General features: G+C 54.6%; 71 protein-coding genes (1 of these 71 running past the window's edge). 22 read left to right on the plus strand and 49 right to left on the minus strand.

The genetic code is table 11. The features are described from left to right. The 16 genes from GYRE_RS04240 to GYRE_RS04315 form a co-directional block, all read right to left on the minus strand. Positions 1-827, minus strand: an 827-nt coding sequence (locus GYRE_RS04240) for a phage tail protein (RefSeq protein WP_248782256.1), incomplete at its 3' end; no start/stop codon positions are given. Further along, positions 817-1431: a phage tail protein I gene (locus tag GYRE_RS04245; protein WP_038253316.1), complete on the minus strand. Its 615-nt coding sequence runs from the start codon at positions 1429-1431 to the stop codon at positions 817-819. The genes GYRE_RS04240 and GYRE_RS04245, both read right to left, overlap by 11 nt. Beyond that, a complete protein-coding gene (locus tag GYRE_RS04250) occupies positions 1424-2320 on the minus strand; it encodes a baseplate assembly protein (RefSeq protein WP_038253319.1) in 897 nt (298 codons plus the stop codon). Before GYRE_RS04250 ends, GYRE_RS04245 begins: the two co-directional genes overlap by 8 nt. Beyond that, positions 2307-2675 carry a GPW/gp25 family protein gene (locus tag GYRE_RS04255; RefSeq protein WP_038253322.1) on the minus strand — a complete coding sequence of 123 codons (369 nt, stop codon included), beginning with the start codon at positions 2673-2675 and terminating at the stop codon, positions 2307-2309. The genes GYRE_RS04250 and GYRE_RS04255 overlap by 14 nt, the downstream gene beginning before the upstream one ends. Next, a complete protein-coding gene (locus tag GYRE_RS04260) occupies positions 2672-3256 on the minus strand; it encodes a phage baseplate assembly protein V (protein ID WP_038253325.1) in 585 nt (194 codons plus the stop codon). Before GYRE_RS04260 ends, GYRE_RS04255 begins: the two co-directional genes overlap by 4 nt. Beyond that, on the minus strand, positions 3256-3897 hold the full coding sequence (locus GYRE_RS04265) for a phage virion morphogenesis protein (RefSeq protein ID WP_038253328.1): 642 nt from the start codon (positions 3895-3897) through the stop codon (positions 3256-3258). The genes GYRE_RS04260 and GYRE_RS04265 overlap by 1 nt, the downstream gene beginning before the upstream one ends. Further along, complete coding sequence (locus GYRE_RS04270; RefSeq protein ID WP_038253331.1) at positions 3894-4343, minus strand: phage tail protein; 450 nt, start codon at positions 4341-4343, stop codon at positions 3894-3896. The genes GYRE_RS04265 and GYRE_RS04270 overlap by 4 nt, the downstream gene beginning before the upstream one ends. Beyond that, positions 4340-4600, minus strand: coding sequence for an Rz1-like lysis system protein LysC (gene lysC / locus GYRE_RS25270; RefSeq protein WP_001446295.1), 261 nt, complete (start codon positions 4598-4600; stop codon positions 4340-4342). The genes GYRE_RS04270 and lysC overlap by 4 nt, the downstream gene beginning before the upstream one ends. Next, positions 4485-4880, minus strand: a complete 396-nt coding sequence (locus GYRE_RS24210) for a hypothetical protein (protein ID WP_038253336.1) — start codon at positions 4878-4880, stop codon at positions 4485-4487. The genes lysC and GYRE_RS24210 overlap by 116 nt, the downstream gene beginning before the upstream one ends. Further along, entirely contained in the window at positions 4877-5428 is a 552-nt protein-coding gene (locus GYRE_RS04285; protein WP_038253339.1) for a lysozyme, read from the minus strand. The genes GYRE_RS24210 and GYRE_RS04285 overlap by 4 nt, the downstream gene beginning before the upstream one ends. Then, entirely contained in the window at positions 5425-5706 is a 282-nt protein-coding gene (locus tag GYRE_RS04290; RefSeq protein ID WP_000420349.1) for a hypothetical protein, read from the minus strand. Before GYRE_RS04290 ends, GYRE_RS04285 begins: the two co-directional genes overlap by 4 nt. Beyond that, a complete protein-coding gene (locus GYRE_RS04295) occupies positions 5697-5897 on the minus strand; it encodes a tail protein X (RefSeq protein ID WP_000864915.1) in 201 nt (66 codons plus the stop codon). Before GYRE_RS04295 ends, GYRE_RS04290 begins: the two co-directional genes overlap by 10 nt. Continuing rightward, complete coding sequence (locus tag GYRE_RS04300; protein WP_038253350.1) at positions 5897-6394, minus strand: head completion/stabilization protein; 498 nt, start codon at positions 6392-6394, stop codon at positions 5897-5899. Before GYRE_RS04300 ends, GYRE_RS04295 begins: the two co-directional genes overlap by 1 nt. 103 nt (positions 6395-6497) lie before the next feature. Further along, positions 6498-7361 (minus strand): phage terminase small subunit, encoded by an 864-nt coding sequence (gene gpM / locus GYRE_RS04305; protein WP_038253352.1) that lies wholly within the window; start codon positions 7359-7361, stop codon positions 6498-6500. Positions 7362-7407: 46 nt separating this feature from the next. Further along, positions 7408-8457: a phage major capsid protein, P2 family gene (locus tag GYRE_RS04310; RefSeq protein ID WP_038253355.1), complete on the minus strand. Its 1050-nt coding sequence runs from the start codon at positions 8455-8457 to the stop codon at positions 7408-7410. A gap of 23 nt (positions 8458-8480) precedes the next feature. After that, positions 8481-9314, minus strand: a complete 834-nt coding sequence (locus GYRE_RS04315) for a GPO family capsid scaffolding protein (protein ID WP_038253359.1) — start codon at positions 9312-9314, stop codon at positions 8481-8483. 160 nt (positions 9315-9474) lie between these two features. Between GYRE_RS04315 and GYRE_RS04320 the strand changes: the two genes are divergently transcribed. Next, positions 9475-11196: a terminase large subunit domain-containing protein gene (locus GYRE_RS04320; RefSeq protein WP_008500365.1), complete on the plus strand. Its 1722-nt coding sequence runs from the start codon at positions 9475-9477 to the stop codon at positions 11194-11196. Positions 11197-11198: 2 nt separating this feature from the next. Then, positions 11199-12251, plus strand: coding sequence for a phage portal protein (locus tag GYRE_RS04325; protein ID WP_000043651.1), 1053 nt, complete (start codon positions 11199-11201; stop codon positions 12249-12251). A gap of 395 nt (positions 12252-12646) precedes the next feature. Here GYRE_RS04325 and GYRE_RS04335 read toward each other — a convergent pair whose 3' ends face one another. The 16 genes from GYRE_RS04335 to GYRE_RS04400 form a co-directional block, all read right to left on the minus strand. After that, the gene (locus GYRE_RS04335) at positions 12647-13342 is read right to left on the minus strand and encodes a DNA adenine methylase (protein ID WP_038253367.1); all 696 of its coding nucleotides are present in this window, start codon (positions 13340-13342) and stop codon (positions 12647-12649) included. A 75-nt stretch (positions 13343-13417) separates the two neighbouring features. Then, complete coding sequence (locus GYRE_RS24810; protein ID WP_038253369.1) at positions 13418-13837, minus strand: DUF7415 domain-containing protein; 420 nt, start codon at positions 13835-13837, stop codon at positions 13418-13420. Between the two features lie 2 nt (positions 13838-13839). Beyond that, complete coding sequence (locus tag GYRE_RS04345; RefSeq protein ID WP_038253372.1) at positions 13840-16479, minus strand: replication endonuclease; 2640 nt, start codon at positions 16477-16479, stop codon at positions 13840-13842. Next, positions 16472-17392 (minus strand): DNA cytosine methyltransferase, encoded by a 921-nt coding sequence (locus tag GYRE_RS04350; RefSeq protein WP_072009043.1) that lies wholly within the window; start codon positions 17390-17392, stop codon positions 16472-16474. Before GYRE_RS04350 ends, GYRE_RS04345 begins: the two co-directional genes overlap by 8 nt. Before the next feature lie 10 nt (positions 17393-17402). Beyond that, positions 17403-17576, minus strand: coding sequence for a hypothetical protein (locus tag GYRE_RS24705; RefSeq protein WP_167829689.1), 174 nt, complete (start codon positions 17574-17576; stop codon positions 17403-17405). Further along, entirely contained in the window at positions 17573-17779 is a 207-nt protein-coding gene (locus GYRE_RS04355; protein ID WP_003835835.1) for a hypothetical protein, read from the minus strand. Before GYRE_RS04355 ends, GYRE_RS24705 begins: the two co-directional genes overlap by 4 nt. Continuing rightward, entirely contained in the window at positions 17779-18744 is a 966-nt protein-coding gene (locus tag GYRE_RS04360) for a DNA adenine methylase (RefSeq protein WP_038253378.1), read from the minus strand. The genes GYRE_RS04355 and GYRE_RS04360 overlap by 1 nt, the downstream gene beginning before the upstream one ends. Continuing rightward, a complete protein-coding gene (locus tag GYRE_RS04365) occupies positions 18741-18968 on the minus strand; it encodes a ParE family toxin-like protein (RefSeq protein ID WP_038253380.1) in 228 nt (75 codons plus the stop codon). The genes GYRE_RS04360 and GYRE_RS04365 overlap by 4 nt, the downstream gene beginning before the upstream one ends. Positions 18969-18976: 8 nt before the next feature. Further along, positions 18977-19528 (minus strand): 3'-5' exonuclease, encoded by a 552-nt coding sequence (locus GYRE_RS04370; RefSeq protein ID WP_038253381.1) that lies wholly within the window; start codon positions 19526-19528, stop codon positions 18977-18979. Further along, a complete protein-coding gene (locus tag GYRE_RS04375) occupies positions 19525-19749 on the minus strand; it encodes a hypothetical protein (RefSeq protein WP_038253382.1) in 225 nt (74 codons plus the stop codon). Before GYRE_RS04375 ends, GYRE_RS04370 begins: the two co-directional genes overlap by 4 nt. Before the next feature lie 67 nt (positions 19750-19816). Then, positions 19817-20089, minus strand: coding sequence for a hypothetical protein (locus tag GYRE_RS04380; RefSeq protein WP_038253384.1), 273 nt, complete (start codon positions 20087-20089; stop codon positions 19817-19819). A gap of 8 nt (positions 20090-20097) precedes the next feature. Continuing rightward, a complete protein-coding gene (locus GYRE_RS04385) occupies positions 20098-20307 on the minus strand; it encodes a hypothetical protein (RefSeq protein ID WP_038253385.1) in 210 nt (69 codons plus the stop codon). Continuing rightward, the gene (locus GYRE_RS04390; RefSeq protein ID WP_038253387.1) at positions 20308-20538 is read right to left on the minus strand and encodes a phage filamentation protein Fil family protein; all 231 of its coding nucleotides are present in this window, start codon (positions 20536-20538) and stop codon (positions 20308-20310) included. It lies immediately after the preceding gene. Between the two features lie 12 nt (positions 20539-20550). Beyond that, entirely contained in the window at positions 20551-20724 is a 174-nt protein-coding gene (locus GYRE_RS24710; RefSeq protein WP_167829690.1) for a hypothetical protein, read from the minus strand. Beyond that, positions 20714-20929, minus strand: coding sequence for a hypothetical protein (locus GYRE_RS04395; protein WP_038253390.1), 216 nt, complete (start codon positions 20927-20929; stop codon positions 20714-20716). Before GYRE_RS04395 ends, GYRE_RS24710 begins: the two co-directional genes overlap by 11 nt. 26 nt (positions 20930-20955) lie before the next feature. Beyond that, on the minus strand, positions 20956-21228 hold the full coding sequence (locus tag GYRE_RS04400; protein ID WP_038253393.1) for a Cox family DNA-binding protein: 273 nt from the start codon (positions 21226-21228) through the stop codon (positions 20956-20958). A 94-nt stretch (positions 21229-21322) separates the two neighbouring features. On the opposite strand from GYRE_RS04400, the gene GYRE_RS04405 reads away from it, so the two are divergent. From GYRE_RS04405 to GYRE_RS04415, 3 genes are all read left to right on the plus strand, one after another. Beyond that, positions 21323-21559, plus strand: coding sequence for a hypothetical protein (locus GYRE_RS04405; protein ID WP_038253396.1), 237 nt, complete (start codon positions 21323-21325; stop codon positions 21557-21559). A gap of 242 nt (positions 21560-21801) precedes the next feature. Then, positions 21802-22095 carry a helix-turn-helix domain-containing protein gene (locus GYRE_RS04410; protein WP_038253398.1) on the plus strand — a complete coding sequence of 98 codons (294 nt, stop codon included), beginning with the start codon at positions 21802-21804 and terminating at the stop codon, positions 22093-22095. A gap of 69 nt (positions 22096-22164) precedes the next feature. Next, positions 22165-23145, plus strand: coding sequence for a phage integrase (locus GYRE_RS04415; RefSeq protein ID WP_038253399.1), 981 nt, complete (start codon positions 22165-22167; stop codon positions 23143-23145). A gap of 185 nt (positions 23146-23330) precedes the next feature. Here GYRE_RS04415 and cpxP read toward each other — a convergent pair whose 3' ends face one another. Continuing rightward, entirely contained in the window at positions 23331-23831 is a 501-nt protein-coding gene (gene cpxP, locus GYRE_RS04420; protein WP_006817962.1) for a cell-envelope stress modulator CpxP, read from the minus strand. Between the two features lie 150 nt (positions 23832-23981). Between cpxP and cpxR the strand changes: the two genes are divergently transcribed. After that, positions 23982-24680: an envelope stress response regulator transcription factor CpxR gene (cpxR, locus tag GYRE_RS04425; RefSeq protein WP_006817963.1), complete on the plus strand. Its 699-nt coding sequence runs from the start codon at positions 23982-23984 to the stop codon at positions 24678-24680. After that, positions 24677-26050, plus strand: a complete 1374-nt coding sequence (gene cpxA, locus GYRE_RS04430; protein ID WP_006817964.1) for an envelope stress sensor histidine kinase CpxA — start codon at positions 24677-24679, stop codon at positions 26048-26050. The genes cpxR and cpxA overlap by 4 nt, the downstream gene beginning before the upstream one ends. Positions 26051-26087: 37 nt before the next feature. Here the strand turns inward: cpxA and yiiM are convergent, their stop codons facing one another. Continuing rightward, positions 26088-26762 (minus strand): 6-hydroxyaminopurine reductase, encoded by a 675-nt coding sequence (yiiM, locus tag GYRE_RS04435; RefSeq protein WP_038253400.1) that lies wholly within the window; start codon positions 26760-26762, stop codon positions 26088-26090. 156 nt (positions 26763-26918) lie between these two features. Here yiiM and GYRE_RS04440 point away from each other — a divergent pair, with 156 nt between their 5' ends. After that, positions 26919-27812, plus strand: a complete 894-nt coding sequence (locus GYRE_RS04440) for a dihydrodipicolinate synthase family protein (protein WP_038253402.1) — start codon at positions 26919-26921, stop codon at positions 27810-27812. A 47-nt stretch (positions 27813-27859) separates the two neighbouring features. On the opposite strand, the gene kdgT is transcribed toward GYRE_RS04440, so the two are convergent. Both kdgT and sodA read right to left on the minus strand, forming a co-directional pair. Beyond that, the gene (gene kdgT / locus GYRE_RS04445) at positions 27860-28843 is read right to left on the minus strand and encodes a 2-keto-3-deoxygluconate transporter (RefSeq protein WP_006817967.1); all 984 of its coding nucleotides are present in this window, start codon (positions 28841-28843) and stop codon (positions 27860-27862) included. Positions 28844-29101: 258 nt separating this feature from the next. After that, positions 29102-29722, minus strand: coding sequence for a superoxide dismutase [Mn] (gene sodA, locus GYRE_RS04450; RefSeq protein WP_038253403.1), 621 nt, complete (start codon positions 29720-29722; stop codon positions 29102-29104). 287 nt (positions 29723-30009) lie between these two features. Here sodA and rhaT point away from each other — a divergent pair, with 287 nt between their 5' ends. After that, positions 30010-31044: an L-rhamnose/proton symporter RhaT gene (gene rhaT, locus GYRE_RS04455; protein ID WP_038253405.1), complete on the plus strand. Its 1035-nt coding sequence runs from the start codon at positions 30010-30012 to the stop codon at positions 31042-31044. Here the strand turns inward: rhaT and rhaR are convergent, their stop codons facing one another. Both rhaR and rhaS read right to left on the minus strand, forming a co-directional pair. After that, positions 31045-31893: an HTH-type transcriptional activator RhaR gene (gene rhaR / locus GYRE_RS04460; protein WP_038253407.1), complete on the minus strand. Its 849-nt coding sequence runs from the start codon at positions 31891-31893 to the stop codon at positions 31045-31047. Positions 31894-31964: 71 nt separating this feature from the next. Continuing rightward, positions 31965-32801: an HTH-type transcriptional activator RhaS gene (gene rhaS / locus GYRE_RS04465; RefSeq protein ID WP_006817972.1), complete on the minus strand. Its 837-nt coding sequence runs from the start codon at positions 32799-32801 to the stop codon at positions 31965-31967. Between the two features lie 303 nt (positions 32802-33104). On the opposite strand from rhaS, the gene rhaB reads away from it, so the two are divergent. The 5 genes from rhaB to rhaM all read left to right on the plus strand — a co-directional run bounded on the left by rhaB (position 33105) and on the right by rhaM (position 38242). Continuing rightward, the gene (gene rhaB, locus GYRE_RS04470; protein ID WP_038253410.1) at positions 33105-34574 is read left to right on the plus strand and encodes a rhamnulokinase; all 1470 of its coding nucleotides are present in this window, start codon (positions 33105-33107) and stop codon (positions 34572-34574) included. Further along, complete coding sequence (gene rhaA / locus GYRE_RS04475) at positions 34571-35830, plus strand: L-rhamnose isomerase (protein ID WP_038253411.1); 1260 nt, start codon at positions 34571-34573, stop codon at positions 35828-35830. Before rhaB ends, rhaA begins: the two co-directional genes overlap by 4 nt. 65 nt (positions 35831-35895) lie before the next feature. Beyond that, a complete protein-coding gene (gene rhaD / locus GYRE_RS04480) occupies positions 35896-36726 on the plus strand; it encodes a rhamnulose-1-phosphate aldolase (protein WP_038253412.1) in 831 nt (276 codons plus the stop codon). Between the two features lie 56 nt (positions 36727-36782). Continuing rightward, on the plus strand, positions 36783-37931 hold the full coding sequence (fucO, locus tag GYRE_RS04485) for a lactaldehyde reductase (RefSeq protein ID WP_038253415.1): 1149 nt from the start codon (positions 36783-36785) through the stop codon (positions 37929-37931). Further along, positions 37928-38242, plus strand: coding sequence for an L-rhamnose mutarotase (gene rhaM / locus GYRE_RS04490; RefSeq protein ID WP_038253417.1), 315 nt, complete (start codon positions 37928-37930; stop codon positions 38240-38242). The genes fucO and rhaM overlap by 4 nt, the downstream gene beginning before the upstream one ends. Positions 38243-38275: 33 nt before the next feature. Here the strand turns inward: rhaM and GYRE_RS04495 are convergent, their stop codons facing one another. Next, a complete protein-coding gene (locus tag GYRE_RS04495) occupies positions 38276-38824 on the minus strand; it encodes a helix-turn-helix domain-containing protein (RefSeq protein WP_006817979.1) in 549 nt (182 codons plus the stop codon). 100 nt (positions 38825-38924) lie between these two features. On the opposite strand from GYRE_RS04495, the gene GYRE_RS04500 reads away from it, so the two are divergent. After that, positions 38925-39584, plus strand: a complete 660-nt coding sequence (locus GYRE_RS04500) for an AzlC family ABC transporter permease (protein WP_038253419.1) — start codon at positions 38925-38927, stop codon at positions 39582-39584. Further along, entirely contained in the window at positions 39584-39907 is a 324-nt protein-coding gene (locus GYRE_RS04505; RefSeq protein WP_006817981.1) for an AzlD domain-containing protein, read from the plus strand. The genes GYRE_RS04500 and GYRE_RS04505 overlap by 1 nt, the downstream gene beginning before the upstream one ends. 45 nt (positions 39908-39952) lie before the next feature. Here GYRE_RS04505 and GYRE_RS04510 read toward each other — a convergent pair whose 3' ends face one another. Further along, on the minus strand, positions 39953-40165 hold the full coding sequence (locus tag GYRE_RS04510) for a YdgH/BhsA/McbA family protein (protein WP_006817982.1): 213 nt from the start codon (positions 40163-40165) through the stop codon (positions 39953-39955). A 128-nt stretch (positions 40166-40293) separates the two neighbouring features. Continuing rightward, on the minus strand, positions 40294-41079 hold the full coding sequence (gene fdhD, locus GYRE_RS04515) for a formate dehydrogenase accessory sulfurtransferase FdhD (protein ID WP_006817983.1): 786 nt from the start codon (positions 41077-41079) through the stop codon (positions 40294-40296). A 213-nt stretch (positions 41080-41292) separates the two neighbouring features. Between fdhD and fdnG the strand changes: the two genes are divergently transcribed. From fdnG to fdhE, 4 genes are read left to right on the plus strand one after another with little or no spacing between them, the layout of a single operon-like run. Beyond that, positions 41293-44343 (plus strand): formate dehydrogenase-N subunit alpha, encoded by a 3051-nt coding sequence (gene fdnG, locus GYRE_RS04525; RefSeq protein ID WP_112471533.1) that lies wholly within the window; start codon positions 41293-41295, stop codon positions 44341-44343. 12 nt (positions 44344-44355) lie between these two features. Then, positions 44356-45258: a formate dehydrogenase subunit beta gene (gene fdxH / locus GYRE_RS04530; protein WP_006817986.1), complete on the plus strand. Its 903-nt coding sequence runs from the start codon at positions 44356-44358 to the stop codon at positions 45256-45258. Continuing rightward, positions 45255-45890, plus strand: a complete 636-nt coding sequence (gene fdoI, locus GYRE_RS04535; protein ID WP_006817987.1) for a formate dehydrogenase cytochrome b556 subunit — start codon at positions 45255-45257, stop codon at positions 45888-45890. The genes fdxH and fdoI overlap by 4 nt, the downstream gene beginning before the upstream one ends. Next, positions 45887-46816, plus strand: a complete 930-nt coding sequence (gene fdhE, locus GYRE_RS04540) for a formate dehydrogenase accessory protein FdhE (protein WP_006817988.1) — start codon at positions 45887-45889, stop codon at positions 46814-46816. The genes fdoI and fdhE overlap by 4 nt, the downstream gene beginning before the upstream one ends. Positions 46817-46859: 43 nt before the next feature. On the opposite strand, the gene GYRE_RS04545 is transcribed toward fdhE, so the two are convergent. The 8 genes from GYRE_RS04545 to GYRE_RS23530 all read right to left on the minus strand — a co-directional run bounded on the left by GYRE_RS04545 (position 46860) and on the right by GYRE_RS23530 (position 51806). After that, positions 46860-47231 carry a type II toxin-antitoxin system VapC family toxin gene (locus GYRE_RS04545; protein WP_081874630.1) on the minus strand — a complete coding sequence of 124 codons (372 nt, stop codon included), beginning with the start codon at positions 47229-47231 and terminating at the stop codon, positions 46860-46862. Between the two features lie 2 nt (positions 47232-47233). Then, on the minus strand, positions 47234-47452 hold the full coding sequence (locus GYRE_RS04550) for a ribbon-helix-helix domain-containing protein (protein ID WP_373896520.1): 219 nt from the start codon (positions 47450-47452) through the stop codon (positions 47234-47236). Positions 47453-47605: 153 nt separating this feature from the next. Beyond that, positions 47606-48547, minus strand: a complete 942-nt coding sequence (gene fabY, locus GYRE_RS04555) for a fatty acid biosynthesis protein FabY (RefSeq protein WP_038253426.1) — start codon at positions 48545-48547, stop codon at positions 47606-47608. Positions 48548-48588: 41 nt separating this feature from the next. Continuing rightward, on the minus strand, positions 48589-49026 hold the full coding sequence (gene dtd / locus GYRE_RS04560; RefSeq protein ID WP_006817993.1) for a D-aminoacyl-tRNA deacylase: 438 nt from the start codon (positions 49024-49026) through the stop codon (positions 48589-48591). Next, a complete protein-coding gene (locus GYRE_RS04565) occupies positions 49023-49883 on the minus strand; it encodes a virulence factor BrkB family protein (RefSeq protein ID WP_006817994.1) in 861 nt (286 codons plus the stop codon). Before GYRE_RS04565 ends, dtd begins: the two co-directional genes overlap by 4 nt. Beyond that, a complete protein-coding gene (gene yihX, locus GYRE_RS04570; RefSeq protein ID WP_006817995.1) occupies positions 49880-50476 on the minus strand; it encodes a glucose-1-phosphatase in 597 nt (198 codons plus the stop codon). Before yihX ends, GYRE_RS04565 begins: the two co-directional genes overlap by 4 nt. Before the next feature lie 95 nt (positions 50477-50571). Continuing rightward, entirely contained in the window at positions 50572-51036 is a 465-nt protein-coding gene (locus tag GYRE_RS04575; RefSeq protein ID WP_038253430.1) for a hypothetical protein, read from the minus strand. Further along, entirely contained in the window at positions 51033-51806 is a 774-nt protein-coding gene (locus tag GYRE_RS23530; protein WP_072009044.1) for a winged helix-turn-helix domain-containing protein, read from the minus strand. Before GYRE_RS23530 ends, GYRE_RS04575 begins: the two co-directional genes overlap by 4 nt. A gap of 580 nt (positions 51807-52386) precedes the next feature. On the opposite strand from GYRE_RS23530, the gene GYRE_RS04580 reads away from it, so the two are divergent. Next, positions 52387-53004 (plus strand): transcriptional regulator, encoded by a 618-nt coding sequence (locus tag GYRE_RS04580; RefSeq protein WP_038253432.1) that lies wholly within the window; start codon positions 52387-52389, stop codon positions 53002-53004. Positions 53005-53079: 75 nt separating this feature from the next. After that, positions 53080-53498: the beginning of an intestinal colonization autotransporter adhesin MisL gene (misL, locus tag GYRE_RS04585; RefSeq protein WP_038253435.1), read on the plus strand. The gene runs 2380 nt beyond the window's last position; only the first 419 of its 2799 coding nucleotides appear in the window; its start codon is at positions 53080-53082; the stop codon falls past the right edge of the window.

Genomic DNA, 53498 nt, shown 5'->3' on the forward strand with positions numbered 1-53498 from the left:
AAACCAAGGTTTTGGAGAAACTTCGCCACGTCAGGAATATCCCCGCCGTTTTGGCTTTTCTGCATCGCCCCGGTAATTCGAGCATCATCCCCCGAGGCTACCGTTCCGGCAGTTGTTCCAACATTTCGCGTCGAGCTGTCACCCAGCTCTAAATTCTGCCGTGCTAATGCGGTATTGGGTAAGTCCGACAGGTTGCGATCTTTTGCCAGCCGTGCGCTCCCGTTATCCATCGCAATTTTAACGGCCTTCGATGTTGCCGCCTGCGATTCGCTGTCACTGGTCACACTGCTGCTGAGCTGCACAAACCCTTTCTCTGTCGTTGACGCATCCGGGTGATTACGTGACTGCTCATGCGCGCGCAACTGGCTGTCAACATACTGGCGTGTTGCCAGTACAACAGCTGGATCAATCTTCAACGTAACGGCTTCGGTGCTGCTGACAATCAGGATCACACGAATAACCTGAACGCGCCCGCTCCCCTCCTGCAACTGAGGCTTATAGGTTTCAGCGCAATTGGCAATCGCCACCATATCGCCATCTTTATCGAAAAGGCCGATCTCACGAATCCACCACCCGCCGACGTCTTCCGGTATGACCTGTTCCGCAATGATCTGGCTAGCGTTCGCCGGGTCCACCGTCAGCATATTCAGAGGGGCTCGGCGTAACTCATGTACGAGGGCAGTCTGTGCCGGATTCGGTGTAGGCAGTACACCATTGCCATCACCAACGGCCAACTGGGTAATCTCAACTTTCGTACCCAACGCCGTGGCTTTTGCCAGTTTTGCCGCCCCGATATTGGTCAACAGGGCAAGATATTTAGTCGCCACTTGCGATCTCCACGGTATCAATTAAATGGATTGCTGCGCCGGTGTAGTCATTGCCACCCACAGCGATGGTTTCAGGAAAATAGGGATATACCGTCAGCGTATCTCCCACGTAACACCCCGCCCCTATCTCGATATAACCCTGAGACTGAAGCGAAAGTGAAAGGCCGGTGAGGTGACGGCTTCTGGGTTTTGCATCGTCGATCAGGCGCTCAAGCTCCCGATAAGTTTCCTCGGTGATCCCCTCATCCTGAATGCCGATTTCAAGCCGGAAAGTGCCTGGCTCCTCGCCGTTCTGCCACCACTCAATCACCCTCAGCAAATAGCCGAAAGGTTCAACAACGCGCCTCAGCGCTGAAATCGTGCCTTTGTGACGATGGACAAGCCAGGAGGCTTTGATTACCTGCCTCTTGGTCTGTTCAGACCAGCGCTTATCCCAGCGATCAACAGACAACGCCCAGGCAAGATAGGGTAAAAACTCCACGGGGCATTCATCCGGATTCCAGAGCTTTCGAAGGTCGACAGGAATACCGCTGATCCGCGCCGTCGGTTTCTCCGCATTCCGCATGAAGGTGCTGGCTGAAGGCGGCAGGAGGCTGTTACTCATCCGTTCCCCCTACGTTGATGGTGTGCGAAATACACCGTGCCGCCTGGGTATCATCGATCACGATATCTTCCGGAGGGTTCAGCAAGACTACACGCTGCACCCCCTGCACATGCAGAGCGGCCATAATGGCCGAACGCGCAACATCGCGACCGATTTTTCCCTGCTCTGCCAGCCATGCCCGCAGTGCATCATCTGCCGCACTCAGGATCGGCTCAGATTCCGGCCCCGGATAGAGATAAAGCAGAGCGTCAATTTCATAATTCACAATCTCCGCTGACTGGACGGTTAGCCGGTCGGCGACAGGCCGCTTATCATCCGCTGAGAGCGTATCGTTTACCGTTGCGATCAGCTCGTCGCTCGCCGTGCCATCCCCTTCGGTAGACAGAATGGACACGACGACAACAGCGGGTGAGGGGCTGGTTGCCCTGGCATCTGCAACTTTTCCGCTGGCACTCTTCGCAAAATATTCGTATGCACCGGTAGGGCCAGCAACGCTCAACCCTTCAAAAGCGGATTGCGCGCGCAGACGCAGTGCGGTATCGCTTTCCATCTCTGCATCGGTGGTTTCGGTAGCCGGAATACGAACCAGGCGTTCGGTGTTCAGGTTACCCGCAAGGTTATCAAGATCGGTGGAGACGGAATGGCTCAACATGCAGGCCGCAGCCCCCTCATTGATTCGCTGGCGCAGCATTAATTCCCGGTAGGCAATCACCTGCGCCAGTATGGTCAGGGGTTCAGACTCAAGTTTTAACGCAGCGGCAACAGAAGCCTGTTGTTCATCAGGGAAAGCCGCGATCATGACGGCTTTGACATCCGCCAGAATCACTTCAAAATCCAGCGCCTCAATAATCTGCGGCGGCGGTAGCTGCGCCAAATCAACTGTTGCCATTGCTGCTTTTCCTGAGTGTTAAGGTTGTCGTCTGCTGTTCCATAGATTCCGTCAGCGTCCCTGACAATCCCGCCTCCACTGCTCCGGACTGCGAATAACGCACATCCACGATGCTCAGCATGATCCGCGGTTCCCATGTCGCCAGCGCAATAACCACCGCGCTCATCAGCTGCATGCGTGTAACGTCGTTTTGCGGACCATCAATCAGATCAGGAACGAGAGAGCCGTAGCCACGGCGCATGACCCGCGAGCCGATCGGGGTGTTAAGAATGTCACTGGCTGACTGCCACACGTGGGCGGCGTCCGTAAGCGTTCCCGTGCCATCAGGATTCATCCCGGTATAACGCACCGTCATCGCGTGCCCTCCGTCCAGCTTCCGCCACGCTGCACGGCACCATGACCATGATCATCAACCTGGACACCGTTTGAGATGAACGCACCGCCAGTGTGCGTAAAGTCCCCCTGCATTTTGCCGCCTTCCGTAACGGTGAAATTTTTGGTTTTCAGCATCTCGGTACACTCGACCAGTGGCGTTTCCAGTAAGACCTTAACCGACGCCTCAATCGTTGCTGATTTAATACCGCTGACCTGCAAAGCCCCTGCTTCTGCGTCATAGCGAAACTTCGCGCCATCCGGTGCGGTCACGATCATTTCTTTTGCCGATATGCCTGGCGCCGGATTGTCGTTGCTGTAAAGACTTCCCCCGATGATCGCAGCGGTAGTGTTACCCCCAAGGCACAGGAACCATACCTGCTCGCCAACAGACGGCGGCACCCAGAAGCTGAAAGCGCCTGCACGCTGTGCATTCCAGCGCAGCCAGGTGGAATCCAGCTCTCCGCTTTTTACCCTTACCCGCCACTTTTCCTCGTCAATCTCCGTCACCGTACCGGTGCGAACGATGTTTTCCAGCAGGCGAATGACTTCAGCCAGATCCATCAGCTCACCCCCAGAGAATCTATGACCTGCCGGGCAATAGCCATGCGGTCCGCCTTGCTCAGGCCGAGCAACTCACGGCGCGGATAGCTTGCCATCGCGCCACTGTCGTTTACCCGGTCCCGAAGTCCGTACTGGTGAACGCGGGCAATACGGGCAACTGCACCAGAAAAACCAACTACAGCCCCCTCAGAAGTGGCGCTTGCTTTCAGAAAACGAGCTGTGCGCAGTCGACGAAACATAGGATCGCTTTTCGTGGTATCGCGGCGCGTCTCGCTGGCGTTGAGTTCAAGGTAACGCTCAATATCCGCACGATAGAACGAACGCACGGCACCTTTCCCTTCATCAAATCCGGTCAGCATACGCCCGCGACTTCCACGGGTTGCCCGCCAGTTGCGCAGATGGCGCTCTTCCCCTTCCCAGATAAAGCCGATCTCAGCGCGTGACTTCAGTACGCGACGGCGGCGCTTCGGGTATTTCGTACCATCCGGAGCAGTCTGCTTACCGATGCGCTGGCTCTGACTTCGACGTAGGGCAGTCGCTATTCCGCGCGCTGTACGCAACCGGCGTGCTGGCGCCATTGCGGACAGGATGTCTGCAAAAACCTGATCGAGTTGATGAAACAGCGCGGCATCATCGGTCATGCCAGCTCTCCTCCGCCAAATACCACTTCCCACTCTCCGCCATTGATGCGCGGGCGGTCTTCGCTCAGGTGCTTCGCGACGGGCTTCCCGTCAAAGGTTTCCACCATGACGCGCTCCCAGACCGGCACCTTGAACAGAAGATCGGCCAGGTCGTCGCTGATAATGTCAGCGTCAAACTCCACCTTGCGGTTATTGTCAGGATTCAGCAGTAAATCAGGCTGATATTGCCAGGCCCAGGCCATGATCGGCAGCATCAGATCATCAACCGCCCCGGGGAATTCCACGGCGAGAATATTGATGGTGTAGAGGTACATGAAAGACGGTTCGCCGGTCGCTTCAATCCCGATATTGCCTTTTTCCACCCAGACGGTAATTTGCTCCGGGTTGGCCTTACACCAGGTGTTACCGGCTATCAGGGCTTCACGCATCAACTCTGCTTTTTTCACTTTATCCCCCTGGCGATTCGCCGCAGTTCCAGCTCTCTGATACCCGCCTTATCGGCGTTGCATGTGTCCAGCGCATCCAGCAGCGCATCGGACCACGGAGCGAGGCTCCCGTATGTCATTGGTTTTGGCGGTGCTGGCGTTTCAGTTTTTGCCGTCAGGCTTTCCGGTAAAGGTTCCTGAATAATCACCGGCGCTGACTTCGGCGGCTCGCTGGTACAGGCTGTCAGCCACACGGTCAGGCACAGGCACAGCGGCACATTTATCACCGGCCAGCTCAGTTTTGATATTTTCACGGCGCTTTTCCCCTGTATCGCTACGCTTCTGAGCCAGTGTTTTCAGACCAGCGGCCACTTCGTTCACGTCGTTACGTAACGCCCTGATCTCGGCCAGCACATCACCGGTTTGCTTAAGCTTCTGGCTGGCTTCTCCAAGTGCCGTCTCTGCGGCCTCTCGCTTACTGCTCTCCAGCGTCAGCCTGACGCCTGCGATGACCAGCAGAAGGGAAATAAAAACGGTAAATACACCCAGCGCTTTCATTTCGCCCCCTTCAGCTCAGGCTCTGAGAGGCACCAGTCCCGAAACTCTTCCCGGCGCTTTACCAGCCCCGGCAGACGATTTCCGCCGGAGTTGACAAAGTCTGTGAGTCGCTCGCAAACGCCCTGCCAGTTGCCATCCTGCGCATTGCGCCAGATTGTTGTTCTGACCTTCTGGCCCTTTTTGTTGGTGTACCAGCCAAGACCACCACAACCGACGTTAAATGCGCCGTCAGTCAGCGCTTCGAAAACCCGTTGTGGTGCAGCTGTGCCATTAAACTCGCGGTTTACGCATTTCTCAGCACGAAACAGGTCATTCACCCATCGCTCGGCGATCTCGCGCTCGGCGTATTCGCGGTTCTGCACGTTGCTGGTCGACCCCATGCCAACGGTCAGCACACCTGCCGGGCAGTAATACGGCGTCTTTCGGCAATCCTCGTATTTCGCCATCTTCAGCTGCGCTTCAGGACTTGTGCGCAGCGTCTGCGGCCAGAGTGCCGCTGCGAGAGAAACAATCGCCGCAACAGAACAGGCAATAATTCCTCTTTTCATCGCGGTGACTCCCTGATAGTCCGGATTAACTCCTTCACGTCCTGCCGGTTCTCGGTATCGTCCCGAATCGCATCGATCAATTCATTCAGCAGAACATTATTGGTTTCATGGATGCGGGACATCCGGCGGCGATGAAGCTCACCCAGCACGGCAACCACGATCCCGGTGAGCGCAGCAATGAAAGCCAGCCAGTCCTTCTGCGTCATCATGCCGACGCCCGTCAGCAGCATCGACCAGAGGTACACCGTCCAGTTCCAGAGGCGGTTTATCAGCTCCATAATTGAACAGTCTCCTTTGTCGCAGAGGTGTCGACGTCAGGCAGTTCAACTTCCTGCCCTGCATCAAGGAAGATCTGACCGGCCAGCGCATGATTCGCAGCCAGTACGATCTCGGTCACGCCCTGGGTGATGCCGTAGTGACGCTGACACAACAAATCCACTGTATCGCCCTGCAATGCCTTCACTTTCATCAGAACGCCTCCGCAGAGTTACGGACCACGCCCTGAATATCCGAGATAGCCCAGCGCGCATCACGCCAGTGATCATTCGCCTGGGTTGCGAGCGCGGCGGCGCGCTTTTCGCCCGCGTCGCCCGTGGTGTCAACATCGCGGAAAGTCTCGATCAGCAGGGCCCGCGAGATGCTGTAAACTGCGCGGCGCCAGCGATATACCTTTACGCTCTCGTCGTTAATCACCATGGCCGGTACAGCGGCTAAACTGGCATATCCGGCCCCGATCTGTTCAGCCTGCCATTGCTTCAGCTGGTCAGCTGTGTGGGCTACGGCTTCGATGACCACCTGCTTTAAACGCGAAGTGGTAACCGCACCGGTGATCCGCATCTCCTTACGGACGTTGCTCAGCACTATCTCGGGCCAGAACTCCCCGGCGGTGACTTTCTCTCCGCCGTCATCCACGTCCGGCACATCCTCCGCAGAGGGGGTAACTGTGCGAGGGGCCACAAGGCTCATCGTGTAGTCTCCAGAAAAGGTTGGCGGTGAGCGGACGGAGAAAAGCTAACGCGATGCGTTGCAGATCTCCGCCCGCGCCGCCAGCGCACGGGGCGCAAGTCGGTTATTTTTTATCGGCGGTGGGCTTTTTCGTCGTTGTTTTGCGGGCCGCCGTTTTACGTGTTGTGCTGCCAGGGTTGTTTTTGGCGGCTGGCTTTTTGGCAGCTGGCACCGTCACTTCCGGCGTTGCTGCAGCCTGATTATTGCCCTCTTCGCCCCCGCTCTGGTCTGCACCCTCACTGCCTGATGCATTCTCCGCAGAGGCTTTTTTTACCTGCCTGGCAAGCTTATCGATCAGCTTTTTCACCCCGGCGCCGGAGTCGAGATTCAGCGCGCGGCGCAACAGCTCCAGCGCAGTCGCCTGTTCATCCGCAGTGCCGTTGCACAATGCAAAAGCGCGGGCTTTATACAGCTTGGCCCGGACGACGTCTGGCATATCGCTGTTTTCAGTGATCTCCTGGACCTCATCGAGCACCGCCTGATATGGCTTAACATCAGTGCTGTCATCCGCCTTGACCTGCACCAGAATGGGATCGCAAATCTCATCGACCAGCGCTGTCGCTGCCGTGCGGTTAAACCGGTCTGGCATTGCCAGATTGTGCGCGATGACATACCGCCCGATGCGCACGGCCAGCGGATAATCCCGAATATCAATCGCCCAAATCATCAGGCGTGTGATCACTTCATCCTGTCGCCCGCTGTCTCCCTCCAGCGTTCCTTCAATCCACCCCTCATAATTGGGTAGCAGCTGGCGTTTAAGCGCGGCTTTTGCCTGTTCGCCCTGAATTTTCTTCAGCGCACTCATATCCATACGCATGCGGTGCAGAATTTGCTCGTGTGCAGTACGCGCCGTTTCTGACAGATGATCTGCCTTGCCATGGCGCTCAGCCATGACGCGTTGAAAATGTCGTTGTGCCGGTGTCAGCATTGTTTCTTCCCCGATGAACGGCGGGCCTAAGCCCGTCAGTGTGCGGTTATGCGCCGCCTTCCGGCGCCTCGGCAAAGGCAATGCCGTCAATGAATGCGACGTTGCCGTAGTCCTCGATCACAAAGTCATCATTCGATGACTGATAGGTCGCAATACGGTTGTATTCCGGCTCTTCCTTGATCGTCCTGCGCATTCCACCGCGCTGGTAGTACACGGACAGGTTTTTAAATGGCGTGATCAGTACGCCATTGACCGGGAAGTACGGCGCGATAAAGGTCGGCATATTGCCGACACGTTCTTGCGCGACAATCAGCTGACCGGCCAGCATTTCGGTGTTCGGGTTGGTCTGGCTCATGGCGTTAATCGCCGGGAAGTTGCCGGTGGTCAACAGGTCGCCCGCCAGGATCACCACGTTGTCAGGATTACGTTTGTGCCACTCATCCATCAGGCTGTTTTTGGCGTCATACACCGCCGCGCCCAGGTTGCCGTAAGTCCCTTTCGCAATAACCTTGTTATCTTCATCACGGGAGGTGATCGTGACGCCGGAAATCACGCGGTGTGAGGCTTCGGTACGGATTTTCTCCAGCCAGCCAATACCACAATCCTGTAACAGCGGGTTAGCCGCGCGGTCTGATGGATCGCTGTATTTGGTGCCGTTGAAACCGATCATGATGCGGTCAAGTGACATCTGGCGAGCCATCGCCTTGCTGATCAGGGGCTGGAATTCCGGCATATGCGCCCAGGTATCAAGCTGTTCATAGCTGATCCCGTAGTCGTAGTTGACCTTGCGGCACATATAATCAAACGGCTCCATTGAATGGTTAGCCCCTGGATTACGACGGTTGGTGGTGCTGTTGTTAACGCCAGCCATCGGGCCTTTGCTGCCAATCAGCACTTTCTGACCAATCTGCTGATTAACACCAAACACGTTAATTTTGCTCAGGAAAGAATCACTCTCCTTTGCGGCCTGCTCCATGCGCTGCTGACGCGCAGGGTCTACCGCAAATTTCGCAGCGACTGCCGCAGTCGATACGCCGTTTAAGCGCGCCTGTTGTGCAACGTACTGATCAAACAGCTGGCGGGTATTGTTTTCCATGTTCTCTGCTCTCGTAGTGGATATCAGTAATCAGCCAGCTGCGCGTTGGCGCCGCCGTTCGCAGGTGGTCGCTGACTGAAGGAAGCTTCAGTGCTCACCAGCTTCTGGCGCAGCTCCGCAAGCTCAGTGGTCAGCTTCTGGATAGCGGCCTTATCCTCCTGGCGCTCCTGCTCTGCGACACTGAAGCGATCAATTTGCTCGGATTGAGATTGCGCCACGGCCTCAACGACCTGATGCATCTGACTGAAGCGCTGATCGTCCGTTTTCTGACTTTTGCCAATAATGCTCATCACGCGATTAAACCACTTAGCACCTTCATCGCTGCGCTGGGCGGTCAGCTCGATCACCTCTGCTTCAAGCGCTTCGGTGAACATCGGCGCCTCACCCTGCTGGTTATTGAAGGCCATCACCGATGCACGCTGCTGTGAGGCAAATTTAAGACGCTCAGTACCCAGGCTCGCCGGGGTATCGGTCATTGCCAGCCCGACAACATAGGCTTTGCCGTTGAGGGCAAACTGCGGATGCAGCTCAATACTGGAATAGACTTTTTGCCCTTTGTCGGTCATCTGCACCATGCGCTCGGATGGTTCGATTTCGGCATAAAGCGCGGTACGCCCCGCCAGTGCACCTTCGGTGATGTCTTCGGTGCTGAGGGCTACCACATCCCCCATCGCGCCAAAATCGCTATTCGGGAACATAGAGAGGTAGTGCTCAATGTTGACCCGCGCGCCATACACCTCAGGGTTGTAATTTGCTGCCGCATCGCGAAGGTGCTGCGGTTGAATTTCGCGCCCGTCAACGGTATTTCCGGAGACGGCCACGCGAAACTTCTTACGTGGTTTTGCTGTGCCTGCCATGTTCGTTTACTCGCTTGTTTTCTGAGTTCCCGGAGATGATGGCAGGGGGACGCATCCCCTCTCAACGCGTTGTTGTTGTGAGCGGAGCACTACAACCTAAAGCGAGCGCAAGGGTACGCGCGCGCGGGTTAATCTCCCCGGCAGGAAGCGAGGAGGATTAATGGCGATTGAAGAAGCATTCATCATGCAGCGTGCACGACAGCTTTACTGGCAGGGCTACCCGCCAGCAGAGATCGCACGCCTGATGGGGATCAACCAGAACACGGTTTACTCATGGAAAAAGCGAGATGAATGGGACGCCACACCGCCGATCCAGCGCGTGACAACATCCATTGATGCCAGGCTAATTCAGCTCACTGGCAAAGACAAAAAGACCGGCGGTGATTTCAAAGAGATTGACCTGCTCACCCGTCAGCTGAAAAAGCTGGATAACGGCACAGCAGCCACCCAGCCGAAGAAAAAGATCCGCAAAAAGCAAAACTATTTCTCAGAGTCGCAGATTGCCGCGCTGCGGGAGAACATTCTCGGCTCTCTGCACTGGCACCAGAAAGGGTGGTATGACAATCACCACTGGCGCAACCGCATGATCCTGAAAAGCCGTCAGGTTGGCGCGACGTGGTATTTCGCACGTGAAGCTCTGGTGCGCGCCCTGTCTGAGGATGTGAAATATAAGCATCAGCGCAACCAAATCTTTTTATCGGCAAGCCGCCGCCAGGCGTACCAGTTTCGAAGTTTCATTCGCTCGGCCGCTGAAGAAGTAGATGTAGAGCTTAAGGGCGGCGACATGATCCAGCTGTTCAACGGCGCCGAGCTGCATTTTCTTGGCACGTCAGCGGCTACCGCTCAGTCATACACGGGCAACCTGTATTTCGACGAATTCTTTTGGGTAGGCCAGTTTGCCAACCTGAAAAAAGTCGCGGGCGCCATGGCAACGCTAAAAGGCCTAACGCGTACCTATTTCTCCACCCCTTCAGCCGAAAGCCATGAGGCTTATCCATTCTGGACAGGTGAAGCATTTAACAAAGGTCGCAGCCATGGCAAGCGCATTGAGTTTGATACATCCTGGAAAACGCTTAACAGCGGCCTGATGTGCCCGGACAAGATCTGGAGGCAGATTGTCACGTTGCAGGATGCTATCGACCATGGATGGGATCTGACTGATATCGACGAAATCCGGGAAGAGAACAGCCCGGAGGAATACGACAACCTGTACGGATGCCAGTTCATCAAAAGCGGTGAAAGCGCCTTTGACTATAACAGGCTACTGGCATGCGGCGCTGATGGTTATGACGACTGGCCCGACTGGCGGCCATATGCGGCCCGCCCCATGGCTGATCGTCCCGTCTGGATTGGCTATGACCCGAACGGCGCCAGCGGCAAGGGGGACAGTGGAGCCATATCCGTTAACGCTGTGCCGATGGTGCCCGGCGGCAAGTTCCGCACGATTGAGACACTACGCATACGAGGGATGGAGTTCGAAGAGCAGGCCAATCTCATTATCGGCATGCTCACCCGGTACAACGTGCAGCACATTGGGATCGATGGCACCGGTATTGGTGAAGCGGTTTATCAGCTGGTTAAAAAGCATTTCCCGGCAGCGGTTTGTTACCAGTTCTCACCGTCCAGCAAGCGAATGCTCGTGCTGAAGATGCAACAGCTGATTCGTGGCGGGCGCTGGGAGTTTGATCGTGGTGAGCTTGACCTGGTTGGTGCATTCAACTCTGTCCGCAAGATCGTTACCCCTGGAGGCGTTGTCACTTACGACACGGACCGCTCTCGCGGCGTCAGTCATGGCGATCTCGCATGGGCGACGATGCTTGCCACCATTAACGAACCGCTGGGACAAGAAGGCGGCAGCAGTATGACAGTTACGGAGTATTAACCTTGAGCAAACAAAGACCCACACGCGGCAGGAAGTATGCCAGGGAGCAGGCAGATCTCGCCGCCTCACTGAAAGCGTCACCGGAGCTGAACTCATTCACCTTCGACGGCCCATGGCCGGTGAGTGGTGCCAGCGACCTGCTTGATAACATGTATTGCGCAGACAACGGGCGATACTACGAAACCCCTATTGACTGGTATGGCCTCGCCCGTCAGTTTGGCTATGCGAGCTGGCACCAGTCGGCGCTTTATTTCAAGCGCAATGTCCTTGCCGGATGCTTTATCCCGCACAAACTTCTTTCCCGCCAGGTGTTCTCCGCCTTCGCACTGGACTGGTTTGTCTTCGGGAATGGCTATCTTGAGATGCGAAAAAACCGGCTTGGTGGTTCCTTTGGCTTTCGTCACTCGCTGGCGAAATACACACGCCGTGGTTCTGACCTGGACACTTACTGGTTTATTCAGGCCGGGCTACAGGATCACATGTTTTCAACGGGTTCGGTATGTCACGTTCTCAGCCCGGATATTCACCAGGAAATATACGGCATGCCTGAGTATTTCGCTGGCCTGCTGTCTGCAAACCTGGCCCATTCTGCTGACAAGTTCAGAAAGCTCTACTACGACAACGGCTCGCACGCTGGCTGCATCGTCTACGTTAACAGCGCGATGGCCGACCAGGAGAGCCTTGATAAGCTCAAAAAGACGCTGACGGATACCCGCCGCGGCGGGGCGTTTAAGAACATCCTTCTGCACGCACCTAACGGCGGCAAAGACTCCGTGCAAATACTGCCATTCAGCCAAATATCGGCTAAGGATGAGTTTGTGGGGGTGAAGTCTTCCACCCGCGATGACATGCTGGCAGCGCACCGGGTGCCGCCGCAACTGATGGGAGCCATTCCGGAAGGGAACGGTTCATTCGGTGATATTGAGAAAGCGGCTCGCGTGTTCGCCGTCAACGAGCTGACACCCTGCATGGAGGCCATGAAGCATGTTAACGACTGGCTGGGTGAGGAGGTGATTCGCTTCAACCCTTACGCATTGCTTGAACCCACGAAGTGATCTCCTGGCCGCATCGTCATTTCTGGCGGTGCGGTACCACCCGCAGCACCATCATTTCCGGCCATATCGGACACTCGCGAAACACAAATAAACCACACCCCCTACCAGACGCAGCCAGCGGGCTTCTGGCGCGACTTCTCTCGCGCTGCCGCTTCGCTCAACCATCAACATGAGCGCCCGACAGGCGGCGAATGGCGGAGGATATGACCCCCTGCCTGCCCCCCCCCTTTGCGCGCGCTTGCTCCCCCGCCTCGCCTGCGCGCTAAACCGACCTCTTTTTGTGCACTTTGTGCAGGCCGCCCAGGCCCCGCCAGCGCTGGGGCGGCATGGGAAAAACGTTGTTTCAAAAATTGTGCAAATTTGTGCATCTTTTTGCATCCGCGCGGCCCCCATTTTTACCCCTGATCAACCTCGCCGAGCGCCACCATGATCGCCAGGCGCTCAGCAGGCGGTAACGCTGCAAATTTTTCCTTCCAGCGCTGCGCTTTTCGTTTGATTCGATAGCGATCATTGTAATTTTTACCTGCAAAAGTATGCGAATAAGCGCGCCCCTCCTGGTAGTTCATCCAGATTTTCTCCGTCCTCACCCCGCCGCGCGTCATCGCCTGAAACTCTTTGCTGCGCCAGCCCACTAACATTTCGTCATAAAGCTGCGACGGATAGCCAGAAAGGATAACGCTGACGTTCTCCGGCAGACTCATCAGGCAGGCTAACAGACGCTCATGATCGGCAACGGTATATTCATGACGGTACCGGGCGCGACTGGTGCGCGTTTCTGGCAGATAGGGAGGATCGGAATAGACCAGCACGCGGCCATGTCGAGTAAAGTCTTCTCTTTCCAGAAACCCTACAGCATCACCGTGATACAGGTGCAACAGAGGCGGAGTTTCCCCCATCTCTGACCAGCGATTTCGGGTTAACTTAAAAGCACTTTCATCAACATCAATTCCAATCGTCCTGGCTGCGAGTGGCTTGTAAAACATTACCGCACCACTGCCCAGGTGCGTTTCAATGTAGGTATCATGCGGAGGCATTTCAGCAATAATCTTTTGATAAACCCCACTCGCCGCCTTACTTCCCAGATAGCTCATAGCTTCCTCACTTTCAAAAAAACAAACCTGCAGCACCGCCAAAAATGACGGCGCTCGATAGAATGGCCAGCACAGTCAAAAGCGACCATGCTTCACTGGAGGAGCAGAGAGCCTTACCCGCAGCCCTTCGATAATTTCGGGCGCATACTCCCATTTTCCATCTGGCGCAATCATGGCGCCCGCGGAGATGCCGGAAGCCGGATCGCGGAAAATTGCCAATCCAAGTGGATGAAGGATTTCAGCGTTAATGCGGACAATAAGACCGAGCGCTGATAGCTCATTCCAGTCCAGCCAGTCGAAGCCGAAGATTTTTTCACGCCCCGCCGGGATGACTGGCAGCTCAAGCGCTGGCCTCTTCCCTTTAATGCCTTGAAAATAAGTCATTCCTACCTGCCTAGACTTGTAAACGATGGCTTTCGCTCTGCCCTTGCTCTTGTTTTTCCTTCTCTGTGCCCTGTTTGCTGTCTTCGTTTTTCTGGTGTCTGAGTGCTTCATTTTTACCTCTCATTTTTCCGTTTAACTGCCTTCTTCCAGCGCGTGACCAGGTCACACACCGCCACATATTCAGAAGTTGATTTATCTTTCTCACCTGCGCGCCACGCCCTTACTTCACGTAACCGGCCACCGTCAGCCGCCAGCATCCCTCCGCCGTGGCGAATGCTGGCACCGGCGGCTATTGACCGAACAACGTCATCACTGACGAATATCCGACAGCTACGCAGCTGCGCGCCGATATTGCTGATCAGCTCTTCGGGGATGCTGTTTATCTGTGATGCTTCTTTTTGTTGCGCTTGTTGCAGTGCGGCCCCGGCTTTTTTCTTCTGGTATTCCTCAACAGCTGCGGCGTAGTTATTCGCGCGCCGCTCGGCTTCAGCCCGCAGCTGTTCGCGCCAACGCTGTTCCGCCTCTTCCGGTGTCAGGCTCATATCTTTCGCAGCGACCACTTTTGGCCCCCACGCCAACGCAGTTTCATCATCAACAGACGTGCGCAGGCCGCGCGCGGTTCGCTCGAAGGCATGATCTGAGCTTTCACGGCCAAAGTTTTTCAGTCTGCTGGTGATTTCCTGCCGCTGCTGGCGTGAATATCGGCGCAAATCTTCGATATTCAGCGGAAGTTCTGTCATCTGACTGTCCGGGTGATCAATACCGGCATGCATCGTCGGTTTTGACGGTGTGGTACCAGCTGGCACCGCCACTTTTAACGGTGGTTTTTCGTCCGTTCCGGAGCGCCCCGTACAGTTATTGACAGAACTCCGAGGGGCCGCTGCGCGGCCTTCTAAGGTCAAAATCTCGACCGGCGACGGCTTACGCTTCGGCACAATCTTGTAATCGGTGGTGCGGGTGAAAATGACTGATTCGCTGCCCGCATAAGGGCAATAAACGCCAGTAATTTTGGCGACCGTGTCACCATAATCGTTGCCGTTTTCGGTGAATTCATAGTTAAGGCGAACGCGCAGACAATCGCGCGCGACAAATGGCCCGCCCTGAGCATTGGTATATCCCGGCCAGTCTGGTGCATCGGCTGCGGCGCGTGCCGCTTCCAGCTCCGGATGCAATACCAGCTCACGGTTACCTAACCGGCGCAGCTCCCGCCAGGTTGTCACCGGCGCGCCGCCAATCTGCTGAAACTGGCGGATATTCCAGCGTGAAGCCCAGGCGCGCACGCGCTTTGCCATTTCCCTGACGGGCTGGCCTGACTCAAGATCAAGCTCCCCATCCATTCCGTAGCCGTCGATATTTTTGGAGATGTATTTGGCGATGTAGCCCGTCGCCGATCCAAATTGCTCGTCGATTGGCTTAACGGTAAAGCGGTGCTCCTGTGCCCCTGGCTCCTGCCCGTTTTCTCTCATGGCATGCTTGCGGAAAATGGCTGTTGCATATTCCACTTCTTCAGGTCGGAGGAAGAGCAACAGGTGCCAGTGAGGGGTTCCATCGTGGTGAGGCTCGGCAACACGAAAACCAAACGTGCGAATACCTTCTCGACTCCATTTGGCTCTGACGCGCGCCCAGACTTTGCAAAGGTATTTTTGCGTCTGACGCGGGCTGGCGTGCTGGTACTTATCGTTTCGCCTGCCTGATTCAACATGCGTTGAGTGGTAACGCGACGGCGCTGTCAGCGTGTAGAACATGCCAACCAGCCCCATTTCATTCGCCATATCCTCAAACCCGCGCATGCGCACCATCAGCTCATGCCGCGCGATCTTCGGGTTGGATACGCTTCCCATCACCTTATCCAGTAATGAGCTGCGCTCGCCGGTGTCCTGGTCTTCCAGCTCCATCGCCTGAAGGAATTCGAAGTTCGCTTTTTTTTGCGCCACCCATTCCCTGAAACAGGGATCAGAGCAATAGGGTGAAGCCACTTTGCTGACATAGCCGGTCGCGATCATAAGATGTTCGCGCCAGCAGTCATGGATGCGGCGGATTTTGTTAAGCCACCATTTTTCGGAATGAAGTCTGCCAGCGGCACGTAGCGCCTCGTCGGCGTCCAGTTCTTCATCGCAATAACGCGCCCATCCGGGGATGGCGATATTGAGCGTCGCCGCTTTGCTCGCTATAGCCCCGTACGCGTAAATCGACGAAAACTCGAGATCGGATGTTTGCTCATACTGAAAATCAAACTCGCGCATAAACTCGCTTTTCATCAGATTCGCAAGCTTATACGCCAGTCTTTTCAGGCGTTTTTTGTCCGCCCACGGCAACAGATGAAATTCATCACGCAGCGGAAGAAGTAGCGCCGGGAGCGTACTTTGTGGGAGATACTGCGCGTTAACCGCATCAACACGGCGTAAAACATGCCGCTCAAACGTACCGAACAGCCAGCGCACGATGTCTTTTGGCTTGCTGCGTTCGAGGTTTTCAAGGTGCTGCGAGAAGCGCTTACGGATAAACGCCGGGAGCGTTTGCACCCGGCGGCGGAGGTAGTTAGCTCGGCCATTGCGATCAAATGCCTCACGCGCACCGCCCTCGCGAGGGCGCAATGGTGTGCGATAGACCGTATCAACCAGATCGCCATAAGCGAGCGCCCTGCGCTCGCCTTTCGGTGTCAGATACTCAATGGCTGAACTTTCGGTTTTATGGGGGTTGATGGCCTGCCGTTTGGTATTCCATTCCCATGCTAACGCGGCGAGATCAGACATAACTCACCGTCGCCATATAAGCACTTATGAATGCCGCCGCCGCTTCGATGTTGATGGCGTTTCCGTAGGTGCGCAATCTTCCCACTCTGGCGGGAACCCCATTAACCAGAGGCTTAAGGCCGGGTTTAACTGGCCTCCACTTTCCATCTCTGCAAAACAGCCAGTCAGAAGCTCCCCAGAAGCCGTTAACCGCGCCGGGCCTGCTATCTGTGCTACCACATCCAGCGTGTCCGTTGACAGTTTCCCATTCCTCAGTCTGCCCCCCTGATAACCGCCCTTTCCATCCCTCGCCGCCGGGGTGGGCCAGCCCGCAAGACAAGCAAAGTCCTGTAAGTTCGATTGGCGCCCAGCAAGCTTCCTGGCGATCACCTTCTCGGCATCCTGATAAGCGTTCTTCGTATTGCTCGCTGTTGGTGCCGGCCAGCCAGTAAGTGCGCTCCCGGATGTGCGGCGCACCGACGCCCGCAGACGGAAACGCCGACGCCCCGAAGGCATATCCCAAACTTTCCATGTCAGTTTGTACAAGGTCGATCCAGTCTTCAGCATCTTTACTTGAAGACTGTTCGCCAAATACCACGACAGGGCGGCGCTGGCCGATAAGCCAATGTGTGGAGGGCCATAAGTGCCGCTCGTCAGCAAACCCAAGTCCTTTGCCTGCCGCGCTGAAAGGTTGGCAAGGGCATGACGCTGTCCATACTGGACGATCATCGGGCCAGCCTGCGCGACGCAATGCGAGTGACCATCCGCCAATTCCGGCGAAGAAATGGCATTGTCTGAAACCTTTGAGATCATTCGGGGTTACATCCTCAATTGAGCGTGTATCAACAACACCAGGCGCTATATGCCCGGCGTCGATTAAGTTGCGCAGATGCTGCGCTGCGTGAGGGTCGATTTCGTTGTAATAAGCCGTCATCGCGCACCACCTACACCGTCACGGTGTCGCCGGGCTTAATCTGCCGGGCGTCTTTTTCGGTATCACGGATAATGGTCGTGCTGCTGTACCTGCCCCAGCTCAACACCTCCACCTCAACGATCCAGAAATGGCGGTATGGGCGAACGTCGAGCACGCGAGTGATCACTGCATCAACTGTGTTCATCGGGTGGCGACCTCCCGAATCTCTTCGATTGAATCAAGCAGCAGTCGACGGCGGGTGCGTTCGGCAAAGTGACGTTTGCCAGTGTCTTTCCGGTAGCACTCTGTTTTACCGACTACCCACATGGATTCCGTCTGGTGCAACTTCTTGCGCTGCGGGCCGTCTTTGGTAATAACGATGCCCGTATGAGTCTTTTTAATGGTCATCAGAAAGGCTCCTGTGTTTCACAGCCCTTGGCAGGGTCGAAGCCTAAAAACATCTCGCCGTAAGTCGCATTCCCCATTACCGGCCCACAATCCGGGCAGCAACCACCGCCAGCACGATCGCAGCCATCACACACGCGAAGAACGCCAATAACCTCGCCAGCCATATCGCGGCTTTTGGCGCTCACAGAGCGGCGGACACTCAGGGAGTGAAGGTTGAAGGCGGAATAAATTTCGCGAGTTTCAGGCGTGTCGCTGTTTGAGATGATCGAGCGGGTGGCGTACTGACGGTTAACAGCCACAAGAGCCGCTACCAGAGCGCGATGATCATCCAGGGTAAAGGGTTTGCCGTAGGCGGTGAAATTGGCGGTGTCGCTCGCAGGAATATAGGGTGGGTCACAATAAATCACCGCGTCATGCGCGAGTTGCATAACGTCAGGGATAGACTGGCGGAAATCACTATGGATAAAGACCGCTTTTGTGTCGCTGGCCTTTTCGGCGAATAAGCGCATTTCCGCTTCAGGAAAGTAAGGCTCGGCATACTTACCGAATGGAACGTTGAATTCGCCCTTCTGGTTAACGCGATACAGACCGTTATAGCCATGCCGATTCAGATACAGGAAATACGCGGCATAAAGCATTGCTGCGTCCGGATCAGAGTCAGCCTGGCGGGCCAGTGAATTGAACTCAGTGCGCCGTCTGTAGTATTCCTCCGCACTGTTTCCGCCTTTGAAAGCCCAGCGGCAGGCGGCAATAGCGTCTTCTTTGCGGCCGGTTAATTGTCGGAAAAAATTAATCAGCGCGATATTACTGTCGCAGAGAACGTAGCGGCGGTAATCCGTGTTCATAAACACCGTACCACTCCCCACAAACGGCTCAATCAGACAATCCGCTTTCGGCAAATGCTTAAGCAGCTGCGGCATAACGCGGGTTTTTCCTCCCGCCCATTTAATTGGTGATCTGATCATTTGCGAAACTCCTGGTTGTAGGTTTCATGGGTCATGAGCCGCCACTGAGCGCCGCCGTTCTTGCTTAGCAAGCGCCAGCGGCGGCCAATGCGGATCACGAGATAGGCGTGCGGTTTGACGCGGGAGAAGTTGTGCTGACCACGTGAAAAACATTTCAGGGCGGCAATCGCCCTGGTGCATACAGGCAATGGCGCGCTGCAAACGACTGAAAGACGCGGATGCATGGCAGACCTCACAGGGACTCAAAGTGAGGACTGGTCAGGCGCTGCCAGACCTCGCAAACCTGCTCAGCCCGATATGCCGCATCGGTCAGCATGTAGGTTGCCGTCGAGCGGCGCGGGTGCGGTGTATATCCGGTGATACCGGCGATGTGGATTAACGTAGAGAGATGCCGAATTTCGAAAGGCGGCAGAACCTGGTCTGGGATGCCATATCGGGAGAGAGCATGAGCCAGCGTAGCCACATCAGCTGAATTGCTCGCAGACCAGCAATAGAGTTTTTCGTGTTTTGATGCGGTGGTATTAATAAACCGGCAGGCGGACTGTATGGCGTCAATCTCGCTGCAAGTTGCACTGATAACCTCAGCGCGCTGCGCGTTGTCTCCCTTCATGAGCTGCAAAACAGCTTCAGGATAAATGCCCCCTACCGTCCTGATATTTATGGCGCGATAAAACTGCGGACCAATCTGACCTGTCGAGGGCTCGAAGAAAACGCACTCAATAGCAAAGATCGGCGAATTTGGCGCTTTCCCCAGCGCGCGAATATCTAACATGAAGTTATTCATTGTTTGTTACCCTCGTTAATGGTTAATTCGCGGCTTGCGATCCACCGCTCGACTGATGAATAAATCTCTTCTGGTGTGGCGCTTTCCTTTTTCAGCTGGCTGACAAAAATACGAAGCAACCCCAAAAGGTGGGCGCGCTCGTGCTTTCGTGCGTTGGCGCTTATCTCTACAAACTCCGGATCACTTATTTCGCTATCCAGCTTTATTGACTTAACCGACATGCAACCTCCTGAAAAAGGCAAAACGAATCCCCGGCAAAATAAATGCCGTTAATTTAAGCCTGCTTAATTAGTGGTTAGGGCGAGGTTTTCTTTTAACCTGTTTAAACAATCTTTCGTGCCAGTAATATAGAAAATCAATAAAGGTCATTCGCGCACGCTCGTGATTACCTCGGATTGTTTTCTCCAACCCGTAAATGATCAGATCAATAGATGGGCTATCTGGCGCAACGATAATGCGATTCCCGTTTCTCAAAATTACGGTAAAACCCTGCTCCGCATTTTCTATCGCCTCGCGGATCAGCATTTCCCGTTCCCACGATGTTTTCTCTTCAGTAAACATATTGAGCCTCACCGATTCTTTGGTGGTGGTGAAAGATTCTCTGTCACATCCAGTGCAGTTACTCTTCTGGTTGCGCAGATAAGCTCCTCATCGCTCAGGCCAAGTATCGACTGAATGCGGATCATGGCAAGCTCAGCCTTAGCAATCCGTATGCGCCGCGCGCTCTGCATTTTTACCTGCAATTCAGGTGACAACTGGTGAGCCAAGAGCAGAGTCATTCAGGCACCCAGTTTTTTTATGAAATGTAGCAAGGCACTAAATAAACCTTTATTTATCTTTTTCGTATAAACAAAAGGTTTGCTCATTCCCTTAACAAAACGAACCTTATTAGGCTCCGGCTTAAAGAAACGCCCGTCCGGGCATTCAATCCAGCCCCGCGTATTACGGTAGTGTGTAACCTGACAACCATTTTTCAGGAGGCTTGCAAGTGATGGGATCTCTTCGTTCATATCGTGTACCTGTTAAAGTTGCCTGCGTGCTTTGCGCTCTTCTTCTTCCCGGCGCGTTTTAAATTCTGATAAGGCTTTTTCTCTTTTCTGCCTAACCTTCTTACAGTGCATTCTGATTAGAAACTGAATCAGGCTTATTACTGCGATTGAGAAAAATAAGAGCCCAACAATCATTTCAAGCTTCATATTTTTCACCACGCTTTAATCTATCAATGGTCACCATTGCCTCTGCAAACGCAAAATCAATACCGAAATAGCAGCCGTCGTGCGTAATCTGATATCGCTGGCGACTGTATGGTTTTTTGCGCGGGAGTTTCAGAATGGTAAAGCCACGGTAAAGGCTGGTTTTACTATTCAGCTGCGTCACCGCTCCGCCAAATCCACTTTTCATGTTCCCCCTCCCTGAAGCGGTTCGCATTAAAGCCCCATCCACAACAACCAGGCATCACGCTGTTCTACCGGGCGGTTGTAGTACGCCTCACGCACAGCACGATTGAACTCAGGGATGTAAACCCAGCGCTCACCGGCGCGTGCGTTCGGTTTGGTCGGGTCGCGCAGTTCAATCACTGGCAGCTTCCGGGCTTTGATCATTTCGTCCACTGCGGTCTTTGGTTTACCAATTAGCTCAGCGAACTTTTCGCTATGCACTGCATCAAGTGGATACTTGATGGTGTAGTCTTGAGCTTCCATAACACCTCCTCATAGATTGAATTTGCCGGGATTTTTAACCATGCCCCGGCACATGGTATTCTGGAGTTTCCACACAACCAGAAAGGTATAAAAAATGTCTAACAAAGAAGTCCCGATCTATATCCCTGCTGAACTTGAGTACTACATTGCAAATAATCTCGCCTGTTTGCGGTTTCACTATCGTTTGGCTCAACCAAACAAGATTCCCGCAGCCGATGAGGTTTTTACTGGCCTGACTGTTGAGCAAGCGAAGGACACCGTAGCGTTTCTTCAGCAGTACATTGCCAAGGCGGAACTGACTGAGTCACTAGCACCAAAGAGCCGCCACTAGTCTTAATTGACCCTGCATAAGATCCGTTCCTGAAATATCGACGGCGGAAACCTTTATCGTTTACTCCGCCGCCTTCAGCGCCGCTCTCCATCGTTTCCCCCTGCTCATTTCATGTTAATCTCGTAAGATCCAGCCCCTTCTAAACCGTTTGAAAACGTTCTAGCGGCTGGAAATTACGCCCAAAAAGGTTCTAACTTTTAGACCTTTTGGGAGAATATAGCTCAAGGTAGGAACCATGTCAAATGAACATAGCCGAAAAAATTAAGGCGATACGTAAAGCTGAAGGACTGACGCAAGTAAGATTCTGCGAAATCAGCGGGTTAGCTCTAAGTACTTTAAAAAACTATGAGGGTGGACACGCAGAGCCGGGGCTAGGAGTTGTTTTGAAGATCACGAATACCCCGCAACTTCAAAAATACACGCTATGGCTGATGACTGACAAAACCTCCCCGCAGGCTGGTCAGATTGCACCGGCCCTCGCGCACATTGGGCCAGAGCTGCCGGAATCAGACCAATCCGAGAAACAGACTGGTTAACAATTTATAAGCATTACATTTTCACTATTTGTTACCAAGATAGTGAAATCAGCGCCGGAGGGCTTTCTTATGTCGATTAAGAAGCTCGATGATGGTCGCTATATGGTGGACATAAGACCGCGCGGGGCAGCAGGACGCCGCATCCGCAGGACGTTTGACAGAAAGGCTGAAGCTACCGCTTTTGAGCAATACACGATAGCGAACGCCAGCCAAAAAGAATGGGCTGGTAAGCGCGCCGACCGGCGGCCCTTAAGTGAGTTGCTCGATGCCTGGTGGCGGTATCACGGGCAAAACCATGAAAACGGCAAAAAGGAATTCAATCACCTTTTGAAGACAATAAGCGGCCTCGGCGATCCCGCCGTTAACCGGTTAAGCAAAAGGGATTTAATGGATTACCGCTCAAGCCGTTTGAATGCCGGGATCAAGGCATCAACGATTAATCGCGAGATGTACCGATTATCCGGCATGTTTACGAAGTTATTACAGATTGAGGAATTTAGCGGGCAACACCCCGTTAACGGGCTTCCACCGCTGGCGGAAGAAAACCCGGAAATGACATTCCTGGAGCGGGATGAGATCAACAGTTTGCTGAGCGTGCTGGAGGGGGATTATCTGTTAGTTGCTCTACTGTGCCTGAGCACCGGCGGAAGATGGTCAGAGGTCGCCACGCTTAAGCGGTCGAATATCGTTAACTGCCGCGTCACGTTCCTGAAGACCAAGAACGGGAAAAAGCGAACGGTGCCGATCTCTGAAGAGCTGGAAAACAAGGTGAAAAAAGAGGCCAGCGGGAAGCTGTTCAAAGTGGATTATGAAAGGTTCTGCAAGATACTGCGGGCGGTAAAGCCAGATATTCCGGAAAACCAGGCAACGCACATCCTGCGACACACCTTTGCAAGCCATTTCATGATGAACGGTGGGAATATTATCGCACTGCAACAGATTCTGGGGCATGCGAATATTCAGCAAACGATGGTCTATGCGCACCTGTCGCCTGACTACCTGCAAAACGCGGTTACACTGAATCCATTGCAGGGAGGAATTGCGGCATAAAATGCGCCCCGGAGTGTCCACATACTGTCCACACTCCGGGAAATTTGAAAACGTTCCAAACCTTCACAACTCTTTTTAAGTCGTTGTTTTGATTTGAATACAGAGGTAAGTGATTGATAAAAAAAACCCCCACATCATGTGGGGGAAGACAGGGATGGTGTCTATGGCAAGGAAAACAGGGTTTGTTACTGGTTGCTACGGGTATTGCTACTTGAAACTGTTATCGCAGAGCTCTGCGGCATCCGTGCAACTTCACGCAACTGGTCCATTCGTTGCTGGTGTCTCTCTTGTAAAACAGCCTGCTGCTCCGGTGTTAGCAGGTTGTACATCTGGTTGCGTACCTTCGCCATTTCGACCTGGCGAGCAACCTGCTCCTGCGCCATCTTTTCTGCCTGAGCGCGGACAGCGGTTTCATCAAATTTTTCGGCGGTGACAAGCTGATGCATTGTCTCCATTTCGTTGATACTCACGGGCGGGCGTTCGTGCCTGGCCCTGTGCATTAAATCCCGCATCTGTTGACGCTGATGTTCGGTTAAACTTATGCCGTCAAACATATGTCCCTGGCTGTTTCGCTGCGCACTCCCTTCAGTCGGGTGCCAGTTAACGCCGGTGACGACTTCAGCTGCCTGGCTAAATCCACTTAGCACTAGCGTTGAGGCCATGACGGCAGCGGTAACTTTGCGCATCACTTGCTCCCAAAAACTTTTGTGTCGCGATTCAACGAGAGACAGTCTACGATTCAGGCTGCAAACATGCGTCAGGGGGTGTAAAACAACGTAAAGTCATGGATTAGCGTGCCTTGATGACGTAATTTCTGCCTCGGAGGTATTAAACCAATGAACAAAATCTTATTAGTTGATGACGATCGGGAGCTTACCTCCCTGCTGAAGGAGCTGCTCGACATGGAAGGCTTCAACGTTCTGGTTGCCCATGATGGCGAACAGGCGCTGGCGCTTCTCGATGACAGCATCGACCTGCTTTTGCTCGACGTGATGATGCCGAAGAAAAATGGCATCGACACCCTTAAAGAGCTACGTCAGACACACCAGACACCCGTGATTATGCTGACCGCTCGCGGCAGCGAACTGGATCGCGTTCTGGGCCTTGAGCTCGGCGCGGACGACTATTTACCTAAACCGTTTAACGATCGTGAACTGGTGGCCCGTATTCGCGCAATTCTGCGCCGTTCCCACTGGAGCGAGCAGCAGCAAAACACCGATAACGGCTCACCAACGCTGGAAGTGGACGCACTCAGCCTGAACCCGGGCCGCCAGGAAGCCAGCTTTGACGGGCAAACCCTGGAACTGACCGGTACCGAATTCACGCTGTTGTATCTGCTGGCGCAGCATCTGGGGCAGGTGGTGTCACGTGAACACCTGAGTCAGGAAGTGTTGGGCAAGCGCTTAACGCCGTTTGATCGCGCAATCGATATGCATATTTCGAACCTGCGCCGCAAACTGCCAGAGCGTCAGGACGGCCATCCGTGGTTTAAAACCCTGCGCGGCCGCGGCTATCTGATGGTGTCCGCTTCATGATAGGAAGTTTGACCGCACGCATCTTTGCCATTTTCTGGTTATCCCTGGCACTGGTGCTGATGCTGGTTCTGATGTTGCCAAAGCTCGACTCACGCCAGATGACCGAACTGCTGGAAAGCGAACAGCGTCAGGGCATGATGATCGAGCAGCACGTCGAAGCGGAACTGGCGAACGATCCGCCGAACGACCTGATGTGGTGGCGGCGGTTGTTTCGCGCCATCGACAAATGGGCCCCTCCGGGGCAGCGTTTGTTGCTGGTCACCAGTGAAGGCCGCGTGATCGGCGCAGAACGCAGCGAGATGCAGATCATTCGTAACTTTATCGGCCAGGCCGATAACGCCGATCATCCGCAGAAGAAAAAGTACGGCCGGGTAGAACTGGTCGGCCCTTTCGCCATTCGTGATGGGGAAGACAACTACCAGCTGTACCTGATTCGACCGGCGAGCAGTTCGCAGTCTGATTTTATCAACCTGCTGTTCGACCGACCTCTGCTGCTGCTGATTGTCACAATGCTGGTCAGCTCGCCGCTGCTGCTGTGGCTGGCATGGAGCCTGGCCAAACCGGCGCGTAAGCTCAAGAACGCGGCAGATGAAGTGGCGCAGGGTAACCTGCGACAGCATCCGGAGCTTGAGGCGGGTCCTCAGGAGTTCCTGGCAGCAGGCGCCAGCTTTAACCAGATGGTGACCGCGCTGGAGCGCATGATGACCACCCAGCAGCGTTTGCTGTCTGACATCTCGCACGAACTGCGTACGCCGTTGACGCGCCTGCAGCTGGGCACCGCGCTGCTGCGACGCCGCGCGGGTGAGAGCAAAGAGCTGGCACGTATTGAAACCGAGGCTCAGCGTCTGGACAGCATGATCAACGATCTGCTGGTCATGTCGCGCAATCAGCAAAAGAACGCGCTGGTCAGCGAAACCCTGAAGGCGAACCAGCTCTGGGGTGAAGTGCTCGACAACGCGGCCTTTGAGGCTGAGCAAATGGGCAAATCGTTTACCGTGGAATATCCACCTGGCCCGTGGCCGCTGTACGGTAACCCGAATGCGCTGGAAAGTGCGTTTGAGAATATCGTTCGCAACGCCCTGCGTTACTCGCACACCAAAATCTCGGTGGCGTTTGCGGTGGATAAAGACGGCATTACGATAAACGTTGATGACGATGGTCCGGGCGTCAGTCCGGAGGACAGAGAGCAAATCTTCCGTCCGTTCTACCGTACCGACGAGGCTCGCGATCGTGAATCTGGCGGTACCGGGCTGGGACTGGCGATTGTTGAAACCGCCATTCAGCAGCACCGTGGCTGGGTGAAGGCAGACGACAGCCCGCTTGGTGGCCTGCGCCTGACCATCTGGCTGCCGCTATACAAACGAGATTAAGACGTTACTCCGCCCTCTCCCGCAACGGAGAGGGCGTTTACGCGCCCCACAATCGCCGCGAATTATCTTCAATCACACCGCTTAACCGACGCTTCTGCATCGTTCTGGTCCAGCTGGTCGACAATCCTGCTGCCGACAGCAAACGGTGGTACTGCTCATCGTCAAACGGCATATGCCAGGCAATCGCCGCCGCTTCACGTACCGAAATATCGCTCACCCGCGAAACCAGCTCCAGCGGCGCATCGCTGGACACGTTGCCCGCGGCAACCACGCGATACAGCCAACCCACTTTGCCGCTGGCCTGCATCTGCGATGACATATCACTGATATTAAAATGGAAATTCAGCTTGAAACACGGGGAACGTGGCTGAGTCACCTGAATCAACGCCTCACCCCAACGGTAGATATCCCCGATGTAGACGTTCTCTTCGGTCATCCCCACCGTCGACAGATTCTCGCCGAATGCCGGGGCGCAGAACTGCTCAGCCAGCTCCGGGAACTCTCGCGCCCACTCGGCGTAGTGCTCGCGCGGGTAGTGGCACAGCGCGCGCTCCGGCCCGCCGTGTATCTTTTTCTCGGCCTGTTCGTCGCCTTCCAGCCCAAGCTCCGTTAGCTTCAGCTCGCCGTCAACCTGCACTTTGCCAATGGCGCTCGGCCTGCTGCCGGCGTAATCACGGATTGTACCTGTAAATACTTCCACCGCATGTCGCATCTGTTTTCCCTTCCTTCGTCGCCTGGTGGCCTTATTAGAGCATAAATTTTGCGCATCGACTGCGTAAAATGCGACGAGCATAGCGCTTATGGTGGGCGAATCATGGTATCTCTTTATGGAAATTGAAACGGCATTTCACAATGAGGAGTTAACGACGTGACCAGTCATTCACAGTTTGCCGGCGTCTGGTGTCCTTCAATCACCCCGATGGATGCACAGGGACAACTTGATCTGCAGGGCCTCGCAAAACACCTTGAACGCCTGACCGCCGCACGCATCGATGTGCTGCTACTAATGGGCAGCATTGGTGAATTCGCTTCCTTAAGCCTTGAGGAGCGCTTAACGCTAATTCGCGAGGCGCGAGCAATGTCGCCGTTGAAAATGGTGGCTAACGTCTCTTCCACCTGCGTGAGCGATATTCTGCGCATGGCGCAGGAGGCCTGGCAGTGCGATTATGACGCGGTGATGGTGCTGCCACCCTACTACTATGGGCAAACGCCACGCCAGCTTCTGAGCTACCTCCGCGAGCTTGGTAGTCAGTTCAGCGGCAAGTGGTTCGCCTATAACTTCCCGGCACGAACCGGGTGCGATATCACTCCTGAAATCACAGCAACGCTTGCCAAAGAGTTTGCCAATTTCGCCGGTATCAAAGACACGGTGGACTGCCAGTCGCACACCCGTAATACCATTCTCGCCACCGAATCAGTACGTCACGATTTTGCCGTACTCTCGGGTTACGACGAGTATTACATTCCCAATCTGCTGGCGGGCGGTGCGGGGATTATCTCCGGGCTGAACAACATCGTTCCGGAGCTGTTCGTGCAGGCGCGGGATGCCTGGGAGGAACGGGATCTGCAGACGCTGTATAACGTCCAGCGTGAAATCAGCCGCTTTATGTCGATTTACACCATCGGTGACGACTTCGTCACCACCATCAAAACCGCTGTCTCACGCAAGAACGGCTATTGCCAGCCTCACTCACGCAACTTTGCGGGTGAACTTTCAGTGGCACAGTGCCAGCAGATAGACCACCTTTTCGCGCTCAACTAACGATAAAAGCCCCGTAGTTCGGGGCTTTTTCATCGAAGCAGGGTTATCTATTTTACCGTTTCGCGGATCTCAACCTTCGCCGCTTCACCTTTCACCCTGCGCGACCACATAGAGGTGATGATAGGTACCAGAATCGACGTCACAATCACCGAAGTCGCAACCAGCGACGTCGCGGCCGGTGCAATCGGTTTAAACGCGGGCACCATCTCTGCAATCAGCACCGGCGTTGCGACAGCAGCACCGGCGGAACTTGAAGCAGCAATACCTGCCGTACCGTCGCCGCCCCCGATGAGCTTATCGGCAAGAATCAGCGGGATACCGGTGATGATGATCACCGCCACGCCCAGCAGCACACCGAGCAGGCCGGTCTGCGCAATCACGCTCAAATCAATCGTATTACCCAGCGCGAACGCGAAGAACGGGATCAGCGTCTGCACCGCTTTGCTGAAGAATTCACGCAGCTCAGGATCGAGGTTACCGAGCGCAAAACCGACAAGGAACGGCAGCACTGCGCCGACAAATACGTGAGGCTCGAAGGAGGCAATCCCGGCGGTACCGAGGATAACCATGGTCATCAGCGGGCCGGACTCCAGCGACATCAGGACAAACGCCCCGGCCTCTTCTTTGGTGCCGTACTGCTGCATTACCGAGGCGTACAGCCCGCCGTTGGTCATGTCCATCGCCGCCACCAGCGCCAGCGTCGACAACCCGGCAAAGAAACCGGCTTCAACGCCATGCTCCGGAATGATGCGGGAAGCTATCGCCGCCACAATCCACGCCACAGCGATTTTGGTCACCACCAGCGTGCCGGATTTACGCAGCACGGTACCGGTGGCGCTCAGTTTGATAGAAGCCCCCATGCAGAAGAACCAGACGGCCAGAATCGGTACGGTTCCGGTGATCATCCCGTTGGTAAAGGAGCCAAAGTATTTACCCGCATCCGGGGAGAAGGTATGGCACAGAGCGCCCAGAAACAGCGGCACTAACATCATGCCACCAGGGATTTTCTCAATCGCACGTTTAATCTGCATATCGCCACCTGACTCGATCAATGTAATGTTGTGGCCGCTGATTTCTGTTGTTGTATGCACGCGTCAGCGGTGTCGTTGCAGCCACAATAGACATTCACGAATCAGATAAAAGTGATCCAATTTGCAAAATGAAACTGTATTTCATAATTATCAGATCATTGTTTTCTGTTGGTGACGTGTATCACAGGAGGCGGGTAGCAGGCATAAAAAAACCCCGCCGATTGAGCAGGGTTATCATCACGCCAGAGGCGTCAGAACTTATTTTTTAGCAGCAAAACGTGCAGCGGCTTCGTCCCAGTTCACAACGTCCCAGAACGCTTTGATGTAGTCCGGGCGACGGTTCTGGAATTTCAGGTAGTAAGCGTGTTCCCACACGTCCAGGCCCACAATCGGGAAGCCGGAAGCGCCGGAAATAGCTTCACCCATCAGCGGGGAGTCCTGGTTTGCGGTAGAAACGATAGCCAGTTTGTCACCTTTCAGTACCAGCCACGCCCAGCCAGAGCCGAAACGGGTTGCAGCGGCTTTTTCAAACTCAGCTTTGAAGTTGTCTACGGAACCGAAGTCGCGCTCGATGGCGGCTTTCAGGTCACCCTGCAGGGTGGTGCCGATTTTCAGGCCTTTCCAGAACAGGCTGTGGTTCGCGTGACCGCCAGCGTTGTTACGCAGTACGGTTTTTTTGTCAGCCGGCAGTTGATCCAGTTTAGCGATCAGTTCTTCTGCAGACAGGTTGGCGAATTCTGGCAGGCTTTCCAGCGCGGCATTGGCGTTGTTGACATAAGCCTGGTGATGCTTGGTGTGATGGATTTCCATCGTCTGCTTATCGAAGTGCGGTTCCAGTGCATCATAAGCGTACGGCAGGGATGGCAGTGTATAGCTCATTTTCATCTCCAGTATTATCGGGCGGCAGAGGTGTTAACGCCGCGTAAGCAGTGGGTTCATTATAGTTAATTAAATGATATTGAAAATGATTATCAATGCCGTAGTTTTCCTGTGGATATCCTCGCCGGTTATCTCGTTGATTCTGTGAGACAGCTCACCCGTAGTACGCGCTTTTTGCCAGCCCGGAACGCTTTGCGGCAAGGGGTCGAAGGTTAATCAGTTGTATGATTTTTACACTCATCCCGTCAGATGAAGATTCATCGACGACAACGATGAGGATAAGAAAAATGAGTCACGCGATTACGATGGGGATCTTTTGGCATTTAATAGGTGCGGCCAGCGCAGCCTGTTTCTATGCACCGTTCAAGAAAGTGAAAAACTGGTCGTGGGAGACCATGTGGTCGATAGGCGGCATTGTCTCCTGGATAATACTGCCGTGGATTGTCAGCGCTCTGCTGCTGCCTGATTTCTGGGCCTATTACCGCTCCTTTTCCGCCTCTACGCTGCTGCCGGTGTTTCTGTTCGGCGCTATGTGGGGGATCGGCAATATCAACTATGGCCTGACCATGCGCTATCTTGGCATGTCGATGGGGATCGGCATTGCTATCGGTATTACTCTGGTGGTTGGTACGCTGATGACGCCGATTATTAACGGCAACTTTGACGTTCTGATCCACACCTCCGGCGGTCAGATGACCCTGCTTGGTGTTCTGGTGGCGCTGATTGGCGTTGGGATTGTGACCCGCGCAGGTCAACTCAAAGAGCGCAAAATGGGCATTCAGGCGGAAGAGTTCAATCTGAAAAAAGGCCTGGCGCTGGCTGTGATGTGCGGGATTTTCTCGGCCGGCATGTCATTTGCCATGAACGCCGCCAAACCTATGCATGAAGCTGCCGCGGCGCTGGGCGTTGACCCGTTATACGTTGCGCTACCGAGCTACGTCATCATTATGGGCGGCGGCGCGGTTATCAATCTGGGCTTCTGCTTTATTCGTCTGGCAAAAGTTAAAAACCTGTCGGTAAAAGTCGACTTCTCGCTGGCAAAATCGCTCATCATCAGCAATATCCTGCTTTCAGCACTGGGCGGTCTGATGTGGTATCTGCAGTTCTTCTTCTACGCCTGGGGACACGCCAGCATTCCGCCACAGTACGACTACATGAGCTGGATGCTGCACATGAGTTTCTACGTGCTGTGCGGTGGCCTGGTAGGGCTGGTGCTCAAAGAGTGGAAAAACGCAGGTCGCCGCCCGGTGAGCGTGCTGAGCCTCGGCTGCGTGGTGATCATCATCGCTGCTAACATTGTGGGTCTTGGTATGGCGAACTAGTCAGACTAACGCGCGACTGCGATGACGCCACTGGCCTGGCGTCATCCCCGTTTCCCGATTAAACACCACTGAGAAATAGTTACTGTCTTCAAATCCGCACATCATCGCAATGTCGCTTATCATTCCCGGCGAATGCTGTAACAGATACTGGGCGTGGCAGATCCGCAGCTGGCGCAAATACTGGCCGACGGTCATGCCGGTCTGCTGACGAAACTGCTGACGCAATGCGCGCTCGCTGCAGCCTTCCTGCTCACAAAAACGCTCCAGCGTGAAGGGGCGGTTAAGGCTCCCCGCCAGCGCCGTAATCAGTTTATCGAGCAGCGTTTCGCTGTCGGTCGCCGCGAGGTTATCGGTAGCGTAACGATGACGACTCAACGTCAGCACCAGCTGAGCAAACAGCAGTTCTGCCATATTTCCCGCAAGTGGGTCATCCTTCAGATTTTCATGCTCCAGCTGGCTTATTACCTGCCGCACCAGCGTCATTCCGTTACTGCCGATGCGCCAGTGAGGTTGCCGGGGAGAACCGTTAAAACCAGGAATATGCGCTGCCCAGTCGAGGTTAAGCGTTAGCCGCTCCGGGCAGTAGATAATATTCTGCAGCACCAGAGAGTTTACCGAGGCGTAGGCGTGCTTATCTTCGGCGCGAATATAGAACAGATCGCCGCGGGTGATACGGTAGGGACGGTCGTTGAGGATGTGCAGGCCATTGCCGCGCCACACCAGCACCAGCTCGCAGAATTCGTGGGTATGTTCGGCAAAAACGTTTTGCGGGTAGCGGTCAGCTACCGCCACCGCCTGAGCGGGCGAGGCAAAAAACTCCGCTTTTTGCAGGATAAGTTCACCGGACACGACGTCACCTCACTGTACGAAGCCGGATATTATTCGCGTTTCAGGCGCAAAAAACGGTGACTGCTCTCGCGTTACTGGAGCCGGACGTCGCGTCCCTGGCGAATATCGCGCGGCGACCAGTTAAATTCCCGGCGGAAAAGCGTTGAAAAGTGGTTACTGTCGCCAAAACCGCAGCGAAATGCGATATCCGTGACGCTTTCATCACTGTGGCGCAAAAGATGGCGCGCTTTGGTGAGCCGTACCCGGTTCAGGTAGCGTTGCGGCGTCAGGCCGGTGTGCTGTTTCAGCTGACGATGCAGGGTGCGCAGCGACAGCGAAAATCGCTCAGCTACCCCTTCCCAGCAGATATCTTCCGCAAAATGATCGTCAAGCCAGGCAATCAGCTGGTTCAGCCGGGCATCATTATTCCGCGCCTCCGCCGCCAGGCTGCCGCGCCGCAGTTGGATCAGCATCTGCATAAACAGAATTTCCCGGTTGGCGACGGCGTGCGCCGCCTCTCCCTGCTCGGCGTTTTCCATTTGTACCACCAGCTGCCGGACCTGCTGCAGGGCGCTCTGGCTGACCCGCCAGTGGGAGGGATACACCCCGTCCTGCTCCTGTGGCAGCAGTTGATTGACGCCCGAGAGAAACTGGAACGCATCCGGAGAACGGTAGAGCACGTTGGTCAGGCACAGATTGTCAGTATGCTCGTAAAGATGGCGGTCATGATCGCGCACAAAGCATACCGTACCGCCGCTGATGGTATATGGCTGGCCGTTAAAGACATGAATACCGGTACCGTGTTCAACGATCACAATTTCATGAAAATCATGATGATGTTCGGGAAACGCTGGCTGAGGAAGGCGTGGTTCGATCGCGACAGGAGATACGCCTGAGGGGAAAAAATCCGCGCTTTGCAAAATAGTCATTCCGGCTCCTGCACGATTCAGGTGAGTTTTCTGGATAGTAATGAACAGCCCTCCGTGACACCTTGAATTTTCGACAGCAAAGCGCGCAAAGCCTGTCGCTTTTTCAAGATACGCCCGGAATTATCAGGAAATGCGCAGCGGGTCACATCCCCACTTAGCGCATCTATTACTGGAAACCGTGAACTTCCTCACACTCATCTTTGCTTTCTTGCCAGCGCCCATTTTTGCCTGTCAGTAACAAGAAGGTGGTGCCGGGCGGCACTTTTTAGACTGGGTCCACTGATTCTGAGAAGGACCCATGACATGACTTTTCGCCATTGCGTCGCCGTTGATTTAGGCGCCTCCAGCGGGCGGGTAATGCTTGCCACCTACGACCGCCAGCGGCGTACGCTGTCACTACGTGAAGCGCATCGCTTCGTGAACTGCCTGCAGAAAATCAACGGAACAGACTGCTGGGATATCGACAGCCTGGAAGCGGGGATCCGCCGCGGCCTGGAAAACGTCTGTGCGGAAGGCATTCTCATCGACAGTATCGGCATTGATACCTGGGGCGTGGATTATGTTCTGCTCGATAAACAGGGCGAACGCGTCGGGCTGCCGGTCTCTTACCGCGACAGCCGTACGCACGGCATCATGCCGCGCGCTATGGCGCAGCTCGGCAAAGCCGATATTTATCGTCGCAGCGGTATTCAGTTTTTACCTTTCAACACCCTCTATCAGCTGCGCGCCCTGACGGAGCAACAGCCCGCGCTGGCGGAGCAGGTGGCCCATGCGCTGCTGATCCCGGATTACTTCAGCTACCGCCTGACCGGCAATATGAACTGGGAATACACCAACGCCACCACCACTCAACTGGTGAACATCAGCACCGACAGCTGGGACGACGCGCTGCTTGCCTGGAGCGGGGCACCCCGCCAATGGTTCGGCACCCCGACGCATCCCGGCAACGTGATTGGCCACTGGATCTGCCCGCAGGGTAATGCGATTCCGGTGGTTGCTGTCGCCAGCCACGATACCGCAAGCGCGGTGATCGCCTCCCCGCTGATGAACCACGATGCCGCCTACCTCTCGTCCGGCACCTGGTCTCTGATGGGCTTTGAGAGCAAAACCCCTTACACCAGCGAGGCGGCGCTGCAGGCCAATATCACCAATGAGGGCGGTGCCGAAGGGCGCTATCGGGTGTTGAAAAACATCATGGGCCTGTGGCTGCTGCAGCGGGTGCTGAAAGAGCAGAACGTAAGCCACCTGCCGTCACTTATCGCAGAAACGGAGCGGTTACCCGCCTGCCGCTTTGTGATTAACCCCAACGACGACCGCTTCATCAACCCCGACAACATGAGCGCAGAAATTCAGGCCGCCTGCCGCGAAAGCCAGCAGCCTGTTCCGGCTTCTGCCGCCCAGCTGGCGCGCTGTATTTTTGACAGCCTCGCCCTGCTCTACGCCCGCGTGCTGGAGGAGCTGACGGCGCTGCGCGGACGCCCGTTCGGGCAGCTACATATCGTCGGCGGCGGGTGTCAGAACCCATTGCTCAACCAGCTTTGTGCCGATGCCTGCGGGATAACCGTGGTTGCCGGGCCGGTTGAGGCGTCAACGCTTGGCAACATCGGCATTCAGCTGATGGCGCTTGATGAACTGCACAACGTCGACGACTTCCGTCAGCTGGTGGCCCACAACTACCCGCTGACCACCTTTACCCCGAATCCAAATCATGAAATTGCCCGCTACGTTGCGCAGTTTCAGCCAACTTCACCGACAAAGGAGCTTTGCGCATGACGACTCATACAGAACAGGCCTGGGAATTGGCTAAACAGCGTTTTGCCACCGTTGGCGTGGACGTCGAGGAGGCACTGCGCCAGCTCGACCGCCTGCCAATTTCAATGCACTGCTGGCAGGGCGACGACGTTGCTGGTTTTGAAAATCCTGGCGGAGCATTGACCGGCGGTATTCAGGCCACCGGTAACTATCCGGGCAAGGCGCGCAACGCCGCAGAGCTGCGGGCCGATCTTGAACAGGCGTTGAGCCTGATCCCGGGACCAAAGCGCCTGAATCTGCACGCCATTTATCTGGAATCCGATGCCCCGGTAGCGCGTAATGAAATCAAGCCTGAGCACTTCACCCACTGGGTGAGCTGGGCCAAAGCCAACCATCTGGGGCTCGATTTCAACCCCTCCTGCTTCTCACATCCGCTGAGTGCCGACGGTTTCACCCTCGCCCACGCTAACGATGAGATTCGCCAGTTCTGGATCGATCACTGCAAAGCCAGCCGCCGCGTTTCGGCATATTTTGGCGAGCAGCTAGGTACTCCGTCGGTGATGAACATCTGGATCCCCGACGGGATGAAAGACCTCACCGTGGACCGTTTTGCCCCACGCCAGCGTCTGTTGAACGCACTGGACGACATCATCAGTGAAAAACTGAACCCGGCACACCACATCGACGCCGTTGAAAGCAAACTGTTCGGCATTGGCGCCGAGAGTTACACCGTTGGGTCGAACGAGTTTTATATGGGCTACGCCACCAGCCGCCAGACCGCGCTATGCCTCGATGCCGGACACTTCCATCCGACCGAGGTGATTTCCGACAAAATCTCCGCCGCGATGCTGTTTGTTCCGCGCCTGCTGCTGCACGTGAGCCGCCCGGTACGCTGGGACAGCGACCACGTAGTGCTGCTGGATGACGAGACCCAGGCCATTGCCAGCGAAATTATCCGCCATGACCTGTTTGATCGCGTCCATGTCGGTCTCGACTTCTTTGACGCCTCCATCAACCGCATTGCCGCCTGGGTGATTGGCACCCGCAATATGAAAAAAGCACTGCTACGCGCGCTGCTGGAGCCAACGACCCTGCTGCGCCAGCTGGAATCTGGTGGCGATTACACCGCACGCCTGGCGCTGCTGGAGGAGCAGAAGGTACTGCCGTGGCAGGCCGTGTGGGAGATGTACTGCCAGCGTCACGACACTCCGGCGGGCATCGAGTGGCTGGAAAACATTCGGTCCTACGAGAAAAACGTTTTAAGCCTGCGCGGGTAATGCTGCCCTCATCCCACCCCTCTCCCGCAGGGAGAGGGGGACACAACAAGGAACTCAAAAAGACTATGCAGACTATCACCGACGCCTGGTTCGTCCAGGGCATGATTAAAGCTACCTCAGATGCGTGGCTGAAAGGCTGGGACGAGCGTAACGGCGGTAACCTGACGCTGCGCCTCGACGAAAGCGACATCGCGCCATTTAAAGCAGAATTCCATCCACAACCGCGCTACATCGCGCTGAGCCAGCCGATGCCGCTGCTGGCCAATACGCCGTTCATCGTCACCGGCTCAGGGAAATTCTTTCGCAACGTACAGCTGTGCCCGGCGGGTAACCTCGGCATTGTACAGGTCGACAGCGACGGCGCGGGGTATCACATCCTGTGGGGGCTTATCAACGAAGCGGTACCGACTTCGGAACTGCCCGCACATTTCCTCTCTCACTGTGAGCGTATTATCGCCACTGGCGGTAAAGATCGCGTGATCATGCACTGTCATGCGACCAACCTGATAGCCCTGACCTACGTGCTGGAAAACAGCAGCGCCCTCTTCACCCGCAAACTGTGGGAAGGCAGCACCGAGTGCCTGGTGGTCTTCCCGGACGGCGTTGGCATTCTGCCGTGGATGGTGCCGGGCACCGATGAAATCGGCCAGGCTACCGCTCAGGAGATGCAAAAACACCCACTGGTGCTGTGGCCGTTCCACGGCGTTTTCGGCAGCGGTCCAACGCTTGACGAGGCGTTCGGTCTTATCGACACCGCAGAAAAATCCGCCGAAGTGCTGGTGAAAATCTATTCGATGGGCGGCATGAAGCAGACCATCACCCGCGAGCAGTTGATTGCGCTGGGTAAACGCTTTGGCGTGACCCCACTGGCCAGCGCCCTGGAACTTTACGCATAGCCCATACGCGCCTGCTGCTGCCGGAAGCATCACAGTAAACCTTAAGGAGAATTGTCATGAGTTTTATGTTGGCGTTACCCAAAATCAGCCTGCACGGCGCAGGCGCGATTGGCGATATGGTTAACCTGGTGGCGGGCAAGCAGTGGGGCAAAGCGCTGATTGTTACCGACGGACAGCTGGTCAAACTGGGGCTGCTCGACAGCCTGTTTGCCGCGCTGGACGCGCACCAGATGTCATATCATCTGTTCGATGACGTCTTTCCAAATCCAACGGAAGCGCTGGTACAAAAAGGATATGAGGCCTATAAGGACGCGCAGTGCGATTACATTATTGCCTTTGGCGGCGGCAGCCCAATCGATACCGCCAAAGCGATTAAAATCCTGACGGCCAACCCGGGCCCTTCCACGGCGTATTCCGGCGTCGGCAAAGTCATCCATCCTGGCGTTCACCTGGTGGCGATTAACACCACGGCAGGCACCGCCGCCGAGATGACCAGCAACGCGGTGATCATCGACAGCGAGCGCCAGGTCAAAGAGGTCATCATCGATTCCAATATCATTCCGGATATCGCCGTTGACGATGCAAGCGTCATGCTGGAAATCCCGGCCTCCGTCACCGCCGCCACCGGAATGGATGCGTTAACCCACGCTATCGAAGCCTATGTTTCCGTTGGTGCTCACCCGCTGACCGACGCCAATGCGCTGGAAGCGATACGCCTGATTAACCTGTGGCTGCCGAAAGCCGTCGATGATGGTCACAACCTCGAAGCGCGCGAGCAGATGGCATTTGGCCAGTATCTGGCAGGAATGGCGTTCAATAGCGCCGGTCTTGGCCTGGTTCATGCGCTGGCGCACCAGCCGGGAGCGACCCATAACCTGCCGCATGGCGTGTGTAACGCTATTCTGCTGCCGGTTATCGAGAACTTTAACCGCCCTAACGCCGTGGCGCGCTTTGCCCGCGTGGCGCAGGCGATGGGCGTGGACACGCGGGGCATGAGCGACGAAGCGGCCAGCATGACGGCGATAGAAGCCATTCGTCAGCTGAGCACCCGCGTGGGGATCCCATCCGGATTCAGCAAGCTTGGCGTGACTAAAGCAGATATCGAAGGCTGGCTGGATAAAGCCCTCGCCGACCCATGCGCACCGTGCAACCCGCGTACCGCCAGCCGCGACGAAGTGCGCGAGCTGTACCTGGAGGCGCTATGATCCGCAAAGCCTTCGTGATGCAGGTGAACCCCGACGCGCACGAGGAGTACGAACGGCGGCATAACCCCATCTGGCCGGAGCTTGAGGCCACGCTTAAGGCGCACGGAGCACACCACTACGCCATCTGGCTCGATCCCGTGCGGCACCTACTGTTTGCCAGCGTTGAGATTGAGTCAGAAGAGCGCTGGAACGCTGTTGCCAGCACCGAGGTGTGCAAACGTTGGTGGAAACACATGCGCGAAGTGATGCCCGCTAATCCGGACAACAGCCCGCTGAGCGCCGAGCTGAAGCCGGTGTTTTATCTGACGTGATAGTCCTTTCCCCTCTCTTAACGGAGAGGGGAGTCAGTTCTGTTCTGCCACCAGAATGGCCAACGTATCTGGCTCCAGCGCCTTAAACACGTGCTCCTGGTCAGCGGGATAGCAGATGTAATCCCCTTCTCCTAACTCTTCCGGCGCGCTGGTCAGCCCGACCATCGCCCGTCCCTGAGTCACAATAATATGCTCAACCGATCCCGGTGGATGCGGGTGAGAAATACGGTCGGCACCGGGCTGCGTCATCAGCAGATAAAGATCGCGGCGGGCCCCCGGCGGGCAGGCGGCAAGCAGGATCGCCTGATAGTTGGCCTGTTCGGCCACCACTTTTGTCCCTTCACCGCGGCGGATCACCTGAGTGGTTGGCAGCTGCGGCTCCAGCAATCGCGCAAAAGGAATATCCAGCGCTACGCATAACGACCAGAGCGTTTCCAGGCTAGGATTACCATTCCCGGATTCGAGCTGTGAGAGCGTGGATTTTGCAATCCCGGCACGGCGAGCGATTTCCGCCAGTGAAAGTCCGGTACGCATGCGCTCTCGCACCAGACTTTTGGCGATCACGCTAATTGGCTGCGTCATAAACGGCCTCTGTTTTATAAATCGAACGAATCGTTCATCTTGATAAACGACACTGATGCGTTCATTATAATGGATACTCGTTCGATATGGCTAAAATTGTATGAAACATCACTTCTCCAGCCTCAAAGGCGACACGATAAAAGCGATATTTTTGGTTTGCCTGGCGGTCGGCGTTGTCGGCCTGTCCTATGGCTCGCTGGCCATCGCCTATGGTTTTCCGTTGTGGGTACCGTTTGTGCTCTCGATCTTCGTCCTGGCGGGGGCATCTGAGTTCATGTTTATTGGCATTATCGCCAGCGGCGGTAATCCGCTGGCCGCTGCTGCCGCAGGTTTGCTGGTGAACGCGCGCCATGTACCGTTCGGTGTGACGGTACGCGATCTGGTCGGTAAACGTGCCGCCAGCTTTCTCGGCTGCCATATCATGAACGACGAAAGCGTGGTTTTCGGCCTGTCGCAAAAAACCCCGGAACAGCGCAAAGCCGCCTACTGGCTTTGCGGGCTGGGGGTTGCTATCTGCTGGCCTGTGGGGGCGCTGATTGGCGCAGCTGTGGGTAAGTTGCTGCCATCGCCGGAAACCATCGGTCTGGACGCTGTGTTCCCCGCCATCCTGCTCGCGCTGGTGATCCCGGCGTTTAAAAACCGGACGACGCTGATTCGTGCCGTGACCGGAGCAGTGATTTCACTGGCTTCCGTACCTTTCACTCCGGCAGGTGTACCGGTTCTGCTGTCGCTGCTCGGCATTTTTGCGAGGAAAAAATAATGGGTGATACGATCTGGATTATCGTCGGCATCGCAATACTATCGGCGGGAACCTACCTGATGCGGTTTGGCGGGGCGAAGCTGGGTAACCGTCTGGCGCTTTCCGAGCGTTCGCAGTCGATGCTCAACGACGGAGCGACGACCTTACTGTTTGCCGTAGCGCTGGCAACCACCTTTTTTGAAGGCAGTCATTTTGCCGGCATGGCGCGCGTGGCTGGCGTGGCCGTTGCGGTATTCCTCGCCTGGAAAAAAGTGCCATTAATTATTGTCATCGCCGCCGCGGCGGTGGTGACGGCGCTACTGCGGCTGGCAGGACTGCCATAAACGAAAAAAGCGCCCGGAGGCGCTCTTTCGACAAAAACTAAGTCATTATTTGTTCAGTTCAGCGGTCATGTGTACACGGTTACCGTTGAAAGCCTGGGTAATGGTGTAGGAAGAAGCACCGGCCTGCTCTGCCTGAGCGGCGATTTTGGCTTCTGCGCCATCAAGGGTAGAAGCAGTTGCCGTGACGGTCTGAGCAGCGAAAGAACCGAAAGAAGTAGCAAGAGCGATAACTGCGACAAAAGTTTTGATGCTTTTCATGATGTATACCTTTCAATTAGTTTGTTTAGATAAGGCGCCGTGCCTTGATGAGATAAATAATAGCCCCGGCACCCGCTAACTGAAAGCGGAAGGAATTGCTATAGTCTTTCAAAAATACTGATCAATAGTTAAGCGGTAATCAGACGCTGTGGATGCGTGTAAATCGTGGCCCGGCCCGGTTTGCAAAACCCCACCAGCGTCAGGTTGCAACGCTCCGCCACTTCTACCGCCAGAGTCGTCGCCGCAGAGACCGCAAACAGGATCTCAACCCCGCACATGGCCGACTTCTGTACCATCTCATAGCTCGCACGGCTGGAAACCAGCGCCGCACCCTGCTGCCAGCGGGTGTCTTCCGCTGCACGACGACCGAGCAGTTTATCCAGCGCCACGTGGCGCCCGACGTCTTCATGCCCACCCGCCAGCTCACCGCCCGGCATCACCCAGGCCGCCGCGTGAGTGCAGCCGGTCAAACGACCGATTGGTTGCACATCGTTAAGGTGCTCAAGCGCCATATCGAGGTGGTTAAGCGAAAAAGTTTGCGTGAAAGGCAGAGGGGTTATCGGTTTTCCAACATCGTTAAGTTGTTCCACCCCGCACACGCCGCAGCCGGTTCGTCCCGCCAGGGCACGGCGGCGGGCTTTGAGCCCCATAAAACGACGGCTGGAAAGCTCGATCTGCACTTCCAGGCCATTGCAGGCCTGCACCACATCCATCCCAAAGATCTCGCGGCGATTTTCTATAATCCCTTCGGATAAGGAAAAACCGACAGCAAAGTGCTCAAGGTCCTTGGGCGTCGCCATCATCACGACATGGGATATGCCGTTATAGACTAACGCTACCGGAACCTCTTCAGCTAACTCGTCAGGCTGAGGATGTTGCAAATCTTGCCTTTTCCACAGGTCGATTTGGCGCATTCCTGTGATCGACGTCACGCTTTTGATCTGTTTTGGATAGATGTTGTTCACTTTGTATTAACCGTATTGGAACAGGCATACCGACAATGTGGTATTCTGATACAAATCCCTCCACGGAAGAGGGAAATTACCCCAATTCTGAACCTTTGCGGGGCCAACCGCAAAGTAAATAACTACTCGTGACAATGTCGAAAAAGAAACAAGGAGCGAACCATGCAGGTCAGCAGAAGGCAGTTCTTTAAGATCTGCGCTGGCGGTATGGCAGGCACCACGGTAGCGGCGCTGGGTTTCACCCCAAGCGTAGCGCTGGCGGAAACGCGGCAATATAAACTGCTGCGCACCCGTGAAACCCGTAACACCTGTACATACTGTTCCGTTGGCTGTGGGCTGTTGATGTATAGCCTCGGTGACGGTGCAAAAAACGCCAAAGCATCCATCTTCCATATCGAAGGAGATCCGGACCATCCGGTGAGTCGTGGTGCGCTCTGCCCTAAAGGGGCCGGTCTGGTGGACTTCGTCCACTCCGAGAGCCGCCTGAAGTACCCAGAGTATCGTGCGCCAGGTTCAGACAAGTGGCAGCAGATCAGCTGGGATGAGGCATTCGACCGCATCGCGAAGCTGATGAAAGCCGACCGTGATGCTAACTTCGTGGCCCAGAACGCCGAAGGCACGACGGTTAACCGCTGGCTCTCCACCGGGATGCTCTGCGCCTCGGCCTCCAGCAACGAGACCGGTTATTTAACCCAGAAATTCACTCGCGCGCTCGGTATGCTCGCGGTCGACAACCAGGCGCGTGTCTGACACGGACCAACGGTAGCAAGTCTTGCTCCAACTTTTGGTCGCGGTGCGATGACCAACCACTGGGTCGATATGAAGAACGCCAACCTGATCGTGGTGATGGGCGGTAACGCCGCTGAAGCACATCCGGTAGGGTTCCGCTGGGCGATGGAAGCGAAGATCCACAACGGCGCTAAGCTGATTGTTATCGATCCGCGCTTTACTCGTACCGCATCGGTCGCTGATTTCTATACCCCAATTCGTTCCGGTACCGACATTACGTTCCTGTCGGGCGTTATTCTGTACCTGCTGACTAACGAAAAAATTAACCGCAAATACACCGAAGCCTATACCAACGCCAGCCTGATCGTGCGTGAGGATTATACCTTCGATGATGGCCTGTTCTCGGGCTATGACGCGGATAAGCGTAAGTACGACAAAACCAGCTGGAACTACGAGCTGGATGAAAATGGTCACGCGAAACGCGACACCACCCTTACCCATCCGCGCTGCGTCTGGAACCTGCTGAAAACGCACGTATCCCGCTATACGCCGGACGTCGTCGAAAACATCTGTGGTACGCCGAAAGCCGACTTCCTGAAAGTCTGTGAGTACATCGCTGAAACCAGCGCGCCGGATAAAACCGCATCGTTCCTCTATGCACTCGGCTGGACTCAGCACTCCATTGGCGCGCAGAACATCCGCACCATGGCGATGATTCAGCTGCTGCTTGGTAACATGGGGATGGCTGGCGGCGGCGTCAACGCCCTGCGTGGACACTCCAATATCCAGGGTCTGACCGACTTAGGCCTGCTGTCACAAAGCCTGCCGGGCTACATGACGCTGCCAAGCGAAAAACAGACCGACCTGCAGACTTACCTGACAGCCAACACGCCGAAACCGCTGCTGGATGGCCAGGTGAACTACTGGGGCAACTACCCGAAATTCTTCATCTCCATGATGAAGGCGTTCTATGGTGATAAGGCGACAGCAGAAAACAGCTGGGGCTTTGACTGGTTGCCGAAGTGGGACAAAGGTTACGACGTCCTGCAGTATTTCGACATGATGTATAAAGGCCAGGTCAATGGTTACCTTTGCCAGGGCTTTAACCCGGTTGCCTCGTTCCCGAACAAGAACAAGGTCGTCGCGGCACTGTCGAAGCTGAAATTCCTCGTCACTATCGATCCGCTGAACACCGAAACATCGACGTTCTGGCAGAACCATGGTGAGTCGAATGACGTTGACCCATCCAAAATTCAGACCGAAGTGTTCCGTCTGCCGTCCACCTGCTTTGCCGAAGAAAACGGTTCAATCGTTAACTCCGGCCGCTGGCTGCAGTGGCACTGGAAAGGCGCGGACGCCCCGGGGATCGCCAAAACCGATGGCGAAATCCTGGCGGGTATCTTCATGCGTATGCGCAAGATGTATGCCACCGAAGGCGGCCCGGTACCGGAGCAGGTACTGAACATGAGCTGGAACTACTCAACGCCTGACGAACCGGCGTCTGAGGAAGTGGCCATGGAGAGCAACGGTAAAGCGCTGGCAGATATTGTCGATCCGGCCACCGGCGCGGTTATCGTCAAGAAAGGCCAGCAGCTCAGTTCGTTTGCCCAACTGCGTGACGATGGCACCACCTCCAGCGGTTGCTGGATCTTCGCCGGTAGCTGGACGCCGAATGGCAACCAGATGGCCAACCGCGATAACGCCGATCCATCCGGTCTTGGCAATACGCTGGGCTGGGCGTGGGCGTGGCCGCTCAACCGCCGTATTCTGTATAACCGTGCTTCCGCTGACCCGCAGGGTAACCCGTGGGATCCGAAACGCCAGCTTCTGAAATGGGACGGCGCAAAATGGGGCGGCGTGGACATTCCGGACTACAGCACGGCAGCGCCGGGCTCGGATGTTGGCCCGTTCATCATGCAGCCGGAAGGGATGGGACGTCTGTTCGCTATTGATAAGATGGCCGAAGGACCGTTCCCGGAACACTACGAGCCGTTTGAAACGCCGCTGGGTACCAACCCGCTGCACCCGAAAGTGGTCTCGAACCCAGCCGCACGTATCTTCAAAGACGACTTTGAAGCTCTGGGCAAAGCCGATAAGTTCCCGTACGTCGGTACTACTTATCGTCTGACCGAGCACTTCCACTACTGGACCAAGCATGCGTTGCTCAACGCTATCGCACAGCCGGAGCAGTTTGTGGAAATCGGTGAGAAACTGGCGGGCAAACTCGGTATCAGTCATGGCGATACGGTGAGAGTCTCCTCTAACCGTGGCTACATCAAAGCCAAGGCGGTGGTGACCAAACGTATTCGCACGCTGAAAGTGGATGGTAAAGATATCGATACTATCGGTATTCCTATCCACTGGGGTTATGAGGGTGTGGCGAAGAAAGGCTTTATTGCCAACACGCTGACGCCGTTCGTCGGTGATGCGAATACGCAGACGCCGGAGTTCAAAGCCTTCCTCGTGAACGTGGAAAAGGTGTAACGGAGACGACTTATGGCTTATCAATCGCAAGACATTATTCGTCGTTCCGCGACTAACGGTTTCACTCCCGCGCCACAGGCGCGGGATCACCAGCAGGAAGTGGCGAAACTCATCGACGTGACCACCTGTATCGGCTGTAAAGCCTGCCAGGTGGCCTGTTCTGAGTGGAACGACATCCGCGACAGCGTGGGCAACAACGTTGGGGTTTACGATAACCCTGCCGATTTGACCGCCAAATCGTGGACGGTAATGCGTTTCTCGGAAGTGGAACAAAACGACAAGCTGGAGTGGCTTATCCGTAAGGATGGCTGCATGCACTGTGCCGATCCGGGCTGCCTGAAGGCGTGTCCGTCGGAAGGGGCTATCATTCAGTATGCCAACGGCATCGTCGACTTCCAGTCTGAGCAGTGCATCGGCTGCGGCTACTGCATCGCCGGCTGTCCGTTTGACGTACCGCGCCTGAACCCGGAAGACAACCGCGTCTACAAATGTACGCTGTGCGTTGACCGTGTAACGGTGGGCCAGGAACCGGCATGCGTGAAAACCTGTCCGACCGGCGCTATCCACTTTGGCTCCAAAGAGGATATGAAAATTCTGGCGGGCGAGCGCGTGAGCGAACTGAAAACCCGTGGTTACGAAAACGCAGGTCTGTACGATCCGGCAGGAGTTGGTGGTACGCACGTGATGTATGTGCTTCACCACGCCGACAAGCCGAATCTGTACCACGGCCTGCCGGAGAACCCGGAAATCAGCCAGACCGTGAAATTCTGGAAGGGTGTCTGGAAACCGCTGGCCGCGATCGGCTTTGCGGCAACCTTCGCCGCGAGCATCTTCCACTACGTCGGTGTCGGTCCGAACCGTGCGGATGAGGAAGAAGACAACCTGCATGAGAAAGATGACGAGGTGCGCAAATGAAAAAACGTGACACCATCGTGCGCTACACGGCGCCAGAGCGTATCAACCACTGGGTCACCGCCTTCTGCTTCATTCTGGCGGCGGTGAGCGGACTGGGCTTTTTCTTCCCGTCCTTCAACTGGCTGATGCATATTCTGGGTACGCCGCAGCTCGCGCGTATTCTGCACCCGTTCGTCGGGGTGGTGATGTTCGCCTCGTTCATCATCATGTTTTTCCGTTACTGGCACCACAACCTAATCAATCGGGATGATATCTTTTGGGCGAAGAATATTCGTAAGATTGTCGTCAACGAGGAAGTGGGTGACACCGGGCGCTATAACTTCGGCCAGAAATGCGTTTTCTGGGCGGCGATTATTTTCCTGGTGCTGTTGCTGGTGAGCGGTGTGATTATCTGGCGTCCATACTTTGCGCCTGCTTTCTCCATTCCGGTGATCCGGTTCGCGTTGATGCTGCATTCATTTGCCGCAGTAGCGCTCATTGTGGTTATTATGGTGCATATTTACGCCGCGCTGTGGGTAAAAGGCACGATTACCGCGATGGTGGAAGGCTGGGTCACCAGTTCGTGGGCGAAGAAACATCACCCGCGCTGGTACCGCGAAGTTCGTAAGACAACGGAAAAATCGACTGAATGAGTATTCGCATAATCCCGCAAGATGAGCTGGGTTCGAGCGAGAAACGCACGGCGGAAGCAATTCCGCCGCTGCTGTTCCCCAGACTGAAAAACCTCTACAACCGCCGGGCTGAACGCCTGCGCGAGCTGGCAGAGCACAATCCATTGGGCGATTATCTGCGCTTTGCCGCGCTTATCGCCCATGCCCAGGAAGTGGTGCTGTACGATCATCCACTCAAGATGGATCTGACCGCACGCATCAAAGAAGCCGCCGCCCAGGGCAAACCGCCGCTGGATATCCACGTGCTGCCGCGCGACAAGCACTGGCACACGCTGTTGCAATCGATGATTGCTGAGCTGAAACCGGAGATGAGCGGGCCGGCGCTGGCGGTGATTGAAAACCTGGAGAAGGCTTCTGAGCAGGAGCTGGAGCAGATGGCGAGCGCGCTGTTTGCCTCAGATTTTGCTTCTGTGAGCAGCGACAAAGCCCCGTTTATCTGGGCAGCCCTGTCGCTGTACTGGGCGCAAATGGCGAGCCTTATCCCAGGCAAAGCCCGCGCCGAATACGGCGAAGCGCGCCAGTACTGCCCGGTATGCGGCTCTATGCCCGTATCAAGCGTTGTGCAGATTGGTACCACTCAGGGGCTGCGCTACCTGCACTGCAACCTGTGTGAAACGGAATGGCACGTGGTGCGCGTGAAGTGCAGCAACTGCGAACAGAGCCGGGATCTGCATTACTGGTCGCTGGACAACGAGCAGGCGGCTATCAAAGCAGAAAGCTGTGGCGACTGCGGCACTTACCTGAAGATTCTGTATCAGGAAAAAGACCCGAATGTAGAAGCCGTCGCGGACGACCTCGCCTCACTGGTGCTGGACGCTAAAATGGAGCAGGAAGGGTTCGCCCGTAGCTCTATCAACCCGTTCCTGTTCCCGGGTGAAGGAGAGTAACTTCAACGGCTGTAATTACCGGGCAACGCTTCGCTTGCCCGGTTTACAACTGATAGGGCGAAATAACCCCAGCGATGCCCGCAAAATCTTTAGTATTACGTGAGATAAGTTGGCAATTTTTACTTTGTGCGGTGGCCAGGATAATGGCATCCGGAAGCTTCATCCCGTGTTTTACACGAAGCAAAACGCTACGTTCTGCAATCTCGCGTGAAACATCGATAATCTCAAAAGCGCTCATTACTGCCGCCGTTTTTGCTTCCTGACCGTGCTTGCGAGCGCCAACGAGCACTTCCATCCAGGTGATGAGACTTATTGCCCGATGTGTCGCAGTACTCTCTATGGCGTCCGCTGCCTCCATACGATTGTTGAAAAGATCGATGAGAATATTGGTATCAAATACTGCCATATGCTCCATGATCACCATTCCTCACGAAGTTTACGCTCGTATTCAAGCCCATCCTCTTCCTGATCCCCCCATAAACCTAGCGCTTCCCGGATCACCGAAGCGCCTTGTTTATCGAGATATTGCTCAATGGCCTCACGCAATAACTCAGCGCGCGGCTGATTTCGCAGCTGTTTAAGGTTATCCAACCGTTGGATTGCATCGTCCGACAAATCTATCAGAATCCTGCCCATATCAAGGTCTGCCACCAGACTAATATATCACTCCAGTATATCACCACTGATTAATTTTCAGGCAAATTACGCCTTCTTAATAAGCGGATAAAGCGGAATTTGAAGGCAGCTTTCGCTTCTGCGATCGACAATCCAGAAACCCAAAAGGCCGTACTACTCCTCTTCGTTACCGCCTTCTTCATAAGCCCCAAAAGGCTTCGCGGGGAGTACGATGTAGGTGCCTTCAAAAACGGCGCCGGAGGTTTTATCGCCAAACAGCTCAACCTGAAGCTGCACGCGGGCTTTGCGTCCACGCGCCAGGCGATCGAGATCGCCGCTCAGCGAGCCAAGATCGGCGATAGCGGTCGGGCGGCCGCTGATGGGTTTACTGTAGCGGATATGCGCGTCGGCAAGAATGATGGTGCCGCCGAGATGGCGTTCACGCAGCATCAGCCAGATAAGCCCCCAGCCGGTCAGCGTAGCCAGCGAAAACAGGCTACCGGCAAACAACGTTTGGTGCGGGTTCTGATTACCGACTTCCGGCATGGTGGTGATAAATTTCTGCCCGGTGTACTGCTGAATGCGCACACCCATTTTTTCACTGAGCGGAATATGCTGGTACCACGCCTGTTGCAGCTGGGCACACCAGTCACCGCGATGCAAAATATCATCAAGCGTCGCGACCGGTTTGATCATTAAAAAGTGGCGCACCGGCGTAGTTTGTGGGGTGGTAATTTCCCCCTGATTCACAAACCCCAGTTTGGCAAAGAATTCGACCGTGTCTTCCCTCGCGCTGCAGGTGACGCGTTTAACCCCCTCCTGACGAGCAACGGACTCCAGGGTCATCGCCATCAGCGTACCAAGACCTTTGTCCTGTACGGAGGGGTGGACTGCCATAAAACGAATTGAGGCTTCATTATCAGCGTTAATGTACAGGCGACCGATGGCGACCAGTTTGCCCTCTTCATCGACCACCATCTGATGATGCGCCAGCGCATCCCAACCGTCGCGCTCTGAACCTTTCGGCTGATGCAGCGGTTTGCGCAGCATTTCCCAGCGAAACTGGTAATAGTTCTCTAACTCTTCTTTTGTTTGCGGTACACGAAGGTGATACATAGCTGTACTCTCTTTGGTTACCGACCAGCCCGGAAGTTGGCTCATATCTGCAGCCAGAACGTAACAGGGCCATCGTTGACCAGCGAAACCTGCATATCCGCAGCGAATCGTCCGGTGTGGGTATTCATTTCCTGCTGACGACAGCGCTCGACAAAATAGTCATACAGCGCTTCTGCTTTTTCTGGCGCCGCGCCCTTTGAGAACCCCGGGCGCATTCCGCGATCGGTGTCTGCCGCCAGGGTGAACTGCGAAACCACCAGCACGCTTCCCCCCGCCTGCTGGACGTTCAGATTCATTTTGCCGTCGGCATCGCTAAAAATTCGATAGCCCAGTACCCGCTCACACAGGCGATTGGCTTTTTGCTCGTCGTCATCTCTTTCGACACCTAATAACACCAAAAGTCCTGGACCGATTTCGCCCGTCACCTCATCCTCCACGGTGACGCTGGCACGGGTTACGCGTTGAATTAATGCAATCATGGTTGTTCTTCAGACTCTGTTTTAAGTTTTCGGTATTCCCCGAGAGTGACAGTAATTTCTGCCCCAAGCAAGACGATACACCAGGTCCAGTAAACCCAGACAAACAAAATGGGAACTACCGCAAGGACACCATAAATCAGCTGATACGATGGGAACATGGTGATGTAGAGCGCAAAACCTTTCTTGCCGAGCTCAAACAGCACTGCACCAACAAATGCCCCGACCACGGCATCGCGGTTGGGGACTCGCGTGGTGGGTACAATGCTATAAAGCAGCCAGAACGACATCCACGAGAGCAGCAACGGAAAGAGGCGTAACCCGTTATCAATCACCCCGTTAAGCTCGCTAGCCCAGCGCAGCGACAGCAAATAAGAGCTGATGGCAAGGCTGGCACCGGCCAGCAGCGGCCCAAGCGTGAGGATCATCCAGTAAACGGCAAACGAATACACCCTTGGGCGAATGCGGGTGCTACGCCAGATGGTATTGAGCGCGCTATCGATGGAGTACATCAAAAGCAGCGAGGTGACGACCAACCCGCAGGCGCCAACGGCGGTCATTTTGCTGGAGTTGGCGACAAACTGCTCGATATAGCGCTGAATAACATCGCCGGTAGCTGGAATAAAATTTGCGAAGATAAAGTGCCGCAGCTGCACGCTAACGTCAGAGAACATCGGAAATGCCGCGAACAATGCAAACACCACGGCTACCAGCGGCACCAGGGACAGCAGCGACACGTAGGCCAGATTCCCGGCAAGCGTCGTCATATGATCGTCATCAATGCGTCGCCAGAGCAGCTTAAGCCATGCGACCAGCGGCCCTAAACGATGACTGACATGATGACGAACGGTTTTTATCATAGCTGCTTCGCAAAATAGTGGGGAATGGTCTCCTTACCGGTGACCAGGATACTGGTGATCCCCAACTGGTTAGCGCCTTCTATATTATCGGCGTTATCGTCGAAGAAGACCGTATCGCTGGCAGAAAAGCCTTCTGTCTCGAGCACTTTCTGATAGATACGCGCCTCAGGCTTACGCATACCCATCTCCTGTGAGAGATAAATATGATCGGCAGCCCCCCGCACTTCCGGGTATTCATCCGGCCAGAAGGTCGTATGAAGCCGGTTGGTGTTTGACAGCACCACGACCCGGTGTCCCTGCGAACGTAGCTTGTGCATGATGTCGATAACTTCAGGGCGCAGCCCCACAAAAATGGCCTGCCAGCCATGAGAGAACTGCTCGTAGCTTAGCGAGAGATCCATCTCATGGCACAGCGCTTCGGCGAAGGCTTCATCGCTAATTTCACCGCGCTCATGCTGGTGAAAAGCGTCGCCCATAATGAATTTCTGCTTAAGCGTAGCCAGAGGAACACGGCTGAAGTCGCTCCATGCTCCCATGACACGGTTGAAATCGATGTCGACAATCACATTACCTAAATCAAAGATATAGAGCATTTTTGTCTCCTTTCGCGCCGTGGAAAACTAACTTTAGCGGGAAAGCAGGACTTTGACTATGCATCCGCACACGGCTTTTTCATCCGATTTCAGCGTTATCTTTTGCGGCAGTAGAGTGAAGGGACGTTTGAGGTCGCAAAAATCCATGCTCCCCGATATTCATCCATCACCACGCTGAGTCCTCTGCCCGTCTGGCGATAGAAACCAGGCAAGGTGTCGTCGATATCCTCTTCATCTGCCGAATCAGCGAAGGTTTTGACCACCTGCATCGTACGCAGCACGCGGGCATCCCGCTGTTGGGTATAGCTGAAGTAGATGTTTCTGCTGACATCGGTGGTATTTCGCCCGTAGAGTTTACCGGTGAGTGTCGCCAGCCCCTCCTGGTTATACATACGAAAAGAGAGCGTACCTGCAAATCGATTACTGCCAATATTCCATTCGACATTCCCGATGCAGTTCACCGGCGTATCGGCATAGCGTGAATACCATAACCAGATACCGGAACCGATAGCGATGATAAGCCCAACGGAGAGCAGAATAATGTTGCGATTTTTTTTCATTTTCTGCGCGTCCAGTAATAATGCGTAGTACAAAATGCAGAAGCATCAGCCCGCGCATCTTTATCACAGACAAATGCCACTACCCGCTCCGCTTTGCTGTAACCAGAGAGATACACTCGTTGATTATTACCACAGAGTTCCGGATGCGCTTGCATCAGTTGAAAATAGCTGTCCAGGTCATGTTCATTCGGTGAGTAATAGATTTTGCAGTGAGTACTCGACGGTGTCTGCATTGAAACCGGTAGAAACTGGCTAAATGGCATAACAAGTCGTGTCTGATACCACACCAGCCAAATAACAACCGTGACTATACTTAACCCCGTCAGGCACACCGTAAGCCACAGTGGAACCCGGCTCTGTCGTTGCAGCAAAGGAGGTATTATTGCCGTTAATTCGCGCTCTTCGATAACGGGTGATTCATGAACATCCCCCTGGGAAGGTGTCACCACATCCACGCGGGTGTTTTCAATTAAAGTGAGTCCACGCCGGGAAATCGTTTTTACCGTATCGCGGGCTAGCCCCACATCTTCCAGTGCATTACGTAATGTTAAAATCGCCTGGTAAAAAGTATTAGGCGTCGTCACATCATTTCTCTCACCCCAACCCACTTTCATCAACGCGTTCTGGGAAACAACTTCATTCGGATGCGTTATTAAATAGAGTAAACAAAGAGAGGCAGGAAGCTGCAGTTGAATAGACCGCCCGGTCAACCGATTGACCAGACTCTTGCTATCCGGATTAAATTCGACCAACTGATTGATAAGGTACAATTGCCCGGCCCTCTGTTACAAAAACGTTTCGCGGGATGCACAGTGCGCACCCTTTAATTTTACATGCAAATCGATAAGACGCCCCTTCTTTGTACATGATCATAGATAAGAATCTCAAGGCTTGAGATCAAAACACTTTCATTACAATGAGATATCAGACAAATATCTTAGGTGAGAATTTTCTAAAACTTAATAATAAGAATTCATTACAGTTTCACCAGAGTTATGTTTATATTTTATCGCAACACCAGAGATGTGCCAGAAGAAGCTGAGAGATGTTATTAAGAAGCATTATTTATTACGTCAATCGTTTAGCAAATAGTGCTATTTTAAGATTTTTCCTAATACAGGTAAATGTGTATAAAAATCCTGGTTAGTTGGTTATTAATCTGAATTAAGTTATCGCAGCGCCAGGTTACATCACGGCTTCTGAAGGTTATATTTAATCACTTACCAGGAATTTATTACACGAGTGATTATTCGCCCTTATTAATAACTATCGCCTACTGGATGGGCTGGATTGACACACTTATTTACCAATGAAATATTGAAAGAGAAAAATCGGCAGGAGTCGTTTTGGATGATGAGAAAGACACCACAGATTGTCCGTTGTATTAGCTGTGAATTATCCTGTCAATTATTTCCTGACAGCGCAGTGCGGGTACAATATTGCAATAATGCAGCATTTGCCATCTGGCCGGAGGGTAATGCATATCTGAAAAAAGGCGTTGTCGAAAAACTACTACTTGATAATCAAAATCATTTATCGAGAGGGTTTATATTCGTTGATTTTTCATTCCCAAATCTACGGATTTTTTCCGATCCGCAATGGGTCGACAGGCTGGCAAACAGTGGTATGCATATTGTCCTGATTTCAGACCGAAGCCTGACACCTTTGGCGAATTATTGGCTTTCCAAAAGCAATAAGATTCAGGGGATTATCTATTCCGATGATGATGATTTTGTGCAACAACAGAAGATCCGCCGTTTGTTTACAGGGCGACTTGCTAACACCAAACGTGGACGCTCACTTAACTATACAGAGTTTATATTACTAAAACGTTTCATGTCAGGAATAAGTATTCAACAAATTATAAAAACTGACAACATTGATATTAAGAAAATTTATGTACACAAGCTTCGGCTTGAAAATAAGTTAGGCCATAGTATTCATAAGATTATCTCGAATATTTTATAGCGAACTTTTCCTTTTTATTATTTCCACATCATTGCGATGTGGTGGACGCTCTACGCCTGAATGCAGGAGGCAATAATGCCAAACCCCAAACATTACTCACCAATCGCCATAGCGGTTTCTGCCGCATTAGCCTCTATGGTATTTTCCACCCATGCGGCCTGGGTTGACGTTGATAGCCTTCCTCTGAGCGGGCTGGTCAGCGAGCTACCGCCCGAACTGCAGGCCATTATCCCGGCACAGGCGAATGCGAACTTCGCAAAAACCAGCGCCATGCCAAATTACGTTTATCAGTGGAATGCGGGGACTATCCCGGTTTATGGTAATGGGTTAACGCTCAATGGCCCGGGCATAGAAGCATTCGAGCACACCATTACCGTTATTCAGAACAGCTCAACGGGCAGCCCTGGCGTTATTTTTGGCGACGACCTGACCATTAGGACACAGTCGAAGAATGCTGCCAACAATGGTAAAGATGTCGACGGTATTCGTACTCA

Origin of the sequence: Yokenella regensburgei ATCC 49455, assembly GCF_000735455.1 — a bacterium.
Classification (GTDB): Bacteria; Pseudomonadota; Gammaproteobacteria; order Enterobacterales; family Enterobacteriaceae; genus Yokenella; species Yokenella regensburgei.

What these genes read in the sequence shown, in the direction of transcription:
- GYRE_RS04245 (WP_038253316.1), bottom strand. Translation starts at nt 1,431, where the DNA reads ATGAGTAACAGCCTCCTGCCGCCTTCAGCCAGCACCTTCATGCGGAAT.
- GYRE_RS04250 (WP_038253319.1), bottom strand. Translation starts at nt 2,320, where the DNA reads ATGGCAACAGTTGATTTGGCGCAGCTACCGCCGCCGCAGATTATTGAG.
- GYRE_RS04255 (WP_038253322.1), bottom strand. Translation starts at nt 2,675, where the DNA reads ATGACGGTGCGTTATACCGGGATGAATCCTGATGGCACGGGAACGCTT.
- GYRE_RS04260 (WP_038253325.1), bottom strand. Translation starts at nt 3,256, where the DNA reads ATGGATCTGGCTGAAGTCATTCGCCTGCTGGAAAACATCGTTCGCACC.
- GYRE_RS04265 (WP_038253328.1), bottom strand. Translation starts at nt 3,897, where the DNA reads ATGACCGATGATGCCGCGCTGTTTCATCAACTCGATCAGGTTTTTGCA.
- GYRE_RS24210 (WP_038253336.1), bottom strand. Translation starts at nt 4,880, where the DNA reads ATGAAAGCGCTGGGTGTATTTACCGTTTTTATTTCCCTTCTGCTGGTC.
- GYRE_RS04285 (WP_038253339.1), bottom strand. Translation starts at nt 5,428, where the DNA reads ATGAAAAGAGGAATTATTGCCTGTTCTGTTGCGGCGATTGTTTCTCTC.
- GYRE_RS04290 (WP_000420349.1), bottom strand. Translation starts at nt 5,706, where the DNA reads ATGGAGCTGATAAACCGCCTCTGGAACTGGACGGTGTACCTCTGGTCG.
- GYRE_RS04295 (WP_000864915.1), bottom strand. Translation starts at nt 5,897, where the DNA reads ATGAAAGTGAAGGCATTGCAGGGCGATACAGTGGATTTGTTGTGTCAG.
- GYRE_RS04300 (WP_038253350.1), bottom strand. Translation starts at nt 6,394, where the DNA reads ATGAGCCTTGTGGCCCCTCGCACAGTTACCCCCTCTGCGGAGGATGTG.
- gpM (WP_038253352.1), bottom strand. Translation starts at nt 7,361, where the DNA reads ATGCTGACACCGGCACAACGACATTTTCAACGCGTCATGGCTGAGCGC.
- GYRE_RS04310 (WP_038253355.1), bottom strand. Translation starts at nt 8,457, where the DNA reads ATGGAAAACAATACCCGCCAGCTGTTTGATCAGTACGTTGCACAACAG.
- GYRE_RS04315 (WP_038253359.1), bottom strand. Translation starts at nt 9,314, where the DNA reads ATGGCAGGCACAGCAAAACCACGTAAGAAGTTTCGCGTGGCCGTCTCC.
- GYRE_RS04320 (WP_008500365.1), top strand. Translation starts at nt 9,475, where the DNA reads ATGGCGATTGAAGAAGCATTCATCATGCAGCGTGCACGACAGCTTTAC.
- GYRE_RS04335 (WP_038253367.1), bottom strand. Translation starts at nt 13,342, where the DNA reads ATGAGCTATCTGGGAAGTAAGGCGGCGAGTGGGGTTTATCAAAAGATT.
- GYRE_RS24810 (WP_038253369.1), bottom strand. Translation starts at nt 13,837, where the DNA reads ATGAAGCACTCAGACACCAGAAAAACGAAGACAGCAAACAGGGCACAG.
- GYRE_RS04345 (WP_038253372.1), bottom strand. Translation starts at nt 16,479, where the DNA reads ATGTCTGATCTCGCCGCGTTAGCATGGGAATGGAATACCAAACGGCAG.
- GYRE_RS04350 (WP_072009043.1), bottom strand. Translation starts at nt 17,392, where the DNA reads ATGACGGCTTATTACAACGAAATCGACCCTCACGCAGCGCAGCATCTG.
- GYRE_RS24705 (WP_167829689.1), bottom strand. Translation starts at nt 17,576, where the DNA reads ATGAACACAGTTGATGCAGTGATCACTCGCGTGCTCGACGTTCGCCCA.
- GYRE_RS04355 (WP_003835835.1), bottom strand. Translation starts at nt 17,779, where the DNA reads ATGACCATTAAAAAGACTCATACGGGCATCGTTATTACCAAAGACGGC.
- GYRE_RS04360 (WP_038253378.1), bottom strand. Translation starts at nt 18,744, where the DNA reads ATGATCAGATCACCAATTAAATGGGCGGGAGGAAAAACCCGCGTTATG.
- GYRE_RS04365 (WP_038253380.1), bottom strand. Translation starts at nt 18,968, where the DNA reads ATGCATCCGCGTCTTTCAGTCGTTTGCAGCGCGCCATTGCCTGTATGC.
- GYRE_RS04370 (WP_038253381.1), bottom strand. Translation starts at nt 19,528, where the DNA reads ATGAATAACTTCATGTTAGATATTCGCGCGCTGGGGAAAGCGCCAAAT.
- GYRE_RS04375 (WP_038253382.1), bottom strand. Translation starts at nt 19,749, where the DNA reads ATGTCGGTTAAGTCAATAAAGCTGGATAGCGAAATAAGTGATCCGGAG.
- GYRE_RS04380 (WP_038253384.1), bottom strand. Translation starts at nt 20,089, where the DNA reads ATGTTTACTGAAGAGAAAACATCGTGGGAACGGGAAATGCTGATCCGC.
- GYRE_RS04385 (WP_038253385.1), bottom strand. Translation starts at nt 20,307, where the DNA reads ATGACTCTGCTCTTGGCTCACCAGTTGTCACCTGAATTGCAGGTAAAA.
- GYRE_RS04390 (WP_038253387.1), bottom strand. Translation starts at nt 20,538, where the DNA reads ATGAACGAAGAGATCCCATCACTTGCAAGCCTCCTGAAAAATGGTTGT.
- GYRE_RS24710 (WP_167829690.1), bottom strand. Translation starts at nt 20,724, where the DNA reads ATGAAGCTTGAAATGATTGTTGGGCTCTTATTTTTCTCAATCGCAGTA.
- GYRE_RS04395 (WP_038253390.1), bottom strand. Translation starts at nt 20,929, where the DNA reads ATGAAAAGTGGATTTGGCGGAGCGGTGACGCAGCTGAATAGTAAAACC.
- GYRE_RS04400 (WP_038253393.1), bottom strand. Translation starts at nt 21,228, where the DNA reads ATGGAAGCTCAAGACTACACCATCAAGTATCCACTTGATGCAGTGCAT.
- GYRE_RS04405 (WP_038253396.1), top strand. Translation starts at nt 21,323, where the DNA reads ATGTCTAACAAAGAAGTCCCGATCTATATCCCTGCTGAACTTGAGTAC.
- GYRE_RS04410 (WP_038253398.1), top strand. Translation starts at nt 21,802, where the DNA reads ATGAACATAGCCGAAAAAATTAAGGCGATACGTAAAGCTGAAGGACTG.
- GYRE_RS04415 (WP_038253399.1), top strand. Translation starts at nt 22,165, where the DNA reads ATGTCGATTAAGAAGCTCGATGATGGTCGCTATATGGTGGACATAAGA.
- cpxP (WP_006817962.1), bottom strand. Translation starts at nt 23,831, where the DNA reads ATGCGCAAAGTTACCGCTGCCGTCATGGCCTCAACGCTAGTGCTAAGT.
- cpxR (WP_006817963.1), top strand. Translation starts at nt 23,982, where the DNA reads ATGAACAAAATCTTATTAGTTGATGACGATCGGGAGCTTACCTCCCTG.
- cpxA (WP_006817964.1), top strand. Translation starts at nt 24,677, where the DNA reads ATGATAGGAAGTTTGACCGCACGCATCTTTGCCATTTTCTGGTTATCC.
- yiiM (WP_038253400.1), bottom strand. Translation starts at nt 26,762, where the DNA reads ATGCGACATGCGGTGGAAGTATTTACAGGTACAATCCGTGATTACGCC.
- kdgT (WP_006817967.1), bottom strand. Translation starts at nt 28,843, where the DNA reads ATGCAGATTAAACGTGCGATTGAGAAAATCCCTGGTGGCATGATGTTA.
- sodA (WP_038253403.1), bottom strand. Translation starts at nt 29,722, where the DNA reads ATGAGCTATACACTGCCATCCCTGCCGTACGCTTATGATGCACTGGAA.
- rhaT (WP_038253405.1), top strand. Translation starts at nt 30,010, where the DNA reads ATGAGTCACGCGATTACGATGGGGATCTTTTGGCATTTAATAGGTGCG.
- rhaS (WP_006817972.1), bottom strand. Translation starts at nt 32,801, where the DNA reads ATGACTATTTTGCAAAGCGCGGATTTTTTCCCCTCAGGCGTATCTCCT.
- rhaB (WP_038253410.1), top strand. Translation starts at nt 33,105, where the DNA reads ATGACTTTTCGCCATTGCGTCGCCGTTGATTTAGGCGCCTCCAGCGGG.
- rhaA (WP_038253411.1), top strand. Translation starts at nt 34,571, where the DNA reads ATGACGACTCATACAGAACAGGCCTGGGAATTGGCTAAACAGCGTTTT.
- rhaD (WP_038253412.1), top strand. Translation starts at nt 35,896, where the DNA reads ATGCAGACTATCACCGACGCCTGGTTCGTCCAGGGCATGATTAAAGCT.
- fucO (WP_038253415.1), top strand. Translation starts at nt 36,783, where the DNA reads ATGAGTTTTATGTTGGCGTTACCCAAAATCAGCCTGCACGGCGCAGGC.
- rhaM (WP_038253417.1), top strand. Translation starts at nt 37,928, where the DNA reads ATGATCCGCAAAGCCTTCGTGATGCAGGTGAACCCCGACGCGCACGAG.
- GYRE_RS04495 (WP_006817979.1), bottom strand. Translation starts at nt 38,824, where the DNA reads ATGACGCAGCCAATTAGCGTGATCGCCAAAAGTCTGGTGCGAGAGCGC.
- GYRE_RS04500 (WP_038253419.1), top strand. Translation starts at nt 38,925, where the DNA reads ATGAAACATCACTTCTCCAGCCTCAAAGGCGACACGATAAAAGCGATA.
- GYRE_RS04505 (WP_006817981.1), top strand. Translation starts at nt 39,584, where the DNA reads ATGGGTGATACGATCTGGATTATCGTCGGCATCGCAATACTATCGGCG.
- GYRE_RS04510 (WP_006817982.1), bottom strand. Translation starts at nt 40,165, where the DNA reads ATGAAAAGCATCAAAACTTTTGTCGCAGTTATCGCTCTTGCTACTTCT.
- fdhD (WP_006817983.1), bottom strand. Translation starts at nt 41,079, where the DNA reads ATGCGCCAAATCGACCTGTGGAAAAGGCAAGATTTGCAACATCCTCAG.
- fdxH (WP_006817986.1), top strand. Translation starts at nt 44,356, where the DNA reads ATGGCTTATCAATCGCAAGACATTATTCGTCGTTCCGCGACTAACGGT.
- fdoI (WP_006817987.1), top strand. Translation starts at nt 45,255, where the DNA reads ATGAAAAAACGTGACACCATCGTGCGCTACACGGCGCCAGAGCGTATC.
- fdhE (WP_006817988.1), top strand. Translation starts at nt 45,887, where the DNA reads ATGAGTATTCGCATAATCCCGCAAGATGAGCTGGGTTCGAGCGAGAAA.
- GYRE_RS04545 (WP_081874630.1), bottom strand. Translation starts at nt 47,231, where the DNA reads ATGGAGCATATGGCAGTATTTGATACCAATATTCTCATCGATCTTTTC.
- GYRE_RS04550 (WP_373896520.1), bottom strand. Translation starts at nt 47,452, where the DNA reads ATGGGCAGGATTCTGATAGATTTGTCGGACGATGCAATCCAACGGTTG.
- fabY (WP_038253426.1), bottom strand. Translation starts at nt 48,547, where the DNA reads ATGTATCACCTTCGTGTACCGCAAACAAAAGAAGAGTTAGAGAACTAT.
- dtd (WP_006817993.1), bottom strand. Translation starts at nt 49,026, where the DNA reads ATGATTGCATTAATTCAACGCGTAACCCGTGCCAGCGTCACCGTGGAG.
- GYRE_RS04565 (WP_006817994.1), bottom strand. Translation starts at nt 49,883, where the DNA reads ATGATAAAAACCGTTCGTCATCATGTCAGTCATCGTTTAGGGCCGCTG.
- yihX (WP_006817995.1), bottom strand. Translation starts at nt 50,476, where the DNA reads ATGCTCTATATCTTTGATTTAGGTAATGTGATTGTCGACATCGATTTC.
- GYRE_RS04575 (WP_038253430.1), bottom strand. Translation starts at nt 51,036, where the DNA reads ATGAAAAAAAATCGCAACATTATTCTGCTCTCCGTTGGGCTTATCATC.
- GYRE_RS04580 (WP_038253432.1), top strand. Translation starts at nt 52,387, where the DNA reads ATGATGAGAAAGACACCACAGATTGTCCGTTGTATTAGCTGTGAATTA.